Source organism: Mastigocladopsis repens PCC 10914, assembly GCF_000315565.1.
Taxonomy (GTDB): domain Bacteria; phylum Cyanobacteriota; class Cyanobacteriia; order Cyanobacteriales; family Nostocaceae; genus Mastigocladopsis; species Mastigocladopsis repens.
Genome location: NZ_JH992901.1, coordinates 3,923,594 through 3,981,264, shown reverse-complemented (window position 1 = coordinate 3,981,264; position 57,671 = coordinate 3,923,594). Strand labels below are relative to the sequence as shown.

General features: G+C 44.4%; 24 protein-coding genes (2 of these 24 running past the window's edge). 8 read left to right on the top strand and 16 right to left on the bottom strand.

Annotated features, from left to right (window positions below; genetic code table 11):
• From thiD to MAS10914_RS0119790, 3 genes are all read right to left on the bottom strand, one after another.
• A protein-coding gene (thiD, locus tag MAS10914_RS0119800) for a bifunctional hydroxymethylpyrimidine kinase/phosphomethylpyrimidine kinase (protein WP_017317686.1) crosses the window boundary here: on the bottom strand, positions 1 to 738 show its 5' portion. 93 nt of this gene lie to the left of the window's left edge; only the first 738 of its 831 coding nucleotides appear in the window; the start codon lies at positions 736 to 738; the stop codon falls past the left edge of the window.
• Positions 739 to 750: 12 nt separating this feature from the next.
• Positions 751 to 2,376: a hypothetical protein gene (locus tag MAS10914_RS0119795; RefSeq protein WP_017317685.1), complete on the bottom strand. Its 1,626-nt coding sequence runs from the start codon at positions 2,374 to 2,376 to the stop codon at positions 751 to 753.
• Positions 2,377 to 2,453: 77 nt separating this feature from the next.
• The gene (locus MAS10914_RS0119790) at positions 2,454 to 2,885 is read right to left on the bottom strand and encodes a hypothetical protein (RefSeq protein WP_026082680.1); all 432 of its coding nucleotides are present in this window, start codon (positions 2,883 to 2,885) and stop codon (positions 2,454 to 2,456) included.
• Between the two features lie 120 nt (positions 2,886 to 3,005).
• Here MAS10914_RS0119790 and MAS10914_RS0119785 point away from each other — a divergent pair, with 120 nt between their 5' ends.
• Both MAS10914_RS0119785 and MAS10914_RS0119780 read left to right on the top strand, forming a co-directional pair.
• Entirely contained in the window at positions 3,006 to 4,862 is a 1,857-nt protein-coding gene (locus MAS10914_RS0119785) for a DUF5942 domain-containing protein (RefSeq protein ID WP_017317683.1), read from the top strand.
• Positions 4,863 to 4,941: 79 nt separating this feature from the next.
• Positions 4,942 to 5,175, top strand: a complete 234-nt coding sequence (locus MAS10914_RS0119780; RefSeq protein WP_017317682.1) for a hypothetical protein — start codon at positions 4,942 to 4,944, stop codon at positions 5,173 to 5,175.
• Here MAS10914_RS0119780 and MAS10914_RS0119775 read toward each other — a convergent pair.
• On the bottom strand, positions 5,168 to 5,488 hold the full coding sequence (locus tag MAS10914_RS0119775; RefSeq protein WP_017317681.1) for a hypothetical protein: 321 nt from the start codon (positions 5,486 to 5,488) through the stop codon (positions 5,168 to 5,170). The genes MAS10914_RS0119780 and MAS10914_RS0119775 overlap by 8 nt on opposite strands.
• 1,538 nt (positions 5,489 to 7,026) lie before the next feature.
• Between MAS10914_RS0119775 and hetF the strand changes: the two genes are divergently transcribed.
• From hetF to MAS10914_RS0119750, 4 genes are all read left to right on the top strand, one after another.
• Positions 7,027 to 9,600 (top strand): cell division protein HetF, encoded by a 2,574-nt coding sequence (gene hetF / locus MAS10914_RS0119765; protein WP_017317679.1) that lies wholly within the window; start codon positions 7,027 to 7,029, stop codon positions 9,598 to 9,600.
• A 156-nt stretch (positions 9,601 to 9,756) separates the two neighbouring features.
• Positions 9,757 to 10,917, top strand: a complete 1,161-nt coding sequence (locus MAS10914_RS0119760; RefSeq protein ID WP_017317678.1) for a serine/threonine-protein kinase — start codon at positions 9,757 to 9,759, stop codon at positions 10,915 to 10,917.
• Between the two features lie 13 nt (positions 10,918 to 10,930).
• The gene (locus tag MAS10914_RS0119755; RefSeq protein ID WP_017317677.1) at positions 10,931 to 11,152 is read left to right on the top strand and encodes a hypothetical protein; all 222 of its coding nucleotides are present in this window, start codon (positions 10,931 to 10,933) and stop codon (positions 11,150 to 11,152) included.
• A 139-nt stretch (positions 11,153 to 11,291) separates the two neighbouring features.
• Complete coding sequence (locus tag MAS10914_RS0119750; protein WP_017317676.1) at positions 11,292 to 12,050, top strand: SDR family oxidoreductase; 759 nt, start codon at positions 11,292 to 11,294, stop codon at positions 12,048 to 12,050.
• A gap of 451 nt (positions 12,051 to 12,501) precedes the next feature.
• Here the strand turns inward: MAS10914_RS0119750 and MAS10914_RS34425 are convergent, their stop codons facing one another.
• The 12 genes from MAS10914_RS34425 to MAS10914_RS0119695 all read right to left on the bottom strand — a co-directional run bounded on the left by MAS10914_RS34425 (position 12,502) and on the right by MAS10914_RS0119695 (position 53,390).
• Entirely contained in the window at positions 12,502 to 12,675 is a 174-nt protein-coding gene (locus MAS10914_RS34425) for a hypothetical protein (protein ID WP_017317674.1), read from the bottom strand.
• 114 nt (positions 12,676 to 12,789) lie between these two features.
• On the bottom strand, positions 12,790 to 13,020 hold the full coding sequence (locus MAS10914_RS0119740) for an MbtH family protein (protein WP_017317673.1): 231 nt from the start codon (positions 13,018 to 13,020) through the stop codon (positions 12,790 to 12,792).
• A 93-nt stretch (positions 13,021 to 13,113) separates the two neighbouring features.
• A complete protein-coding gene (locus tag MAS10914_RS0119735) occupies positions 13,114 to 14,556 on the bottom strand; it encodes an aspartate aminotransferase family protein (protein ID WP_017317672.1) in 1,443 nt (480 codons plus the stop codon).
• A 48-nt stretch (positions 14,557 to 14,604) separates the two neighbouring features.
• Positions 14,605 to 14,754, bottom strand: a complete 150-nt coding sequence (locus tag MAS10914_RS35745; RefSeq protein WP_232224198.1) for a hypothetical protein — start codon at positions 14,752 to 14,754, stop codon at positions 14,605 to 14,607.
• A 121-nt stretch (positions 14,755 to 14,875) separates the two neighbouring features.
• Positions 14,876 to 19,417, bottom strand: a complete 4,542-nt coding sequence (locus MAS10914_RS30590; RefSeq protein WP_017317671.1) for a non-ribosomal peptide synthetase family protein — start codon at positions 19,415 to 19,417, stop codon at positions 14,876 to 14,878.
• The gene (locus MAS10914_RS0119725; protein WP_017317670.1) at positions 19,417 to 22,581 is read right to left on the bottom strand and encodes a non-ribosomal peptide synthetase; all 3,165 of its coding nucleotides are present in this window, start codon (positions 22,579 to 22,581) and stop codon (positions 19,417 to 19,419) included. Before MAS10914_RS0119725 ends, MAS10914_RS30590 begins: the two co-directional genes overlap by 1 nt.
• A gap of 229 nt (positions 22,582 to 22,810) precedes the next feature.
• Positions 22,811 to 28,507, bottom strand: a complete 5,697-nt coding sequence (locus MAS10914_RS0119720; protein ID WP_017317669.1) for a non-ribosomal peptide synthetase — start codon at positions 28,505 to 28,507, stop codon at positions 22,811 to 22,813.
• 139 nt (positions 28,508 to 28,646) lie between these two features.
• The gene (locus MAS10914_RS0119715; protein WP_017317668.1) at positions 28,647 to 33,257 is read right to left on the bottom strand and encodes a type I polyketide synthase; all 4,611 of its coding nucleotides are present in this window, start codon (positions 33,255 to 33,257) and stop codon (positions 28,647 to 28,649) included.
• A gap of 14 nt (positions 33,258 to 33,271) precedes the next feature.
• A complete protein-coding gene (locus MAS10914_RS30585; protein ID WP_020479986.1) occupies positions 33,272 to 39,733 on the bottom strand; it encodes a non-ribosomal peptide synthetase in 6,462 nt (2,153 codons plus the stop codon).
• Complete coding sequence (locus tag MAS10914_RS30580; RefSeq protein WP_020479985.1) at positions 39,723 to 48,584, bottom strand: non-ribosomal peptide synthetase; 8,862 nt, start codon at positions 48,582 to 48,584, stop codon at positions 39,723 to 39,725. The genes MAS10914_RS30585 and MAS10914_RS30580 overlap by 11 nt, the downstream gene beginning before the upstream one ends.
• Before the next feature lie 124 nt (positions 48,585 to 48,708).
• Positions 48,709 to 49,794, bottom strand: a complete 1,086-nt coding sequence (locus MAS10914_RS0119700) for a TauD/TfdA family dioxygenase (RefSeq protein WP_017317667.1) — start codon at positions 49,792 to 49,794, stop codon at positions 48,709 to 48,711.
• Positions 49,795 to 49,862: 68 nt separating this feature from the next.
• Positions 49,863 to 53,390 (bottom strand): condensation domain-containing protein, encoded by a 3,528-nt coding sequence (locus MAS10914_RS0119695; protein ID WP_017317666.1) that lies wholly within the window; start codon positions 53,388 to 53,390, stop codon positions 49,863 to 49,865.
• A gap of 736 nt (positions 53,391 to 54,126) precedes the next feature.
• Between MAS10914_RS0119695 and MAS10914_RS0119685 the strand changes: the two genes are divergently transcribed.
• Positions 54,127 to 56,823, top strand: coding sequence for a TonB-dependent receptor (locus MAS10914_RS0119685; RefSeq protein ID WP_017317664.1), 2,697 nt, complete (start codon positions 54,127 to 54,129; stop codon positions 56,821 to 56,823).
• 21 nt (positions 56,824 to 56,844) lie between these two features.
• A protein-coding gene (locus MAS10914_RS0119680; RefSeq protein WP_232224197.1) for a sucrase ferredoxin crosses the window boundary here: on the top strand, positions 56,845 to 57,671 show its 5' portion. 220 nt of this gene lie beyond the right edge of the window; 827 of the gene's 1,047 nt are visible here — the first part of the coding sequence; the start codon lies at positions 56,845 to 56,847; its stop codon lies beyond the right edge, outside the window.

The following is a 57,671-nucleotide window of genomic DNA, read 5'->3' as shown; positions in this document are numbered from 1 at the left end:
ATAATCTTTTGCCTTTCGCACTGCTGTAAGCAAGTCGTTTCCAAGTGCAAGATGAGCAGCGATCGCCGCTGAGAGGGTACAACCAGTACCATGAGAATTTTTTGTATCTATATGTTTTGTTGTCAAAGTTTCCATCTTATGACCATCGAACCAGATATCAACACCACGCAAACTCCCCTGCAGACCTCCCCCCTTCACTAAAACAACCTTTGCCCGTGTATTTTGATGAATGATTTGAGCAGCTGCTCTCATATCATCTAAGGAGTGAATTGGTAAACCGCTCAAAATTTGGGCTTCGTGGCGATTTGGTGTAATGATAGCAGCCTTGGGGATTAAGACATGGCGAAGAGTTTTCACGGCGTCATCATCAATCAATTGCGCCCCCGTGCGGGATACCATAACTGGATCAACCACTAGGTTGTGAATTTGTAAAGCTTCTACCTGTTGAGCAACAGCGGCTATGATTTCCTTATTGAGCAACATTCCTGTTTTTGCCGCTTGCACGCCGATATCTTCATAGATAGCACGAATTTGCGCCACCACAGCCTCTGGTGGCATAGCATCAACCCGCATAACGCCCAAAGTATTTTGTGCTGTGACGCAGGTTATAGCGCTTGTACCGTGGACGCAATGAAAGGCAAAGGTGCGTAAATCGGCTTGAATACCTGCACCGCCACCGCTATCAGATCCAGCGATAGTCAAAGCAACGGGTACTTTGGGTGTTGTTTCAGCGTTCATAGGTAAAGACTGTTAAGGAGATTGTAGTTGTTTGGCGAGTGCCTTTAAAGGATCCGGTTGCGGATTTGGAGAGGGTTTTTGGGGCAGAACCGTTAAGTAAGGATTGAGTTGAGTTTCATCAACCCAACCAGAGGCATATTTTACCTTGGTAGATTTTGGGGAAATATTCAGTAACTCAAGGTCGCCACGTATCGCATTCATATTTGGTGGAGAGTTCCCTTCAACGCGGTTGGAACCAATCCCTCGCGGACTAATTCCAAAGGCATCTATCACAACTTCATCAAATCCTCGCACAAAGCGTTCTCCATTCCAATGCCACTCAAAACCAGACCATTCAACAGGCAGTTTTCCTGGAGGCAAAGAAGTTGGAAACTTATAAAGACTTGCTCCTTCATCCAAAGTCACCACGAAGCCTTGAGGATATCTCACCTCGTAGCGTCCCTTGCGAGTTTGGTAATCCAGAGGACTCCACCACAAAACTTCCACAGTTTCGCCACTTTTAGTAGGAGATAGCTTGGCAGCAGAAGTTGTATTGGTCAATTCACTGTAGAGAGGTAATCCCTCTGATGGTAGTTTAGCCATTGCCGCAAACCGCCAGCAAGACCAATTTTTAGGATTATCAGCAGCTTGCCAATTGACTTGACAAACGCCGTTGGCGGTACCTACCCACAGCTTATCGTTTTCCAACCTAAGTTTGTCAGGAATTGCTCCAACAATCGGACTATTGTAGACAGTGTAGGCTCTTAAAGAGCCTGAATTAGGATTTTGTGGAGCAAGACGGTAAGCAACCAATCCTTTAGCACCGATATAGGGAGTGCCTTCTGCACTTCTATTCGTACCCATCCAAAATGTAGGACTGTTCGCATCTCCAGTGATGGCTAAATCAGTAATTTGTTGTGACCAAAGCGCCTGTGGTTGAACTACGGTAAATTTATTGTTTTGCGGTTCATAACCGACAATCGTGCCGATACCATTGTTGCCTTCGCCTTGCTCAAAAGCAACTGACCACCAGATGCGATTTTTATGAATGACAGCAGCTGTAATGCGGGGAAAACCCAGTTGACTTCCAATCGCAGAATACCCCTGCTTTACCGCTATTTGCTGCAAATCCTTAAGAGTGTATAACGTTTGTCGCTGGGGTTCTTTACTATTAGGAGTAGGAGGAAGGAGTTCAAATACAACTTTGTCTTTTACTGGATCTGAGACATTTGGTCTTGTTAAATTACCGTTTGCTCCTCTAGAAAACTTCGGTTCTATAACAACGCGATATTTATAAGTTTTTCCTTGAAAATCGATAGTTTTATATTTAGGATTATCTTGTTGTTGTGGCGTCTGAAAATTCTTGGATAGAGTTCCTGGTTGCACCATCCAAGTGTTGTTGCCTCGGCAAAAGACAAAATCATGCTTTAACGTTTGAAACTTTAATGTATCGGTATCTGCTACAATGTTGTGAATGTGAAAATTAAATCTGTCATAAAAGCTTTCCTTTTCATTTAATACAGGTAAGGAGACGACGGTATCTTGTGGACAGTTTTCTACTTTAGACTTGACACCATTAGCTGCTTGTAAAGAACCATCGACGGTTGAAGTGCAGGCATTGAGCAGCAAAACAGTACTGATGGGAATAATTCGTTTCATAAATCAAAGTCTTATAGTCAATAGTCATTAGTGCATTACCTGTAGACTAATAACTATTAATTCCTGACGATGAACGACTAATTTTGTTCCGAATGCAAGCGTTGTAATTCCCTTTGCAAATACTTGCCCCATTCTGCTGCTAAAGGAATTTCTGTAAAAGGAACTCGCACTGTTTTATTAGGTTCAGGAAACAGAAATTCCAACTCAATAGTACGACCTGTCTGGGGAGGCTTTTCTATCTCTACTTGTTTGTCATCTACTAAAAGGTGAATTTGTTGGACATCAAGCAAAGAAAATGTTTCTAACTTGATTGGACCTTTTGGCGTTGGTTTGCCCCAGGTGATAGTGTTGCCTTTTTGACCCAAGACTGCATAGATATCGTACTTAGCGCGTTCAAATTGCTCTGCCCAAGTGCGATATGCCTCAATTTTTTGATACTCCTTGGAGCCTTGCCAAGCCAACCAAAAAAATGCAAATAACAGGGGTAACCATAAAAGACCGCGTTCCATTGTTGAAAAAGTGTCCTGAATTTTGTGTAAAAGTTGTAAGTTTACTGCTAAACGCACCAACAAGGGGCGTGCATGAGTTATCGTAGTGAGCAAACTGGCAAAAAGCGGTAATGGTTTGAGATGAGAAAGGTAATATTATTTTGCTTATTTGTCATCGGGCTGGGTGTTGCTCTGTTTAATTTTATTAATTTTCAGGGACTAACAGCTAAAGGGGAATTTGAGACAATAGTGCTAAATTTTCGGGAAGATATTCCTAAAGAGGTATTGCAGCAGGATCTGCAAGCTATTGCCCAACAGTACAACGTCACTCCCCAATTAGATAACAAATTTTCTTCCAAGGAGAATGTTTATATCATCAAGGGCGATAAACAGCGACTCAAAGAACTGAAAAAGTCGCCATTCGCCCAAGCAATGGATTTTATTGAGCCAAATTATATCTACAAGATTCCAAAACCAGGTCAAGTTGCTTGGCTTGGAGAATTATTGCAGCCTTCACAAGAGGCAGACGAAGCGAAACCTGCATTAAAAGGTCCCAACGACCCAATGTACAGCAAGCAGTGGAATCTGCACAATATCAATATTGAAGGCGCGTGGACTCAAACGAAAGGCAAAGACATTACAGTTGCGGTCATTGATACTGGTATTACCCGCGTCCGTGACTTAGTAGAGACAGAATTTGTCCCTGGCTATGACTTTGTCAACGACACAGTAGAAGCTGACGACGACAACGGACACGGTACCCACGTTGCTGGTACTATTGCCCAATCCACCAACAACGGCTATGGCGTAGCGGGTATTGCCTACGAAGCCAAGCTGATGCCTCTCAAGGTACTGAGTGACTATGGCGGCGGGACTGTTGCCGATATTGCCGAAGCGATTAAGTTTGCTGCTGATAATGGCGCAGATGTCATTAATATGAGCTTGGGCGGTGGCGGTGAAAGCCAGCTAATGAAAGACGCGATTGAATATGCCCATAACAAAGGTGTCGTCGTCATTGCTGCTGCTGGTAATGAAAATCAAAATTCTGCTGCTTATCCAGCGCGTTATCCCCACGTTATCGGCGTTGCGGCATTGGGTCCAGATGGGGAAAAAGCGCCCTATTCTAACTTTGGTGCCGGAGTGGATATCTCCGCCCCTGGTGGCAGTGATGCAGGCAAGATTCTGCAAGAAACCATAGATCCCGAAAACAAGGGTGTAGGCGTGTTTATGGGCTTCCAAGGTACAAGCATGGCAGCGCCTCACGTTGCTGGTGTTGCCGCATTGGTCAAAGCCTCTGGCGTGAATAACCCAGATGAAATCCTCGAAGTCCTCAAGCAATCGGCACGAACTGTTCAGGATGACGGTTTGAACTATTACGGCGCTGGACTACTGAATGCAGACGCAGCAGTGCAACGTGCTACCCAAGGTCAAATCAGTTTCCAAGATTTCTTCCGCTGGTTACGGGATAACGGCTATCTCAACCCCCGCTTTTGGATTGATGGCGGTGCAGTGGCGCTGTTGCCCAAAATTTTGATGGTTCTTGGTTCCTATCTCCTCGCTTGGTTTTTACGGGTTTACTTCCCGTTCCAATGGGGTTGGACTTTATCCTGGGGTTTAATTGCTGGTAGTTCAGGATTATTCCCCCTCAAGGGAATCTATATCTTTGACCTTCCCCAATGGCCCTTCCGCTTGTTGGGCAGTTCTATTCCTGAATTAGGTAACACCCTTCAAGGAACAAATGCTTTTAATCCGCTGTTTGCCAGTGTGCTGATTCCCTTAGTCTTAATGGCGTTGTTGTTGGGACATTCTCGATGGAAGTGGTTTGCCATTGGTTCATCCCTAGGTGTAGCAGCCTGTTTAGCAGTGAGTGCGGTATCAGACCCAGCAGTTTGGGGATTGGGTAGTGGTATCCCATCTCGCCTCTTCCTCATCGTTAATGCCCTGCTGTGTATCGGTTTAGCTCGTTTAGCAGTCAAAAACGAAGAACAACCAGCCTAAAGTTAGTTGTTAGGAGTTAGTAGTTAGTTGTAAAAAAATACCACTAACTACTAACCACTACCCTACCTCAGAAATAATTATGAGCATCACAGTTACAGGTACTGTTGAACGTCGTGACATTGGTACTGGCGCTTGGGCGCTAGTTACTGATGATGGTGTGACCTATGAAATCTCTAAAGGGTCTGACAAAAGCTTACTCAAACAAGGACAAAAAGCAAAAGTCACTGGACAGGTGCGTGAAGATGTTATGACTCTTGCTATGATTGGTCCAGTGCTAGAAGTAAAATCATTTGAAGTGATTGGCTCTAGTTAGACGCTGCTGAATTCAGAACTTCTTGCAGACGACTTCTAAAGTCCCCTTTAGGATGACCACCTTTGACCTCACCTAAAATCTGAAATTCTCCTTCTGGAGAATCACAAACAATGTAGGTGGGCCATCCCATTTGTGATTTATCAGGATACTGAGTCAGCAGGATCGTGCGATACTTACGGTATGTTGCCGTATCCTGCATTTTCACGTCAATAAATTGCAAACCCAGTTCCTCTGCTACCTTTTTGTCGTAAAAAGACATTTTGTGGCAGATGCCACAGTCTTCTGAAGAAAACTTAATGACAGCTAAATTCATTGATTTACAGATCTCTAGCTACTAGCACCAGCTTTTACCATAGATAAAAAGATACCAATATAACCATAGAGAAGTTATGGAAAAAATATTAAGAATTGCAGACCTTAGAGATTATTGTGAAAATTAAAGATTAAATTTTAGTAGGGTGCGTGATAGCCTTTTTATATGCTATTAATTACTCATTACTTAACTTGGAACCCTGTCCCACAAGATCTTATACAATGCGTTATACTGCTTTAACGCACCTATTTTCGAGATTTTTCTTCGACCTCTTTAGAATTTCCAGAAGAAAAATCTCTTACGATCTGGTAGCCAACCAGGGGAGTGAGTTATCAGGGTGCATCTACCAATTCTCTGTTCTAGAGTTAACTAGGGTGTTCCGGACAAATTCGCCAAAACTAGGCTGATGTTTGTGAAAAAAAATCCCCAAGCAGCTGGTAGCCGACCAGGGGAGTGAGTTATCAGGGTGCATCTACCAATTCTTTGTTCTAGAGTTAACTAGGGTGTTCCGGACAAATTCGCCAAAACTAGGCTATGTTTGTATAAAAAATTAAAAAAAATCCCCAAGCAGCTGGTAAGCCGACCAGGGGAGTGAGTTATCAGGGTGCATCTACCAATTCTTTGTTCTAGAGTTAACTAGGGTGTTCCGGACAAATTCGCCAAAACTAGGCTGATGTTTGTATAAAAAATTAAAAAAAATCCCCAAGCAGCTGGTAAGCCGACCAGGGGAGTGAGTTATCAGGGTGCATCTACCAATTCTTTGTTCTAGAGTTAACTAGGGTGTTCCGGACAAATTCGCGAAAATCGGGGTTGGGGTTATAGTTGTGTCAGCAGTCAAAAAAATCCCCCAAGCAGCTGGTAGACGACCAGGGGAGTGAGTTATCAGAGCGTATCTACCAATTCTCTGGTTTAGAGATAACTACCCTATTGCGGATAGTTTTGCCTGTATCAGAAATAGTTGCGATTTGTAAACTACAGGAAAAAACTTAGAGGGTGTTAACACAGGGGGAGTAGATTATCAAGAGAGCATTAATTTGGGTGTAGGGGTGTAGGAGAATTATTTTCCTTGACACCTTTACCCTTGTACCGCGAAGGTAAGCTTTAAACCAGTAAGACAAAAAAACTCCCAGAAGGTGTTAGCCTACATGGGAGTTGAAGATCAAGGTGCATCTACCACTAAGAATGTTCTGGGCGAAACGAACAAGATCCGGATAAAGTTATGAAAGGCGATTGAATTGCCGAATTCAAAATTCCATGAAGATCTCAACCTATGGGATGTAGTTTTATGAAGAATTTTTTCTGTGACGATACCCCAGATGATCAGGCTTTTAACCCAGACTCATAATCCAGTTGTACACAATACAGCATGAATTCTGAGTCGCGGGTTATGAGTTCTTACAGGTAAAAGGTGATGAGCAAAACAACGTGAAGTGCGAAACATTCAGTAGCAGGATGCATCTAAGGTATCAGAAGAAGCAAAACATCGACTTGAAACTTTTGCGTTTCAAACCAGATTTAGGAGGCAAACAGGAGCAGTTGTGACCCAGGAATTTCACATTTCCGTAACCCCAGTAGGGCAAAATGACTACTTGGTGCGGACGGAACAAGTCGCGCCTGGGGTGCCATTGGCAGAAGAACTGGTGACTTGGCCTGTAGCTGATTGGTTGACAGCTGCGGGGCATTTGATGAATGACCCGTTGAAGTCGGTACTACAGGGAGATGCAATTGCAAGAAACTCCGTCAACTTAGTGGCGTTGGGTCAGCAACTTTATAACGCACTGTTTCAAGGCACTCTCAGAGATAGTTGGATTACAGCGCAAGGGATAGCCCAAAACCACCAACAGGTGTTGCGTTTGCGCTTGGGGCTGAAAGACACAAGGCTAGCGCGTCTACCTTGGGAAGTGATGCATGCAGGCGATCGCCCCATTGCTACAGGACCGCATATCGCTTTTTCTCGCTACCAAAGTGGTATTGGCGGAGCGTCTCGTTTGCCTTCGACAAGTATGCCAATACCATCGGAGGAAGGTCGGATAAAAGTATTGATGGCGATCGCTTCTCCCACGGATCTCGTACGCCTGGATCTCCTCAAACAAGAAGCCATCAAACTCCAAGCTGAACTTCACCGTGGTGCAGAAGGTGGCAATTATCTCCCACAGATAGAACTGACCCTACTAGAGCAACCAGGGCGGGAAGAATTAACACAAGCCTTAGAACAAGGAAGATACCACGTTCTGCACTACTCCGGGCACAGTAATATAGGTTCAAACGGCGGGGAAATTTATCTTGTCAGTAACAGAACTGGCTTAAGGGAAACCCTAGGTGGTGACGACCTGGCAGGCTTGCTGGTCAACAATAACATCCAGATGGCAGTATTTAACTCCTGCTTGGGAACATATGCAGCTACCTCCTTTGACCCCATAGGAGACACAGGCGAACGCAATTTGACAGAAAGCTTGGTGAAGCGGGGCATAAGAAGTGTTTTGGCAATGTCAGAACGCATTCCCGATGAAGTAGCGCTACTGCTTACACAATTGTTTTACCGCAACCTTTCACAAGGATATCCTGTGGATTTGTGCGTGAGTCGGATGCGCCAAGGATTGATCGCTGCTTATAGTTCTCACCAGTTGTATTGGGCATTACCGATTTTATATCTCCAGCCAGAATTTGACGGCTATCTCAGCCCAGGAATTTTCTTACCCCAAGATGAAGAATTATTTAACGAGTATAATTCCTCCTTAAAGACAACAGCAACAATTTACTCAGATGCAGCAAATGACGCCGAAATGTCATTAGGCATTGAGGATATGTTACCCTCAACTTTGGCAAGGGACTCATTTGATTTAGACTTGCTGGGTGAAGAAACCTGGGGAGACCTCGTTGATGAAATTGAGTACGATGACCCATCCTATGCAGAGGATTCAGCAATTGTTTCGGATCTATTCCGCCAGCTAGATAGACAAAAAGCAACATCCGAGCAATCTTCCATGAAGGCTGAACTTGTGCAAGAGTTTGGGGAAGATGGCCTTGAAGAAACAGAAGTTTCAGGTGAGATAGCTTCGCTGGAAAACGATGTGGGGATGTGGGAAGAAGTTCGCGCAGCAGCTTCCTATGGTAGGCAGCTTGGCGGGTCGCGTCGCGAACTACCCTCCAGCGAAGTAATTCGTCAGGAGAGTGATAACTTACAACGAGGTTGGGAAAACACCAATTTCTCGTCTTTAGCTCACGCTACCACCACTCCATCGCAAACAGCCGAGGCAAAACGACGCAAAAGACGCAAATTATTAGGTATTGTTGGCGCTGTGGGAGTGAGTGCGATCACAGCCTTTGTAGGCTTTAATTGGGGGTCGCAGAATCAACAGATGTCAAAGGTGGCTGAGAGACCGCAAATTCCTACTCAGTCTCAACAACCAAGCGCAAGCAGCCCACAACTCAATCTTAAAATGGCTGACACCGGAGTTGTCACGGCGATCGCCACCGAAAAATTAAGCCAGGGTGACTTGCAAGCAGGGCTTGAGGCTGTGGAAGAACTACTCAACCGTAATGTACTTCCTAACGCTGAAGCTGCCTTAAACGTTGTTCCCCAAAACTTGGCAGACAATCCATCTGTCTACTTTTTCAAAGGGCGATTGGCGTGGCAATCTATCCAGACGGGAGACAACAAATACAGCGTTGATGATGCCCGCCGTTACTGGGAAAGTGCAGTCAAAGCCAAACCAGACTCGCTTTTATATACAAACGCTTTAGGGTTTGCCTACTACGCACAAGGTAATCTCAACCGGGCAAATGACTCTTGGTTCAAAGCCTTAAGTCTAGCAGTCAGAGAGCAAAATACATCTGCTGCTTCTCCTACATCATTTTCTCCCTCAAAACCAGTGCCTCGGGATGCTTTAACAGCTTACGCGGGGTTAGCCCTTAGCTTATATAAAGCCGCACATACTCAACCAGAAGTAAAACGAGAGCGATATTTGAATGAAGCAATCAAGCTGCGTCAAATGGTCATAAAAGACGATCCAGTCAATTTTGAGATGAGGGAATTGGGGAAAAATTGGCTGTGGACGGAAAAGACTTTACACGATTGGAAAGCACTCCTGCGTCTAAAAAGTCAGCGTTAATTATGGGCAGACAAGATGTCCACCCGGCACGAACTGTATTGAATGCAAGTGCAAACTACCATAATCATTCGCCTTCATCTTGAAGCGTGGCAAAATAAAAATATACAAAAGCGTAGACGAGTGTATTAAGAACTACGCTAATGCTGTGTTTGTCACATGAGCTATTGCTTAAACCCCAATTGTCCCAAGCCTCTCAACACCAATGATGGAAACTTTTGCCTGACGTGTGGCTCCAAATTACTCCTGAAAGAACGCTACCGTGCTATCAAACCAATAGGGCAGGGTGGTTTTGGCAGAACCTTCTTGGCTGTAGATGAGGATAAACCATCCAAACCGCGCTGTGTTATTAAGCAATTCTACCCCCAAGCTCAAGGCACTAGTACAGTGCAGAAAGCTGTGGAGTTGTTTACCCAAGAGGCAATGCGCTTGGACGAGTTGGGCAAGCATCCCCAAATTCCCGAACTCTTGGCTTATTTTACGCAAGATGATAGGCAGTATCTTGTACAAGAATTTATCGATGGACTGAACTTAGCCCAGGAATTGGAACAAAAAGGTGCTTTCAACGAAAGCCAAATTCGGGAACTGCTAAATGATTTATTGCCAGTGTTGCAATTTTGCCATGCAAGACAAGTTATTCACCGAGATATCAAGCCAGAAAATATTATTCGTCGTACAAACAGCCAATCAACCAACGGGGATCTAGTTCTAGTAGATTTTGGCGCTGCTAAAGAAGCCACTTACACAGCTTTAAATAGAACAGGAACTAGTATTGGCAGTCCAGAATATGTTGCTCCTGAACAAATGAGAGGAAGGGCTATTTTTGCTAGCGATGTATACAGTTTAGGTGTCACCTGCGTTCATCTATTAACCCAACTTTCTCCCTTTGACTTGTACGACATTAACAACGACGCTTGGATTTGGCGACAATATCTCACAAGTCAGGTGAGCAATGAGTTAAGCGGTATCTTGGACAAAATGCTAGAAAGCATCCCCGTTCGGCGCTACCAAACTGTAGATGAAGTTTTCCAAAACTTAAACCAAGGGCAGCAATTAGCTACAACACCTATAATCGCATCAGTAAAACCTATTACTATACCACCTACTTCCACACCTGTTTCTATTCAGAAAACTCCTAGTCAAATAGATAAAGAATTAGAAGAAATGAAAACTCTATTTCTTCAAGGTGGTAATCTCAAAAGCAATAACAATACTGCATTTCAACCACAACCGCCAACACCTCAACCATCTTCTAGTAAAAGCGAAATAGATGCAGAATTGGAAGAATTAAAAGCTAAATATAAAAATGGGGAGTTATAGATTGAGCAGCTATATGAGAGCGCAAGAGTTTGACGAAAAGTTTGACAACAGCGTGGTTGAGACGGAACTCGGCTCTGATATCACAGATGATGCATCCAAAGGTTTTTTGCAAGAACTCCGCAAAACGGCGTTAACTCCAGATGCAATTGCCAGAGCCGTCTTGTATGCTGTGTCCCAGCCGGATGATATCGATGTTAACGAAGTGATCGTCCGCCCGCTCCGCCAAATGATGTAAGCATTAGATGATATCATGAAACCCTCTAGTCGTTCTGATTGAACTGTAGGAAGAATCACAAAAACAGATGTAAGCGATCGCCACTAGAAACTGGAACGATCAATATCTCACTCGCACCAACTTTGAAGCAGAGGTAAAAATGATAACACTTGAGAACAAAGTCGCGTTAGTCACTGGAGCCACGTCAGGAATCGGTAAAGCGACTGCTCTAGCGCTGGGAAACGCAGGTGCAAAGGTGGTTTTTTCAGGCAGACGCGATCCAGAAGGAGAGGCAACTGCTGCGCTGATTCGTAATGCTGGCGCTGAGTGTTTATTTGTACGTTCAGATGTATCCAGTGAGGAAGATGTCAAAGCATTAGTGCAGAAGACAATCGAGACTTACGGACGACTCGATTGTGCCTTCAACAATGCAGGGATTGATCCACCTCTAAAACCCCTTCACGAACAATTGATCGAGGACTTTGACAAACTCATGGCGATCAACGTGCGGGGACTGTTTTTGTGCATGAAATATGAAATTCAGCAAATGCTGTCTCAAGGATCTGGGGTGATTGTCAACAATTCCTCGATGGGAGGGTTGATTGCGTTTCCAGGGATATCTCCCTATATCGCGAGTAAACATGCAGTCATGGGACTGACGCGAGCGGCAGCGCTCGACTATGCTAAACAGGGCATTCGGATCAATGCGATTAATCCTGGCTTGATTGCGACTGATATGATGGATCGCCTCGTTGACGACGTGGGCGGTACGGCAGATGATTTAGCGTCTACGGTGCCAATGGGACGCATGGGTCAGCCAGAAGAAATCGCTCAAGCTGTGGTTTTTCTATGCTCTGATACTGCCAGCTACATCACTGGACAACCTTTAGTCGTAGATGGCGGATTCACGGCGAACTGATCAAGACCATCAAGTTACCAGCTTTTTAGGGGACTTCCAAGAAATAAATTATCCCAAAAAATCAAGAGGCCACATTTCTTTAATAATGATAATCATTGTGAGAGAGTGAGAAATGGGTTGCCGACGGCAACCCATTTCTCACTCTAAGGTTTAACACTCGTTTTGCTACCCACGCTTGCTCTGATCCGATGGAACAGATGATGGCTTTATTAGCGTTGATTGAAGGAGGGATCTTAGAACGCCATCCTAAACTGAAAGTGGCTTTTCTGGAGTCCGATTGTGGCGACTAGATATCGTTTGTTTCATTCACAACATTCGACCCCCCTGTTAATCAGGTATTTCCTTTTGGTGATGCGAATTGTCTGGTGGAGAAACACCAATCTTGCCTAACCCTAACTTTTTTGGTGGCAAGTATATTCTACTACACCAAGGTATTGCGAAGCCATGTTTTTTATTGGTCGCAATTCATCTCGCCGTTAAGGCGAAGCCTGTAACGGGAGTCCTCTTGCGACATCCAAGATAGACTAACAAAACCTAATATCCAGACATTGCGGGGAATCTTTTGGAAATATGCAAGAACTTTACTTTTCAAGGGAGGCTCATTGGGATTAGGTGTCTCTATCATGGAAAATCTGCTCTCATGTTGACGTACGCCACGCACCATACTGCTTGCGGTATGGTGCGTGGTTCTTGGAAGTTCTCTTTCGAGATTATAAAACTTGCAGTCTGATAACGTGATCTACATCATCTTTTCAGGTGCTGCTTCCTCCATCTTCTTTCGCAAACTGAGCGGTCTCATATCAGTCCACACTTCCTTAATGTATTCAAGACATTCAGGTTTCAAACCAGTTTTACCTACATCCCTCCAGCCAACAGGGTTGTCTCTATCAGCAACCCAAATGGAATACTGTTCTTGATGATTTACAACAACTTTGTAAATCGTGGTGTCTTCAAAGTCATCTCTACTCATTTTTTTCCTCAAATAATCACTGTTTAGTGTTAACTGATAAATTGTTAGGTCACGGCATCGTAAACAGGAATCTCGAACAAAAGACTATGAGCGCTAGGGCAAGAAACCTCCTTCGCGTAGTTCCTTAACGCTATCCTTCACAGCTTGAACTATGCAATCTAGGTCTTCATCTGTATGAGCCGTAGAGAGTAAACCACCGCCCGATTTGATAAAAATTCCTCTATCAATTAGGTGATAATATATCAGATCCATATTCTTTGCAGAAGCCGAATTATCTGAAGAAGCAGACTTCCCTAAAGGAACAGAGTTGAAAATTGAACCAAAATTTGCCAGTCTAATCGGTACTTTATCTTCTTCAAAGTAAGTATTTAATGTTTTGATGAATTGGGAAGTACGTTCATTCAAATTTTGCTGAAGTGTAGGTCCTTGAATCTTTAAATACTTAAGGACAGCTCTTGCAGCAGCCATAGCCAGTGGATGCTTGCAGTAAGTGCCTGCAAACAACGTTGTTTTCACTTGAGGCAAAGATTCGTCCCCGTAGTTCCACATTCCGCCGTCAATTCTATCCATGTAGGTAGCCTTACCAGCTATTATGCCAATCGGCATACCACCACCCACAATTTTTCCATAAGTTGCGATATCTGCTTCAATGCCAAACCATGCTTGCGCTCCACCCGGATGGATGCGGAAACCTGTCAACATTTCATCAAAGATTAAGACTATCCCTGATTCTTGTGTTAATTGTCTCAACTGTTGGAGAAATTCTTTCGGCTGTAAGTCAGGTCTACTATTTTGCACAGGTTCAACGATAACAGCCGCTAATTCTTGTTCGTGTGCTTTTATAATTTCCAACGATTGAGGATTGCCATATTCTAAAACCAAAATATCTGCAATAATATTTTGCGGTACTCCTAGAGCCTTGGGCACTGTTTGTAGAGTTTCGTCTACTTTCTGGACTTTTGCTAAGGTGCCATCAAAATGTCCATGATAAGAGCCTGAAAAGAGCGCAATCTTATCACGACCTGTTGCTGCTCGAGCCAGACGCAGCGCTGTCATCACTGCTTCAGTACCTGTATTACTAATTGTGACCCGCTCCATCCCCGTGAGTTCGCAGATTAACTCAGCTACCTCACCTGCAATATCTGATTGCGGTCCAATATGTATACCTTGTTCGAGTCGCTCTGCTATGGCTTCCTGAATAAAGGGTGGATTGTGACCAAAAAGATTCACCCCAAATCCCATAATTAAGTCTATATATTCGTTGCCATCGACATCCCACATTCTAGATCCAAAAGCACGTTTGCCAACAATGGGATAGACCATTTCTTTGATAGCAGAACGGAATCCCGCTGAACCTCTGACATCAGCTAGAACCGGACGATAAGTTTGTGTAAGTTGTTTTGATGTTTGTGTCCGCTTGGTATAGCGTGCAATTAATGTCTCTAGATGCTTTTCCTGGCGGGTATTGAGACTGGAAGTGGAGGATTGCGTTGAATGTGGTAAATCTTTTTGTAAACCAGATTCTTGTACCTGCATAAAATTGATATCTCCTATTTTAGTTTTGATTTGATTTATACCAATCTTCTATAAATTTGCACTTAATAAATATTCCTCTGTTCCTTGGCGCTCTTGGCGACGCCAGTCGCCTGCGGAGGGAAACCCTCCTGCAGCGCTGGCTCTTCTTGGCGGTTCGTTTCTAATATTTATAGCGGTTTGCCATTGGGTAAGGTACACAAAGAAATAATGAACTACAGATGGACACAGATAAATCTGTACTTCATTCAGATGAAAAGCTCTATAAGTGCATATTCATGGGAAAATAGTATTAGTTAACAATGGTTGGATAAAGATGTTTTTAACTACTAGGTTTTACTTCAATTGCTGACTGTGGAGGGGTCAAAAAACCACTTTTCATCAGGTAGGAAACATAAGTACTAAGCAATTGTTCATCTATTGCTGGACAGACAATAGACGTGCCTGCCAGCCCATTTAGTGTATTGTGACAGTCGAACTGTAGTACTGCTGAGTTGGATGTTTTCTCTTGAGATTTCCTTGCTGAAAAAAATGGTACAAGCGGATACAAAGGATGTTCTGGGGAGCAACTAGCGATATTCATCAGTTCTGCTTGCCACTGGTCGTAAGAAATTTGTTGAAGTGGATAACCAAACGAGTGGATGACGTTGAGCAGTATCTTTGAGTGGAGAAGGTGGGGATTAACTAGGTGAAAAGCTTTTCCCAAAGAAGCTTGTTGTCTTGAGAGATAGGCGATCGCTCTGCTTGTATAATCGACGGGCATAATATCTTCCATAATGTCCCTGTCGGGTGCGCTTCCGAGTTCGATACAGCCAATGATGAGTCTGTACAAAAAGTCATTAGTATTAAAAACACCAGTTTCGCTATGTCCCGATACACGTCCTAGCCTGTAAATACTGATAGGAAGACCTCTATTTTTGGCAGCTTCTACTAATTTTTCGCCTACCCATTTTGTCTGAACATAGCCATTCCCAGGCAGTTGAAAATCATCAAGACTATCTTCTTCTTTAACTTCTTTAACTCCTGAAAGACCGGATGCAGAAAAAACACTAGTTGTAGAAATAAAATGTACGGGCTTGGTTTTTATTTTACACGCCAATCTAAGAACTTCTTGTGTTCCTAAAACATTTGCTGCTTTGAGTACGGAATAGGGATAAATATGATGAACCCAAGCACCATTGTGATAAATGACATCAATTTTGTGTGCCATTTCTTGAAACTGTTCTTCAGAAAGACCCAAAAGTGGCTCAGATAAATCTCCTATCACAGGGATAATTCTAGAATTGAAAGATTCATGCCAAAGTAAATAGGATTCAAGACTTGTTTGCAGCTTTTTCTTACCTTCCTCAACATTGGGGGAACGTACCAAGCAATAAATATCTGCTTGAGTTTGCTGCAAAAGTTCATAGAGTAAAAAAGCACCGAGAAAGCCAGTTGCTCCTGTTAAGAAAATACAAGCTGGTTCAGTTATAGGCTCAACAAAACTAGTTTCAGGGAAAATTGTAGAATCTAGAACAGCTTCAGCGTTCAGCTTTGCAATCGTTTCTTGAGTTAGGGTGGTTAGGAGTTTTCCTTGAAGAATTCTCTCCAGACTTTCGGCTAAACTCGCTACAGTCGGCGACTCAAACAAAATGCGTAAGGGTAAATCCACTTGGAAAGCTTCTCGAATTTTGACAATGAGCCGAGTTGTCAACAATGAGTGTCCTCCTAGATCAAAGAAGTTGTCATGAATGCCAACTTTTTCAACATTGAGGATATTCGTCCAGATACTAACTAGCGTTTTCTGGATAGCAGTATAAGGAGCTACAAAACTGCTTTCAAGTTCGGGTCTATTGTTTTCCGGTGCTGGCAAGGCGCGGCGATTTATCTTGCCATTGGGTGTCAGTGGAAACGACTCCAGTATGACGAACGCAGACGGTATCATATAGTTTGGCAGTCGTTCTTGCAGGAAGCGTTGCAGGTCACTTGTTAGGGTAGCGCCATATTGCGATGCTCGCGTTTCTATTGGGACAACATAAGCCACCAAGCGCTCCTCTCGCACCATGACCACCGTCTCCTGTACCCCTGGGTGTTGCCCCAGCACTGCCTCAATCTCGCCCAGTTCGATGCGGAAGCCACGAATTTTTACTTGGTAGTCACTGCGACCAAGTAGCTCAATATTACCGTCTGGTAGGTAGCGCCCCAAGTCTCCAGTTTTGTAAAGACGCGCCCCCGGTTGGTCACTGAAAAAGTTAGGTATAAATTTTTCAGCAGTTAAATCTGGTCGATGTAGATATCCTCTCGCAAGACCAGCACCACCAATATACAGTTCGCCTTTAACTCCCACAGGTACAGGCTGCAAGTGGCTGTCTAAAATGTATATCTGTGTGTTGGCAAAGGGGCGTCCAATCGGGACTAACTGCTCCACAGGTAAATCCACCGTTGCCGTTTCAAAATATGAACTATCAATAGTTGCTTCGGTTAAACCAAAGGAGTTAATCAGCTGCGTCTTGACTCCGCACAAGTTTTGAAATTTCTCGTACTCTTGCACATACCAGCTATCCGAACCACAGATGAGCAATTGCATAAAGTCAAGACGCTGTTGGCTCTCCTCCAAATATTGGATGAGGTTTCTCAAAACAGTTGGCACGAACTCAGCACAGTCAACTTTTTCTTTGAGCATAAGCTCATAAAGTTTTGGCGGATCTAGCAGCAAATCACGAGGACACAAAACAAGTTTGCCACCAGAACACAAAGCGCGAACTAAGTCTCCTGAAAAGACATCGAAAGAAAAACTCGCCATCTGTAGGTGACTAGTTGCGGTAGTTCGCAGTTGGTAAGCTTCTTCCCATGCAAAATAGGCGTTGACGAGGCTGCGATGCTGAATCATCACGCCTTTAGATTGACCTGTGGAACCAGAGGTATAAATGACATAAGCAAGATTGTCTTTTGTCACCTCGGTGATGGAGTTTTCTTCCTCCGGGTAAGCATTTAAGTCCCAGTTTGCATTGTCCAAACAAATAACTTGTGCTTTGTGGGTTGGTAACTCCGCCACCAGTCGCTCTTGTGTCAGCAGTACTGATACTTGGGCATCTGCTAACATAAATGCCAGTCGCTCTTGAGGATATGCTGGATCGAGTGGCAGATAGGCTCCTCCCGCTTTGAGAATTCCTAGCAGTCCCACCACCATTTCTAAAGAGCGCTCCATGCACAATCCCACCAGCACTTCTGGAGCCACTCCCTGGTTTTGCAAGTAGTGCGCTAGCTGGTTTGCTCGCTGGTTCAGTTCGCGATAGGTTAACTGCTCCTGTTCAAAGACCACAGCTACAGCATCTGGCGTTTGCTCCACTTGGGCTTCAAATAACTGATGAATGCATAAATGTTGCTCATAGGTTGCTTGGATATTATTCCAATCCACCAGCAATTGCTGTCGCTCGGCTTTTCTTAAGATTGGCAAGTCCGATAAGCACTGGTCAGGATGGGCGACTATTCCCTCTAGTAAAACTTGGAAATGCCCTAACATCCGCTCAATGGTGGTGCTATCAAATAAATCGGTGCTGTACTCCAAAGACCCCACCAGTCCTTGCTCGGTTTCCATCATGGAGAGAGTCAAATCAAAATTTGCCGTTTTGCTTTCTCGAGACAGGGTGCTTAGGGTTAGATTTGGTAATTTCAGAACCTCCATCGGAGCATTCTGTAAAATAAACATGACATCAAACAGTGGGTTACGGTTCAGATGCCGCTCTGGCTGTAGTTCCTCTACCAGCTGCTCGAAGGGTAAGTCCTGATGAGCATAAGCCCCTAATGCCACCTCCCTTAGCCGCCTCAACAATTCCCGAAAACTGGGGTTGCCCGAAAGGTGGGTCCGTAACACCAGGGTATTGACAAAAAATCCGATTAATGGTTCAGTTTCAAAGCGGTTGCGGTTAGCAATAGGCGACCCTACAAAGATATCCTGCTGCCCAGTGTAGCGATAGAGCAACGTTTTGAACGCCGCCAGCAGTGTCATGAAGAGTGTTGCCCCCTCCTGTTGTGAGAGAGCCTTAAGTGCATCTGTCAGTGGCTTGGACAGTACTAAAGATTTGGTTGCACCCTTGTAGCTTTGAACTGGCGGTCGCGGACGGTCGCTGGGTAACTCCAGTAAAGACGAAGCGCCACCCAGCTGCTGCTTCCAATAAGATAATTGAGCCTCTAGCACCTCCCCCTGCAACCACTGCCGCTGCCAAACAGCAAAATCTGCATACTGAATCGGCAATTCTGGTAGTGGTGAGGGTTTACCGTTGGCAAACGCTTCGTATAATGTTGCCACCTCACGCACTAGGACACCTATGGACCAACCGTCAGAGACGATGTGGTGCATTGTGAATAGTAAAACATGGTCTTCCTGGGTCAAGCGCAGCAAACTGACCCGTAACAAAGGACCTTGGCTGAGGTCGAAAGGTCGCAAAGCTTCCTGAGTTGCCAACCGCCGAACCTCAGCCTCTTGCTGTGTTTCAGGGAACTGTTGCAGATCCACGATCGGCATTGTCAAAGTCAGGTTTGGGGCGATCGCTTGGAGCGCTTGCCCCTCGACGGTGATAAAGGTCGTTCGCAAGGCTTCGTGACGCCGGACAATTTCTTGAAAGCTTTGTTCCAATACGGTAACATTGAGTTGACCTGTCAACCGTAGGGCAGAGGGTCGGTTGTAAAAAGGATTACCCGGCTCTAACTGGTTGAGGAACCACAGCCTTTGTTGAGCAAAGGAAAGTGGACAAGGGCTGGTTTGCATCCTCTGAGGAATGGTTTGCACTCGTCGAGTGTTTATTCCCTTTTTCTTGAGTAACAGCTCAACAAGCTCTTGTTTTTTGGACTTGAGATGACTTGCTTGTGTGGGAAAATCACTCATCAATCGTTCCTCAATATCTGGGCAATTTCTTCAACCACTTCTCGTTCACCATAGATTTGTGCGATCGCATTGACCAAACCTGCTACAGTAGGGCACTTGAACAAGTTAACCAAGGGCAACTCGACTTGAAAATCTTCCCGTACGCGGGAAATGACTTGAGTGGCTAGCAGTGAGTGTCCCCCCAACTCAAAGAAATTGTCGTGAACACCCACGCGTTCAACACCAAGAACTTGTTTCCAAATTTGCGCTACAACTTCTTCGGCTGGGGTAGAGGGAGCGACAAAAGTTTCTTCTAACTCAGGTCGTGTCAACTCAGGGGCTGGAAGTTCCTGACGGTTCACCTTGCCGTTTGGGTTCAACGGCAGCACTTTCAGCATGACAAAGGCGGAGGGTATCATATACTCCGGCAACTTCTCTTTTAAGAAGTTGCGTAGTTCAGTATTTGTGGGTTTTTGTTTTTGATCGGGAACCAAATAAGCCACTAAGCGTTTATCACCCGGTACCTCCTCCCGATCCAACACCACAGCCTGTCGCACCGTTGGATGCTCACTCAGTGCTGCCGAAATCTCTCCCAGTTCAATTCGGAACCCCCGTATTTTCACTTGGTTATCAACTCTTCCCAGGAATTCTAGATTACCATCTAGGAGATAGCGTGCCTTATCTCCGGTTTTGTACAGCCTACTTTCAGATTTGAAGGGGTTGGTAATAAAAGATTGTGCTGTTAGCTCTGGTCGATTGAGGTAGCCGCGAGCCAGACCGTTACCACCGATGTACACCTCACCGGGTACGCCAATCGGTACTGGTCGCAGGTGCTGATCCAACACATACACCTGTGTATTAGCAAGTGGACGACCAAGGGGAACTGTTTGAGTCTGATTTTGCTCCTTGACCGTATAAGTCAGCACGCCTACGGTTGCTTCTGTAGGACCGTAGTGATTGATAATACGGCATTGGGCGATCTGCTGGATCTGCGAAATCAAATGCCAAGTAGCAGCTTCACCACCAAGAACCAGGCATTGGCGGGGGAGAATAGACTCAGATGCAGAATTTCTCAAAAGGGCGGTGAGATGAGAAGGTACAATTTTAAGACAGTCGATGGGATGGCGGCGAAAATATCCTGCAAGTGCATCAGGGTCTGATGCCCGCTCTTGAGTGATGATATGGAGACATCCCCCCGTACACAAAGCAGGAAAAATGACCGTATTACCCAAGTCAGCAGCAAAGGTGGAAACGGTCGCGAAGCTCGCACAGGCTGACAGGTCGAGTCTATCTAAAATTGCCTGTAGGTAATTGAGGAGTTGCCGATGCTCAACGGCGACTCCCTTTGGTTCACCTGTAGACCCTGAGGTGAACAGTGTATAAACTAAATTCTTACTGTGTACTTTGCTAGTTGGATTTGCGGTGCTTTCCTGGTCAATGACCTCCCAATTGGTATCCAAACAGACTACCCGTGTTGCCGATTCAGGAAGCGTCTCGACTAAGGGCTGCTGTGTCAAGAGGACTGGTGCTTGGGTATCTTGCAACCGGAAGGTCAAACCCTGTGCTGGTAATGTGGGATCGAAAGGAATATAAGCTCCTCCAGCTTTGAGAATGCCCAAAAGAGCAATGATTATCAAGGGCGATCGCTCTGCATAAATGCCCACCAGCACTTCTGGTCCTACTCCCAGCCGTTGCAGGTAGTGAGCTAATTGATTAGCGCGTGCATTGAGTTCGCTGTAGGTGAGCTGTTGGTCTTCAAAGATAACAGCAATGTTGTGCGGTGTCTTCTCGACTTGTGCTTCAAAGAGCTGGTGAATGCACTTATCTTGTAAGTCATGAGTTGGCGTGTTGTTAAACTCAACTAACAGTTGCTGCCGTTGGCGATCGCTAAGAATTTCTAACTCGCTAACTGTAGACTCAGGATGGTTAACAGCACTTTCTACCACAGTCTGAAATTGTTCCGCTAGATACTGAATACTTTCTCTGGCGAAGAGTTCAGGATTGTAGTGAAACTCTGCTGTCAGTGAATCTTGTGTCTGTACACAAGAAAGCTTGACTGTGAATCGGTCAAAACAGACATACTGTTTTATAACTGAAAAGGAAATCCCACCAGCATTATATTTGTCTGACCAATTTTCAAACTCAAAACTAACAGGATTCACCGTAGAATCCATCGTATCTGCATTTTCTTCCCAAATAAAGTATTCTTGCCATTTATCTATCTCGCGCAAATTCTCATCAGTTTGTCTGATGATTTCTGAGAATTTAAAATTTTCTTGAAAACAACAACGCACAGGCAACCATTTTGCTAGCAGTCCCAGCGACTTATGCAGTTCTTCATATTTTCTGCCACTAAAGACAGTACTCACGACAATTTCTGATTCTCCTGTCAGCCGCCAAAGCAGAGTTTGCCAACAGGAGAGTAAGAAATCCGCAATTTTGATATTATATAAGATTACTTTTTCTTTAACATTTGCAAGGATATTTTGAGAAAAATTACAAGTATAAATTTCAGGAGAAAATCTTGTTTGTTGACTAGGCTTAACCTGAAAAGGAATTAGCAACGGCAGGGACGAGAGTTTTTGCTGCTGCCAATAAGCAATTCCTGTTTCTGCATCTTCTTCCTCTAAAAGTTCATTTTGCCACTCTGAAAATTGGATGTATTGTATGACTTCATCTGATAATTCTTCGCTCTTTAAACACAAAGCATAGGCATCAGCAATTTCTTGCACTAAATTTTTCAAAGACCAGCTATCTGCACATAGCGATGGCAGACTAACAAGTAAAATATGCTGATTTTCTGACAGAATCAGTAGAGTTAAACGCAAAAGAGGTTCTTGAAGGTTAAAAATAAAATATTTTTCTTCATGAAAAAGTTCCTCAATCTTGCCTAATTGTTCCCTAAAAGACAAATGACTCAAATGAATGGTCTGCCAAAATGGTGCGCTATTATCCGCTATCACTTGAATTGGGATTTTTATACCTGGTTTTCTATGAAAAGTCGTGCGAAGAATTTCATGTCGATTAACAACATTGTTTACCGCAGCTTTTAAAACGTCATAGTTGAGATGACCCTCAAGCCGAATTGCACAGTAGGCAAAATAAGCCGAGGAATCTTCTTGCAAAGACCAAAGGCGTTTTTGCTGGGGAGAGAGACGAAAGCCTTCAAGAATTTGGTTTTGCATTGATGACTCTCAATGAAATATAGCGGTTTGCAATTGGGCGAGGTACACAAAGAAATAATGAACCACAGATGGACGAGGCAGTGCGTTGCGGTGAATCCAGCGCTGCAGGCGGGTTTCCCGCCGTAGGCGACTGGTGAACCCGGAGGGGGGTTCCCCCCGTTGTAGCAACTGCCGTACAGATGGACACAGATGTAGGCGTAAGCCGTGCCGTAGGCTATTTGTACTTTATTCAAATGAAAACCGCTGCATTTTCGCTTTGAATCATTTCCCCCATAGCTACCACAATTTTTCGTGGTCCCACATAAGGGTAGCGACCATGCGCGGTCAACATATTGTCTAGCATCAGCACATCTTTTTGCTGCCAAGGGAAACTGATTGCCGCTTGCTTATACACTTCATTAATTTCTGCCATGACTGCATCTTCAATAGGAGAACCATCCCCGTAATAGACATTGCGCGGCAGATTTTCTTCTCCAAAGATTGACAACAAAGATTCACGGACTGATGGGTTTAAGCAAGATACATGATGCAACTGAAGCTGATTAAAAAATACTTTTTCCCCTGTACGTATATGCTTAACGACAGCTGGTCGTAATTTACGAGTTCTCAAGCCATTGTTTGGTAACCATTCAAATTCAATGCCTGCTTTACAACAGTATTCTTGAACGACTGCTTTATCGGTGGTGTGAAAGAACTCTTGCCAGCTGACATCCAAACCCTCAATGTAGTTGCGGACATACATTAATTGCTTTTTCTCAAATATTTCTTGCAGTTTAGGATTAAGGAGTTGATAAACTTTTCGACAGTCTACAATTGGTGTTTCTCCCCCTTGTTGCGCTGGCTGGACGCAAAAAAACCAAATTTTTAGGGGATAGCAGTGCATATGAGAACTTTCGTTATGAAAGAGAATAGCTTGATCAGACGGGTAAGGGGTGGAACCGTAAACTTTGCCGCCGACTCCCTCGCGGGGTAAATCGCCATACTCAGCAAACAATTCTGGACAAATTGCTTGAGCTAAATTCTCAAACGCCAATACCGAATCAATATTGAAGCCTCGTAAGAGGATAGCACCATGATGCTGCAATTTGGTTTCTATAAATTGCCGATTGCTTTTAGCCCAATCGATGAGGTCAATATCGTCGATATTGGGTTGAATCACCAAAGGTAGGGTTTGGGTTGGCTGTAGATAATCTGTCTTGATTAATTCTCCTTGTGGTAACTTCACAGCCTTGGGCTTAACGCCCATGAACTTCTTAAGTTTGCTCTGCTCTTGTTTGACTTCTGTCATAATTTGTTGTTGCTTTTCATCAGCAGTAAGCATTTCTAAAGTGTTGATTCGGGCATCAGGTTGGGCAACTATGCTGTTAAGTAGCGTCTCATAATGCCCTGCTATTTGTGCAATCGCCCTCTTATCGAAAATATCAGCGTTGTAATGCCATCTGCCAACAATTCCCTCTTCTGTTTCCGACACAAATAGCGCTAAATCAAACTTCGCCCTTTTGTTATCAGCTTCTAAAGGAATTAGTGTGAGTCCCTCAAGTTCAAGTTTTTGTGTTGGAACATTCTGCACAAACAACACCTGAAACAAAGGCGTAGGCTGCTGATGGCGTTCTGGTTGCAGTTCTTCCACAAGCTTCTCAAAAGGAAGGTCTTGGTGGGCATAAGCAGACATTGCCACTTCTCGCACTCGCTGCAACAGTTCCCGGAAACTGGGGTAGCCACCAAGGTCAGTACGTAATACAAACAGATTGACAAAAAAACCAATCAATGGTTCAACTTCTGCCCGGTTGCGGTTGGCAACATCAGTGCCAACAACGATGTCATCTTGCCCAGTATAGCGGTGTAGCAGTGTTTGCAACGCAGCCAGCATTGTCATGAACAGAGTGGCATTTGCCTCATGACTGAGCGCCAAAAGAGCTTCAGACAGTTTTGCAGACAGCTTGAACGTATGGATACCGCCTGTATTGCTTGGTGTTGCTGGTCGCGGTTGGGAGTAAGGTAGCTGTAGCACTGGCAAAGAACCACCCAGATGCTGCTTCCAATAAGCAAGTTGAGTTTGTAGCACTTCTCCCTGTAACCATTGTCGTTGCCAAACAGCAAAGTCTGCATACTGAATCGGCAGTTCAGGTAGGGGGGAAGGTTTGCCATACAAGAAGGCTTGGTAAAGAGTTGCTACCTCTCGGATCAATACTCCCATTGACCAGCCATCAGAGATAATGTGATGCATCGTGAACAGCACAACGTGTTCTCTTGCGCTAAGTTTCAGGAGAGTGATTCGTAGTAGTGGACCACAAGCCAAGTTGAAAGGCTGCTGAGCTTCTTGAGCAATCAGCCGCAGCACCTCAGTTTCTTGTTCCGCTTGTGCAAGTGCTTGCAAGTCTATCACTGGTAACGTCAATTTCAAGGTTGGGGTGATGACCTGCATAGGTCGTCCATCCACAGCTTTAAAAGTGGTGCGTAAAGCTTCATGACGCCTAACGATTTCGTTCAGGCTTTGCTCCAATGCCGTTACGTTGAGCGAACCATGCAAACGTACAGCGGCGGGTATATTATAGCCAGGGTTCCCAGGAGCTAATTGGTCGATAAACCACAGCCGCTGTTGAGCAAAGGAGAGGGGCAGGTTTTCACGCTGGGTGGCGGGTTGTATAGGTGCATCCAGTTTCTGCCCAGCTCTGATTTTTGCTTCAATCTTCTGAGCAAGTTCGGCGATTGTCGGCGACTCAAAAAGGCTACGAAGGGGAAGCTCTACCTCAAGAACTTCCCGTAGTTGGCTCAGGAAGCGAATAGCCAGAAGTGAATGCCCACCTAACTCAAAAAAGTTGTCGTGGATGCCAACTTGCTCCACTCCTAAAAGCTTGACCCAGATTCCTGCCAGCATCTCTTCAACAGGGGTGTGGGGAACAACGAAGATGTTTTCAAGTTCCGGGCGTAGTTGGTCGGGTGCAGGGAGTGCTCGACGATCCACCTTACCATTGGCTGTTAACGGTATGGCTGGGAGTACAACGAAAGCAGAAGGTATCATGTATTCTGGCAGCTTTTCTTGAAGAAAACTACGCAGTTCCGTAACTGTAACTGTTTGCTGCAGGCTAACATAAGCCACTAGGCGCTTGTCGCCAACGTCTTCACTCGCCACAACCACAGCTTGACGCACATGAGCGTGTTGGTTCAATATTGCCTCAATTTCTCCAAGTTCAATACGGAAGCCCCGTATCTTAACTTGATGGTCGATGCGTCCTATGAATTCAATTTCTCCACTGGGCAGATAGCGTGCCAGATCACCAGTTCTGTACAGGCGAGTCCCCAGTTTGTTGCCAAAGGGATTGGGGATGAATTTTTGGGCAGTTAGTTCTGGGCGGTTGAGGTAGCCGCGTGCGAGTCCTTTGCCTCCTATATAAAGTTCTCCTGGCACACCAATAGGAACGGGTTGCCCCCAACAGTCCAGTAGATAAATTTGTGTATTTGTAATTGGGCGACCGATAAGAACAATTGGTAAATCGCTTTGGCGCTGGCAAGTCCAAAAGGTGACATCAATAGCAGCTTCAGTGGGACCATAGAGGTTGTGCAATTCGGCATCTAAACAAGCAAAGAAGCGTTGTTGCAGTTCAAAGGACAACGCCTCACCACTGCAAATGACACGTTTGATGCAGTGACATTGCTCAAGTCCCGCAGCTTCCAAGAAAACTTGAAGCATAGAAGGAACGAAATGGAGCGTGGTAATTTGCTCTTGAGCAATCAACTTGACCAAATAGGCGCTATCCTGATGACCGCCTGGTTGAGCAAAAACTAAACGAGCGCCACTCAATAATGGCAAAAAGAATTCCCAAACTGAGACATCAAAGCTAAAGGGAGTTTTTTGCAGAACGCTGTCGGCTTGGGTGAGCTGATAAGTATTTTGCATCCAAAGCAAGCGATTGCAAATACCCATGTGGGTGTTTATCGCCCCTTTAGGTTTGCCTGTAGAACCAGAGGTGTAAATAACATATGCGCTATTGTTAAGTGTGACTCCGCTAGTTGGGTTTTCCTGAGGCTGTTGGGCAATGATTGCCTCCCAGTCAGTATCCAGACAGATGACATAAGCTTGATGAGAAGGTAAAGTTTCAACCAAATGGTGCTGAGTCAGCAACACTGGCACTTGAGCATCTTCCAACATGAAGGCTAGGCGCTCTTGTGGATAGGTAGGATCTAAGGGTACATAAGCTCCACCTGCTTTGAGGATTCCCAAAATTCCCACCACCATTTCTAGGGAACGTTCCATGTAGATACCCACCAGCACCTCTGGTCCTGTGCCCAATTTTTGCAAGTAGTGTGCTAGTTGATTGGCACGGGCGTTTAACTGTTGGTAGGTAAGTTGCTGGTCTTCAAAAACTACAGCCACGGCGTCTGGTGTTTGTTCCACCTGTGCTTCAAATAGCTGATGGATGCAGACACAGGGGTAGTCAGTTTGGGTATCATTCCACTCGATCAACAGTTGATGTTGTTCAGCATCCGTTAAGAGCGGCAAATGTGAAATGAGGCGATCAGGGTTGGCAACAATGCCTTGCACTAACGTCTGGAAATGCCTGATCATACGGCTAACGGTAGCTACATTGAAAAGCTGTGTGTTGTATTTTAGATTTCCAATGATCCCTTGCTCCGTTTCTACCATTGCGAGCGTCAAATCAAATTTTGCCGTTTCGTTGTCGAACTCCAAAGGCATCAAAGTTAAACCCGGTAGCTCTAAACTGCTGGTGGGAGTATTATGGAGTTGGAACATGACTTGGAACAACGGCGTATGGCTCAAGTTACGCTCCGGATGTAGTTTCTCCACGAGTTGCTCAAAGGGCAAGTCCTGATGAGCATAAGCCCCTAATGTTACCTCGCGTACCCTCCCTAAAAGCTCTCGGAAACTCGGGTTATCTGCAAGGCAGGTACGCAACACCAAGGTATTGACAAAAAATCCAATTAGCCCTTCAAGTTCTGCACGGTTGCGACCAGCAATAGGAGTGCCTACCAGAATGTCTTCTTGCTGGGTGTAGTGATAGAGTAAAGTCTTAAACGCCGCCAGTAGAGTCATGAATAGTGTTGTCCCCTCTTGCTGCGAGAGAGCCTTAAGTGCCTCACTCAGTTGCTTGGGGAGGACGAAAGACTGTTTCGCGCCTTGATAAGTCATGACTGCTGGTCGTGGGCGGTCTGTGAATAGCTCAAGTAATGTTGGAGCGTTATCAAGTTGCTGGAGCCAGTAAGATGTTTGCTTTTCTAAAACTTCTCCCACAAGCCACTGTCGCTGCCATATGGCATAATCTGCATATTGAATCGAGAGTTCTGAAAGTGGCGATCGCTGACCGTTGGTGAAGGCTTCATAAAGCGCTGCTACCTCCCGGATGAGAACCCCAAAAGACCAGCGATCGCAAATGATGTGGTGCATGGTCAACAGCAATATGTGCTCGGCTTCACTCAATTGCAGCAGAGTCACTCGTACAAGTGGTCCTTCTACCAAATTGAATGGTTGCTTGGCTTCTTCAGTGGCTATGCGTTTAACCTCAACCTCTTGCTCCTTTGGAGAAAGCGACTGTAAGTTCACTGTCGGTACAGCCAAGGTCAAAGTTGGGGCGATGACCTGAATGGGTTGTCCTTCGACTGTGGCAAATGTAGTTCGCAAAACTTCGTGTCGCCGCACGATTTCGTTGAGACTCTGCTGAAGTGCGATCGCGTTGAGCGTTCCCAGAAGGCGCAACGCGATAGGCTCATTATATAAGGGTTGGTGGGGATTGAACTGTTCAAAAAACCACAGTCGCTCTTGGGCAAAGGACAGAGGCTCTGAACCCAACTGTTGACGCTTTTGAATAGCATTAGCTCTAATTTTACCTTGCATCAACTTTTCAAAAAGCGCTTTTTTTGTCGGTGATAAATGAGATTGTCGCCTTAAAAATGCATCGGATTCAGACATATTGCCGCTCTCAGATAAGGGGAAGGGGGAGGCAATGCCCACCAAATAACATGACTTACGTAGTCGTGACCAAAAATCTGCTTTTCATGAACCGCACCAGGCAACAGAGAGAGCAGAGGAACAGGAGGATGCTTAATAATTAGACTCCTAAAAGACGTTGAGCATCTTCTTCTGATAGTTGTTCTATTTTCTCCATAACCAGTTGTTCAATTTGCTCACCTAACTGGGCGATCGTAGAGGATTCAGAAAAGAGACTGCGTAAAGGCAACTCCACAAGGAAAGTTTTTCGTAGTTGAGAAGTCACTTGGGTAGCTAACAGCGAATGCCCCCCTAACTCAAAAAAGTTGTCATGGATGCCTATCTGTTCGATCCCAAGGAGATTCTGCCAAATATCAGCAATGATTTGCTCAACAGAACTACGGGGAGCAACGTAATCATTCCCTAATTGAGGTCGCGAATGTAAAGGTTTAGAGAGGCTTGTTTGCTCTAATTTTTCTTTCAATAATTCAAGCTTTAACCATTGCTCAATCCTAGCTTGTAAACTTCCTGTAGAAACAACAACTTGATTAACTGTACTCGTGGATAGAATACGTTGAAAAGCCTCCACACCTTCACTAGGTCTTATAGCTAATTCAGCCAAAGTTGTTCTATAAGCTGTATTTTGTTCTTCTTTTTCTCTCAACTGCCAACCATCCCAGTTTACGCTGATCCAAGGGACGGGGTTTGTTTGATTTTGCTTATGGGCAAAAGCATCCATAAAAAGATTTGCAGCCGAATAAGCAACAAAGCCCAATCCCCCTAGAACCGATGCTAAAGAAGATAGCAAAAGACAAAAATCAAGCTTTCTTCCCTGCAAAACTTTTTCTAGTACGAATAGTCCATAAACCTTTGATTGAAATTGCGAATGGCATTCGTTCAAAGAAGTCTCTTGAATAGCAGTATGAGCCTTTTCGCCAACGATCCCGGCAGCATGGATCACACCATGAAGGTCGCCAAAGCGCTCAAAGACCTCGCTCATCAATGCTTGCATCTGTTCCAAGTCGGCGACATCGGCACTTTTGACCAACACTTCTGTACCTAACTCCTCTAACGCCTGCACTTTCCTAATTTTGTTGCTGACGGAGTCTTGGTCATCATGAGTCGTCAACCATTTTTCCCACTCACCTCTCTCAGGAAGACCAGATCGCGAGATCAAGACGAGTTTTGCCTGCACTGTTTGAGCTAGATACTGCGCTAGTGTCAGCCCAATACCTCCCAAGCCACCTGTGATCAAGTAAACTCCCCCTTGGCGCAGCCGTGCTTTTCCTGGGTTCGCGTCTTCTAAACGAACAGCTTCAAAAGTTTGAACCCAACGATGATAACCACGGTAGGCAACAACTGAGTCACTCGGCTGTGCTGTCAATTCTGCGAGCAGTTGCTCTATGAGTTTCTCCTGTTGCCAAATTGTTGGGGGAATCACAATATCAATGCTGCGGCAGGAGATATTCGGATATTCTTGCCCAATCACTTTACATAGTCCTAGCACAGTTGTCTTTTCTGGAGACAACTTCTCCGCACCAGTAACATTGTACATATTATTAGTCACAACTAGGATTTGTAAAGCATCAGTCATACTTTGTTGTCCAAGTGCTTGAGCTAGGAAAAGCAGACTGTAAAAGCCCTGCGCCTGACTTGTTTCAAACAACTCGATTCCTGAGGCGGTCTGATTGTTGACTGTGATACTCCAGAAATGGGCAATCATTTGTGGAGTTTTATTGAGTACACCCAAATTTTGGAGTAAGGTGTCATAGTCATTTTTTTGTTGGGGATTTATGCAATATGCGTGCTCACTCAGTTTAGTAAATTGGTCTCCCGCTATGACGGTGATGACATCTTGCCCAAGTTGTTCTAGCTGTTGCGCGAGCATTGCTCCCAAGCCACAGTTATCGACAAAGACCAACCAACATAATTTTTGTGTTAGCTTTTCATTATTCCAAGGTTTAAGTGGTATTGATTGTTTCCAAATTGGCACGTAAAACCAGTCGGCAATATCCGGTTTTTTGTGTAACGGTTCTTGATGTGTAGTAACAGGAGCAGCTTTAGATTGTGGTTCAATCCAATATCTTTGTCGTTCAAATGGATATGTCGGTAAGGGGATGCGTTCACGGCGCTCAGTTGCATAAAAGCTAGACCAATTTATCTTTACCCCGTTAAGCCAGAGCCGCGAGACTGCATTGAGCAAAAAGGCAACATCTGATTGTTGTTCTTTTGGATGGCGTAAGGAAGAAAGTATAATATGTTGCTCTTGTTGCGGGTGCTGCCTCACTAAAGTACTCAATGTCCGCCCTGCACCAACTTCCAAGAAAATTTGTTGTGGTTGTTGCAGCAACTCGGCAATACCTTCAGCAAAGCGTACCGTGTGCCGTAGATGTTTTGCCCAGTAGCTTGGATCGGTTGCTTGGGCTGCACTCATCCAAGTACCAGTGACGTTAGATACAAAGGGAATTTGCAGTTCCTTCAGGTTGATTTTTCTTAAATGCTCTGTAAATAAATCGATGATGGGGTTCATCATCTGGGAATGAAAAGCGTGTGAAGTGTGTAAAGGGCGACAATCCACCCCTTGTTCGCCCAGTTGTTGTTGCAACTTCTCAATTGCCGCTTTTGCTCCGGAAACCACGCACAGAGAAGGTGCGTTGCTAGCTGCAAGAGAACATTCCTCGCCTAGCAGGGGCTGAAGTTTCGACTCCGATAGTGATACAGCAAGCATTGTCCCTGAAGGAAGTTGCTGCATCAGCCGTCCACGAACAGCCACTAGCGCCAAAGCATCTTTGAGAGAAAACACCCCAGCTAGGCAAGCAGCGACATATTCCCCTATGCTATGACCAATCATTGCTGTAGGAAGCACTCCCCATGCCATCCATAACTTAGCAAGGGCGTATTCGATGACAAATAGGGCTGGCTGGGTAATAGCAGTTTGTGTCACCTGTTGTGCTGCTTGTTGGGTTTGGGCTGCATTAGGATAAAGTACATCGCGCAAATCCAATCCTAAATGTGGTTTGAGCAGTTCACAGCACTCATCAACCTGTTGGCGAAAAATTGCCTCTGTTTGATAAAGCTCCCGACCCATGTCTATATACTGAGAACCCTGACCGGGAAACATAAACACGACAGAGCGATGACAGGGCTTTTGGTAATGTGTGAAAACTTCAGGAGTCTCTGGAGACGTTAGCGCCGTGACGGCATCATCAAGGTTTTGACAGATTAATGTCCGGCGGTAGTCGAAAGCTCTACGACCTACTCCAAGAGTGTAAGCGACATCTGCAAGGTGTAAATTTGGATGTTGCTGAAGATAATTAGCTAAGTTTGCTGTGGCTGTTTCCAGGGCTGATCTCGTTTTTGCTGAAAGCAACAATAACTGCCAAGGACGAGAATCTGCTAAAGATCGAGCCTCTATAGTTGGGGCTTCTTCTAAAATCACATGAGCATTTGTTCCCCCAATACCAAAGGAACTGACTCCTGCACGTCGCGGAATGCCGTTGGTTTGCCAATCAGAAAGTGTGGTATTGACGTAGAAGGGACTGCTGGCAAAGTCAATTTGAGGATTGGGTTGTTCAAAGTGCAAGCTAGGCGGTATTTTTTTATGCTTGAGAGCCAAGACGGTTTTCATCAAGCCCGTTACGCCCGCAGCAGCATCTAAATGCCCGATATTTGTTTTTACAGAACCGATTGCACAGAAGCCTTTTTTCTCTGTACCGACGCGAAAAGCTTGTGTGAGTGCGGCAATTTCAATTGGGTCTCCTAGGGATGTTCCCGTGCCATGAGCTTCAATATAGGTGATAGTTTCCGGTTCAACCTCGGCTACACCTTGAGCCATTCTAATCACCTGTGCTTGAGTATCTATACGAGGTGCGGTGTAGCTAACTTTTGATGACCCATCATTATTAATAGCGGAACCTTTGATAACGGCATGGATGCAATCTCCGTCTGCGATCGCATCTTCTAATCGCTTTAAAACCACAATGCCCACGCCTTCACCACTCACCGTTCCCTGTGCCTGAGCATCAAAGGCGCGGCAGTGTCCATCAGGAGAAGCTATTCCTCCCTCTTTGTAAAAATAGCCATGTTTTCGGGTCGAATTTATGCGAACACCACCAGCCAAAGCCATATCGCATTCGCCATTTAGCAAGCTTTGGCATCCCAAATGGACAGCAACTAATGAAGTTGAGCAGGCTGTTTGAACGGTGTAGCTTGGTCCTTCTAGATTAAGTTTGTAAGAAACGCGTGTGCTTAAGTAATCTTTGTCACCGCCAATCGCTATTTGGTGAGGATCTACAGAGCTTAAGATATTTTGATTTGAATAAACGTTGAATAAGTAGCCACTCAGGCTAGCACCAGCATAAACACCAATCGCACCGGAGTAAGTTTCATTGTAGCCAGCATTTTCCAACGCTTCCCAAGCACACTCCAAGAAAAGACGGTGCTGAGGATCGGTAATTTCTGCTTCTCTAGGATTAAAGCTAAAAAATGATGCATCAAATAATTCTACATCTTCTAATACACCCTTTGCTTTGACGTAGTTAGGCTGATTAACAACAGATGGATCTATTCCTGAATCCAAAAGTTCTTTATCAGTAAAAAAAGTAATTGACTCTACACCATTTTGTAAATTCTGCCAAAATTCATCTATATTTTTGGCTCCTGGGAAACGACCTGATAAGCCAATAATTGCTATTTCTGAACCATTTATAGATGTTGTTGTCGGAGTATCCATTCTTTTATAACTCCTTAAATATTTCTGATTGTCTTGATTTTTTGCAGACGTTTTTTTTGTTGAGCTTTACCAGCTGTCCTAATCTCAGTGGAATGATCCGTTTCATTACCATATAACTTTTGATGTCCCTGACTTATAAACTCAGCTAGAGAACTGATGGTCGAATATCGGAACAGATTGAGTAGTGATAAATCGGTTTTAAATATTTCACGCAATTCTCTATGAACTCTAACCATTAGCAATGAATGACCACCGAGTTCAAAGAAGTTATCGTGAATGCCTATATTCTCGAGATTAAGAGCTTTTTGCCAAACAGTAGCAATGGCTCGTTCAACCTCAGTTTGCGGCATCACATAAGCAACTTCCAACTCGGGGCGGAGATTTTCTGGTGCAGGCAGAACTCGCCGATTAACTTTGCCGTTAGGCGTGAGTGGCAGTGCTTGTAGCATCACAAAGGCTGAGGGTACCATGTACCCTGGTAACTTCAACTCCAAGAAGTGGCGCAGTTCACTACTTGTCAGTGTCTGTTCTGAGTATAAGACTACATAGGCTACCAGACACTTTTGAGCTAGTTCATCCTCCCGCACCACAACCACACACTCGCGTACAGTTGGGTGTTGGGTGATGGCTGCTTCAATTTCTCCGAGTTCAATGCGGAAACCGCGAATTTTCACTTGGTCATCAATTCGCCCTAAAAATTCGATGTTTCCATCTGCCAAGTAGCGTGCCTTATCCCCAGTCTTATACAAACGCGCTCCCGGTTCGTCACTAAAGTGGTTAGGGATAAATTTCTCTGCTGTCAGTTCCGGGCTGTTTAAATACCCCCGACCTACAGCCACGCCACCAATGTACAGTTCGCCTATGACTCCGAGAGGAACGGAGTACAGATGCTGATCCAATAGATAAATCTGGGTATTAGCAATCGGGCGACCAATAGGAACTTTTTGCCAATGGGTATTTTCCGGCACACATTCCCAAAAGGTTACGTCTATGGCAGCTTCCGTGGGACCATAAAGGTTATGCAATTGGGCATCTAGACGAGTAAAAAAACGTTTTTGCAGTTCAACTGGTAATGCTTCACCACTCGCTATCACTCGTTTGAGGCACTTACAAGTCTCAAGTCCTTCTGTTTCCAAAAACACTTGCAACATGGAAGGCACAAAATGCACAGTGGTGATTTGCTGCTGTAAAATCAATTTGACGAGATAGTTCGGATCTCGATGTCCCTCTGGTTGAGCCACCACTAAACGCGCACCTGTCAACAAGGTCCAGAAAAATTCCCAAACTGACACATCAAAGCTGAAGGGTGTCTTCTGCAAAACCCTATCTGCTGCCGTTAATTGGTAAGCGCTTTGCATCCACAATAAGCGATTACAAATACCCCGATGGGTATTCATTGCTCCTTTTGGTCTACCAGTAGACCCAGAGGTGTAAATGACGTAGGCTAGGTTATCGGGGGTGAGATTGCAGATAGGATTTTCTGAACTGGCACGAGCGATAACTTCCCAGTTGCTATCTAGGCAAACGACTTTAGCTGTATGAGCCGGAAGGTTCTCAAGCAAGTGCTGCTGGGTTAACAACACAGGAGTTTGTGAGTTTTCAAACATGAAAGCCAAGCGATCGCGCGGATAGCTTGGATCTAGAGGTACATATGCTCCACCCGCTTTGAGAATGCCTAGCAGTCCAATCACCATTTCGAGCGATCGCTCAACACAAATCCCCACCAACACTTCTGGTTTCACTCCCAGCTTTTGCAAATGATGCGCTAGTTGATTGGCTCGCTGGTTCAGTTCCCGATATGTCAGTTGCTCATCTTCAAAAACGACTGCTACTGCATCAGGAGTTTGCTCTACCTGTGCCTCAAACAATTGATGCAGACATCGTTCATTGTCATAATTAGTGTAAGTATTATTCCATTCCACTAACTGTTGCTGCTCGGTTGCTGTGAGCAAAGGCAATTCCCAGAGGCGCTGCTGAGGATTAGCGACAATGCCTGTCAGTAAAATTTGAAAATGCTCAATCAAGCGAGAAATCGTAAACTCCTCAAATAGGTCGGTGTTGTACTCCACCTTGCAAAGCAGTCCCTGCTCTGTCTCTACAAGAGACAGAGCTAAATCAAATTTCGCCGTCTTACTCTTGAGTGGCATTGGCTGAATGCTTAAACCCGGTAAATCCAATGTTTCCGTTGGAGCATTCTGGAAGACAAACATTACCTGGAACAAAGGCGGACGGCTCATATCTCGCTGTGGTTGCAATTCCTCTACCAGTTTCTCAAAAGGTAGATCCTGGTGGGCGTATGCTCCCAAAGTGACTTCCCGCACTCGTTTTAGCAACTCTCGGAAACTGAGATTGCCAGATAAATCAGTCCGCAACACCAAGGTATTGACAAAAAAACCAATTAAATGTTCTATTTCAGCCCTGTTGCGGTTGGCGATAGGAGAGCCGATGAGGATATCTTCTTGTCCTGTATATCGGTAGAGCAAGGTTTTGAACGCCGCCAACAAGGTCATAAACAGGGTAACACCTTCCTGCTGACTCAATACCTTAAGGGCTTGAGAGAGTTCATGAGGCAACACCAGGTCATACTCTTGCCCTGCAAAGGTTTGTACAGCAGGTCTGGGACGATCTGTGGGCAGTGCTAAGACTGGCAGATCGCCTGCAAGCTGCTGTTTCCAGTAATCTAGCTGGGCTGTTAATCGTTCTCCCACAAACCACTCTTGTTGCCAAAGGGCAAAGTCAGCATACTGGATAGGCAGTTCCTGGAGGGGAGAAGGCTTACTTTGAGAAAATGCTTCATAAAGTGCTGTTAATTCTCGCGCCAGTACCCCTGTTGACCAGGCATCGCTGACAATATGGTGCATTGTAAATAGCAACACATACTCCTGCTTACCTAGTTGTACAAGAGTGGTTCGCAATAAAGGTCCGTTGGCTAAATCAAAGCCCTGCTGACCCTCCTGCTGAATTAACCGTTGGATTTCTGCCTCTTGCTGAGTTGTTGACAACTTTTGCAGGTCTAACACTGGCAAGTTGATGCTTTGGGCAGGGGTAATAATTTGCACGACGTTTCCCCGCTCATTAATTGCAAACCTGGTTCGCAAAACTTCATGACGTTGCAAAATCTCGCTAAAGCTTTGCCTAAATGCTGCAATATTGAGTGAACCTGTGAGGCGAATAGCTCTTTGGAGGTTGTATGTAGGGTTGGCTGGCTCCAACTGGTCTAAAAACCACAGTCGCTTTTGAGCAAAAGAAAGTGGTAACTCTCTGTCCTTAGAAACACGACCAATAGATGTTATTTCTTGTACAGAAGCAACCCTCATCGCCCTTTCAATATGTTCAGCCAGTTCTGCCACTGTTGGGGATTCAAATAGTTGACGCAGCGGTAGTTCTACTCCGAAGGTAGTGCGTAGTCGGGAAATCACCTGAGTTGCAACTAGGGAGTGCCCGCCTAAGTCAAAGAAATTGTCTTCAATACTCACCTTTTGCAGGAACAAAAGCTGCGCCCAGATCCCGGCTAAGACTTCCTCAACTGGGGTACGAGGAATCACAAAATTTCTTTGTGTTGCTACCGCCTCATCTGGCGCGGGAAGTGCGTTACGGTCTACTTTACCATTTGGCGTCAGGGGTAATGCCTTTAGTATGACGAATGCTGACGGTATCATGTACTCTAGCAACTTTTCTTTTAAGAAATTGCGGAGGTCATGAATGAGTACTGAGTGCTGAATACTGGATGCTGAGGTTGGGACTGTATAGGCTACAAGGCGTTTTTCTCCCGCTACTTCTTCTGTAATGACAACAACCTCGTGTACTGCTGGGTGTTGGCTCAGTGCTGCGGAAATTTCGCCAAGTTCGATGCGAAAACCCCTGATTTTTACTTGCTCATCAAGGCGACCAAGAAATTCTAAATTCTCATCTGGCAAATAGCGTACCAAATCCCCTGTTCTATACAGTCGTTGTGAATAATTTTTACTAAAGGGGTTGGTAATGAACCTTTCAACAGTCAGTTCGGGTCGGTTTAGATAACCCCGTGCTAAGGATTCTCCACTAATGTAGAGTTCTCCAGGAACTCCTATAGGAACAGGTTTTAGATATGAATCCAACACATAAACCTGCGTATTAGCAATTGGTCGCCCTATAGGAACTGTTGTTTCAGAAGTTTTCCTTGTTACGGTATAAGTCAGCACACCAACAGTGGTTTCTGTTGGACCATAGTGATTAATAATCCGGCAGTGAGGAGCATATTGCTGAATCGTCTCAATCAAATGCCAATCAGTTACCTCACCTCCTAGAATCAGTAGCTGGCGAGGTAGTATAAACTCGATGTGGTCGGAACTCAGCAATGCTGCCAAATGCGAGGGAACTATCTTCAGGCAGTCAATGGGATAACGACGAAAGTAGGCAGCTAAAGCTGTCGGATCAGATGCTCGTTCCCAAGACACCACATGCAGACATCCACCACTACATAGACAAGGGAAAATTACCGTGTTGCCCAAGTCTGCTGCAAAGGTAGAGACGATTGCAAAACTAGCGTCGGTTGGAAGATCCAGTTTTGGCAAAATGCCATATAGGTAATTAAGGAGTTGCCGATGCTCAACAGCAACGCCTTTAGGTTTGCCTGTAGAACCTGAAGTGTAGAGTACATAAACTAAATTCTCAGGCGTAACTTCGCTGCTGATATTGTCTGTATTTTCTTGAGCAATGATTTCCCAATCAGTGTCTATAAAGACCAATGCGGTATTTTCAATTGTATGTTGACATTCACTTTGTGAAAGAGACTTTGCCTGTTGGATTGAATGACTGGTTTGTTGCGTTAAGAGTATTGGAACTTGGGCATCTTGTAGCCTAAAGGTTAGACTTTCTTGAGGCAATGCTGGATCGAGTGGCAAATAGGCTCCACCAGCTTTGAGAATGCCCAGCATTGCCACTAACATTAGGTGTGTTCTTTCTAAACAAATGCCTACCAGAATCTCTGGTTTTACTCCCAATCTACGCAGATAATGTGCCAGTTGATTTGCGCGGCTATTGAGTTCAGCATAAGTTAATTGCTGCTCTTCAAAAACAACTGCAACATTATCTGGTGTACAAGCTGCCTGCGCCTCAAATATTTGATGAATACATTTATTTTGTGAGTAATCAACTTGAGTTTGGTTACACTTGATGAGTAGTTGCTCAACCTGACTTTGCGGCAGAATTTCCAATTGACTAATTGCTACATCTGGATTTTCCGTTACACTAGCTAATAAAGTTTGGAATTGTTCGGCTAAACGACGAATAGTATCTGCTGAAAGCAAGTTAGCATCATAATAAATTCCTATGTCTAAAGAATTCCCCTTATCCAGACAAAATAATTTTATTTTAAAACGTTCAGTGCAGATATATTTATTGTAGAACGAAAAAGAAATATCTCCGGTAAATAGTTTTTCTGGCAATTCTTCATACTCAAAAACAATTGGAAAACCTGCTAAATTGCCAGAAAAACTGTCGATTTGTTCCACAAAAAAATATTCCTGCCACTCGTAAGCATCTTGCGTGGCTTTGCTCACCTGTTTTATAACTTCGCTAAAGCGCAAGTCTGATATCAAATGACAAGGAATGGGGAGCGATTTAGCAAACAATCCCAGAACATCATTGAGTTCTTCATACTCTCTGCCATGATAGACTGTACCAATAATCATCTCTGACTGTCCTGTTAGCCGCCATAGTAAAATCTGCCAGCAAGAAAGCAAGAAATCAGCAACTGAAGTCCCAGATTGCTGTACCTGAGATTTTATATTGGCGGTGAGACGGGGAGCAATTTCAAAATTTAAATATTCTAGCTGAAATTGTGCTTTTTTATCAGCCTTATCTTCAAAAGGTAGTTTTAAAGTCTTTAAAGCAGAAAAGTCTTGCTGACACCAATAATCTTTGCCTGTTTCTACTTCTGGTTCAGCAAGCAATTGATTCTGCCACTCAGAAAATTGAATATATTGCACAGCTTCTTCGCATATTTCCTCTCCATTCACAAAAGCATAGTATGCCTCACTGATTTCCTGAAACAAATTTTTTAGTGTCCATGCATCCGCGCAGAGCGAAGGTAGAGTGATAAGCAAAATATGCTTTGTAGCGGACATTCTCAGCAAAGATGCACGCAACAGTACTGCTCTTTCAAAGTCAAAAGCTTGCTTTCTTTCTTCCTGGCAAATCGACTCAATTGAAGCTTTGGTTAATCGCTCATCTAACTTTATCTCGCACCAAGAAAAGTCATAGCTATTTTGGATAACCATGATCGGCATTTTTAAGCTGGATAGGCTTTGAAAAGCTGTCCGCAAGATATTATGTCGATTTATGATTTTTTCTAAAGCAGTTTTCAAAACTGCTTTCTGGAGGGTTCCTTCTATGAGAATGGCACACTGAGCTACATAAGTAGAACTCTCTTGCTGTAACAACCAAAGGCGTTTCTGTTGAGGAGAAAGCCGAAAGCCGCTCAAATCACTTAGCATTTTCTTCCTCCTGATTTGGTTTTACAATGTTTTCGCCGTTTATCATCTCTCCCATTGCTACCACAATCTTGCGTTGTCCTACATAGGGATACCGTCCGTGTGCCGTCAACATATTATCTAGCATTAAAATGTCTCCTTTCATCCAAGGAAAACTCATTGTAGATTGGCGATAAACTTCATTAATTTCTGCAATAACTGAATCTTCAATAGGAGTAACGTCACCATAATAAACATTACGCGGTAGCTTTTGTTCTCCAAACAAAGACAACAAAGATTCTCGGACTGCTACATCTAAATAAGCTACATGATGCAATTGAATTTGATTGAAAAAGACTGGCTCGCCAGTTTTTGGATGTCCAGCTAGTGCTGGACGAATTTGGCGAGTGATTAACTCATTATTTTCGTACCATTCAAAATCAATTTTAGCTTGAATACAGTAATTTTCTACAACAGATTTTTCGGTAGTTTGAAAGAAATCTTGCCAACTGACATCCAAGCCTTCTGTGTAGTTACGAACGTACATTAATTGTTTTTCAGCTAATTGTTCTCGTAGCTTTGGATTGAGAATTTGGTAAGCTTTACGACAATCTACAATCGGTGTTTCTCCTCCTTGCTGTGCTGGTTGCACGCAGAAAAACCAAATCTTGAGAGGAAACCGATGTAAGTGAGAGCTTTCATTATGGAAGAGAATGGCTTTATCTGCTGGGTAAGGAGTAGAACCATAAACTTTGCCTCCTTCTCCAGCACGAGGTAAGTCGCCATACTCACCGAATAAATTTGGACAAATTGCAGAGGCAAAATTTTCAAAGTCTGAGACAGAATTTACATGGAAACCTCTAAAGAGAATAGCTCCATGTTTTAATAATTGTCTCTCGATAAATTCTTGGTTATTTTTAGCCCAACTTTTTAAATCAATTTCATCAGTCTGAGGTTGAATGACGAGAGGAAATGTTTGCCCCGGCTGGAGATAATCGGTTTTAATTAATTGTTCTTGTGATAAATTTACAGCTTTGGGAGCAACGTTAATAAACTTTTCCCGCTTGAAGGCTTTACGCTCACTTTTTTGCATAACTTGTTGTTTTCTTTCGGTTTCAGTCAGCATTTCTAAAGCGCTGAGGCGGGCATCGGGTTGCGTCACAATGCTATTAAGCAGCGTTTGGAAATGACGTGTCATACGAGTGATTGTTGTGTCGTCAAAAAGGTCAGCATTATACTGCCACTTACCCATAATTCCTTGCTCGGTTTCTGTAAGAAATAGAGCTAAATCAAACCTGGCTATTTTGTTATCTACTGGTAACAGATTGAGGGTAAGCTCTGGTAATTCCAAGGCTGGCATGGGTGCATTTTGCAAGACAAACAACACCTGAAACAGTGGCGGCGTTTGGCTTAAATTCCGCTCGGGTTGTAAAGCTTTAACTAATTCCTCAAAGGGCAAATCTTGATGAGCATAAGCTTTTAATGTTACCTGGCGCACTCGTTTGAGCAACTCCCGGAAACTGGGGTTTTCACTCAAGTCGGTGCGTAAGACAAGCAGGTTGACAAAAAAGCCAATCAATGGTTCAAGTTCTGCCTGGTTACGATTGGCAACATCAGTACCAACAACAATGTCATCCTGATTTGTATAGCGTTGTAGCAAGACCTGAAAACCAGCTAGTAGGGTCATGAATAAGGTGACGCCCTCTTGCTGCGAGAGTGTTTGCAGTGCTGCGGACTCTTGCGGGGGAATGACGAAAGTTTGAGTTGCACCCCGGTTTGTTTTCACTTCTGCGCGTGGACGAGTTGTTGGTAATTGCAGTACTGGGAGATTGTTGCCCAATTGCTGCTTCCAGCTTTGCAATTGGGTTTGCAATACCTCTTTTTGCAACAATTGTCGTTGCCAAACGGCAAAGTCTGCATACTGGATGGGCAGTTCTGGGAGTGGGGAGGGTTTTTTGAGAGAAAAGGCTTCGTAGAGTGTTGCTAACTCTCGAACGAACACACCCATTGACCAACCATCGGAGACGATATGGTGGATGCTGAACAAGATTATATGCTCCTGCTCACCGACGCGCAGGAGACTGCATCGAAGTAATGGACCTTGGGCTAGGTCAAAGGGGCGTTGGAATTCTTCGGCGCTTAGGTTTTGCACTTGGGCTTCTCGTTCTTGTTCTGGCAACTCGCGCAAGTCAAGGATTGACAGGTTGAGATTGAGAGATGGGGCGATTGCGCGGAGCGATCGCTGTAAAGCGATCGCCTGAACCGGATGCTCATCGACCATAGCAAAGGTCGTACGCAATACTTCGTGACGGCGTACAATTTCATTCAAACTCTGTTCCAGCACCGCCACATTTAGAGAACCAACCAGACGTACAGCAACTGGTATGTTGTACATAGAACTGCCTGGGTACAGTTGCTCTAGCAACCACAGTCGTTGTTGAGCAAAAGAGAGTGGTAAATTGCCGTCTCGGGAAACGCGCATAATGGGAGGAGTTGCGCTTAAGGGTTCTACCTTCATCACCTCTTGGATGGTTTTGGCGAGTTCTGCAACTGTCGGGGACTCAAACAAGCGGTGTAACGGTAAATCTACCTCGAAGGTTTTGCGAATGCGAGAAATCACCTGAGTGGCTAATAATGAATGCCCTCCCAAGGTAAAGAAATTGTCATGTATACCAAAGAGTTCCACACCCAGGACTTGAACCCAAATTTTGGCGATCGCTTCCTCAATGGGATTACGGGGTGCGACAAAACCACTTTCCGGATGTGAGTGAGTTATATCAGGTGTAGGTAGGGCGCGGCGATTCACCTTGCCATTAGGTGTGAGCGGCATAGCTTCCAGCATCACAAAGGCTGAAGGTACCATGTACTCTGGTAACTTCTGCTGCAAAAACTGGCGCAGTTGGGCAATGAGTCGGGTGTCGAATTCTCCATTCGGAACTATGTAGGCAACTAAGCGCTGGTCACCTGGTCTATCTTCGCGTACTATAACCACAGTCTCTCGCACTGCTGCGTGTTGGTTGAGCAGCGTCTCGATTTCTCCCAGTTCAATCCGGAAGCCCCGCAGTTTGACTTGGTGGTCAATGCGTCCTTTGTATTCAATACTACGGTCACTCAGGTAACAAGCTAAATCTCCGGTTTTGTAAAGGAGTTCCGATTTTTCACTAAACGGGTTGGGGATAAATTTCTCTGCAGTGAGTTCTTCTCGGTGGAGATAACCACGCGCTAGTCCTGCACCACCAATATAGAGTTCTCCGGGAACTCCTATCGGTACAGGTTGCAAATGTCGATCTAGGATGTAGATTTGTGTATTGGCGATCGCCCGACCAATCGGAACTGGTCCTTCTCGGTGATCCACTTGATAAATTGTAGACCAGATAGTCGTCTCAGTGGGACCATACAAATTCCAGATACTTGCACACAGTTGCTGCAATTGAACAGCTAATTGGCGTTGTAAAGCTTCGCCACCGCAAAGAATTTTGAGTTGTGGAGAACCCTGCCACCCCGCTTCCAAAAGCATTCGCCAAGTCGCAGGGGTTGCTTGCATCACCGTTGCGCCACAATCGGAAAGCTGTTGTGATAACTGTATGCCATCTGTAGCCACCAAGCGGCTTGCTACAACTACCCTCGCACCTACCAACAGTGGTAGGAATATTTCTAGTCCCGCAATGTCAAACGATAAAGTTGTCACCGCAAGTAGCGTATCTTCCTCTGTTAACCCTGGCTGCTGTTGCATAGTCGTGAGGAAATTCACGACACTACGATGGGTAATTTGCACGCCTTTGGGTTGACCTGTGGAACCAGAAGTGTAAATAATGTATGCTAAATTCTCAGGTTGTACACCACTAATGGGATTGTTTTGGTTGTGTGCGGCGATATTTTCCCAGTCGCGATCGATGCAGACAACTTGAGCTTGATGCTGCTCTAAGCTGGTTGCTAAGTTCTGTTGTGTGAGTAATACCCTGACTTGCGCGTCCGCCAGCATAAATGCTTTGCGCTCTTTAGGTAGTAGGGGATCTAATGGTAAGTAAGCTCCACCAGCCTTTAAGATGGCTAATAGTCCAATGACCATTTCCAGCGATCGCTCAACACAAATCCCCACCAACACTTCTGGTCTTACTCCCAGCTTTTGCAAATGATGCGCTAGCTGATTTGCACGGGCGTTTAACTGTTGGTAAGTAAGTTGCAGGTCTTCAAAAACTACAGCCACGGCGTCTGGTGTGCGTTCTACCTGCGCTTCAAATAGCTGATGGATGCAGACAAAGGGGTAATCAGCCTGTGTGTTGTTCCATTCCACCAACAGTTGCTGCTGCTCTGCTTGGGTTAAATTTGTCAGATCTGATAAAGACTGGTCGGGATGAGCAACAATGCTTTCCAATAAGTTTTGGAAATATCCCAGCATCCGTGTCACTCGCGCTGAGTCAAACAGGTCGGTGTTGTATTCTAATTCCCCAATTAATCCTTGTGCTGTGTCAGTGAGAGACAAACTCAAATCAAAACGGGCTGTCTCGCTGTCTGCTTCTAGAAAATTTAGGCTCAGTCCTGGAAGCTTAAGCGCTTCGGATGGAGCATTCTGTAAGGCAAACATCACCTGAAATAGGGGTGTGTGGCTCAAGTTGCGCTCTGGGTGCAATTCTTCCACCAGTTGCTCAAAGGGCAAATCTTGGTGTGCATATGCCCCCAAGGTGACTTCGCGCACCCGTTTTAGCAACTCTCGAAAACTGGGATTGCCCTCAAGGTTAGTACGCAGCACCAAGGTATTGACAAAAAAGCCAATTAGCCCTTCTATTTCGCTGCGGTTGCGATTGGCAATAGGTGAACCAACAAGGATATCTTCTTGCTGTGTGTAGCGATAAAGCAATGTGTTAAAAGCTGCCAGTAGGGTCATGAACAGCGTAACTCCTTCCCGTTGACTCAAGGTTTTTAGTGCTTCGCTTAGAGTTGGAGAGAGTTGAAAAGACTGCTTTTTACCTGCGAAAGTTTGGATAGCTGGTCGCGGTCTATCGGTGGGAAGTTCCAACACTGGCAAACTACCACTCAATTGTTGCTTCCAGTATTCCATTTGGGACGCCAACACCTCTTTTTGCAACCACTGGCGTTGCCAAACGGCAAAGTCTGCGTACTGTATGGGCAATTCTGGCAGGAGTGTAGAACTCTCGGATGCAACGTCTCTACAGTATGCTGTGTAGAGTTCTGCAACCTCACGCACAATCACGCCTGCTGACCATCCATCAGCAACAATATGATGCATTGTAAATAACAGCACATACTCTTCCTCTGCAAGTTGCAAGAGGGTTGCATTTAATAATGGTCCTGTAGTTAAGTCAAAAGAGCGTTGCGCCTCAAGTTTAGCCAGTCGTTGAGTTTCTGCTTCGCGTGCGTCTTGTGGTAATTCTCTCAAATCCACTACCGGCATTTTTATACTAAGTGTGGGAGCAATCACTTGAACTGGTTGCCCATCCACAGCAGTAAAAGTGGTTCGCAAAACTTCATGACGGCGAACAATTTCATTGAAACTCTGTTCTAGTGCTGCAACGTTGAGCGTTCCTTGCAGTCGCACAGCTCGAGAAAGATTATAAGAAGCGCTACCTGGTTGCAATTGGTCGAGAAACCACAGTCGCTGCTGGGCAAAGGACAGTGGTAATTCTCCATCTCGTGCTACACGTTCAATGGGGGGAACTTCCAATTTCTGCCCGGATCTGAGTGCTGTTTCAATGCGATCGCCTAGTCCAGCCACCGTTGGTGACTCAAACAAACTCCGTAGGGGTAACTCTACTTGAAAGGCTTCGCGCACTTGGGAAATCACTTGAGTGGCGAGCAGTGAGTGTCCGCCCAACTCAAAAAAGTTGTCGTTAATACCCACCTGTTGAATATTAAGTATTTTCACCCAAATGCCAACTAGAACCTCTTCTACTGGTGTGCGGGGAGTTGCTATTGTTTCAAGTCGTACTTGCTCAGGTGCAGGAAGCGCCGAACGGTTGACCTTACCGTTAGGTGTGAGTGGTAAAGCCTCTAACATTACGAAGCTAGAAGGCAGCATATAATCGGGTAACTTTTCTTGTAAAAAACGAGCCAAGTCACTTGATTTTGAATTTTGTAGAGAATCTACATTATTAGGAACCACATAAGCCACTAAACGCTTGTTACCTGCATCTTCCCTTGCTAAAACGACTGCTTCCCTGATATCTGGATGCTGACCTAGTACCGCTTCAATTTCTGCTAGTTCGATGCGAAAGCCGCGAATTTTGACTTGGTAGTCGCTGCGACCGATAAACTCAATAGTGCCATCTGGTAGATAACGCCCTAAGTCCCCGGTTTTGTAGAGTCTCGCTCCCGGTTGGTTACTGTAAGGATTGGGAATGAATTTTTCAGCAGTTAAATCTGGACGATGGAGATAACCTTGCCCCAAACCCAAGCCACCAATGTACACTTCGCCAGCAACCCCTATTGGCACTGGTTGCAGATGTTGATCCAACAGATAAATTTGCGTGTTGGCAATTGGGCGACCGAGGGGTACGACTTTCATCGGCTCATCCTCTTGGACAGGAATCGGATAGGTTGCGACAATCCCACAGGTTTCCGTCTGACCAAACATATTGATGAACTGTGCGCTGTGCTGGAAGTCAAACCTCCAAGTGCTGGGAATATCAGACAGCAGTGGTTCGCTTGCAGACACAATCAAGCGCAGTTTATTGTCTAAAAGAGTTTTTCTCAACTCTGGTTCTAAACTTGCCAGGGTGTGATTGCAATTGCGCCAGTAAGAGGGGACGATATCAATGACTGTAACATTGTGTTGCTTAATTCCTACAAACAGCGCTCTTGGGTCTTTTCTCTGTTCAGAAGTCGCAATTTTAACTGTAGCGCCTTTAGTCAACGGCACCATAAACTGTCTGACTGAAGATGAAAAAGCTATAGATGCTGTGTGCAAATAAATATCTTCTGCTGTGATACCCAGCGCTATTTGCATCGCCTGCACGTAGTGACACAAATTAGCATGAGTAACTCTAACACCTTTGGGTGTTCCGGTTGAGCCAGAGGTATAAATCACATAAGCTAAGTTGGCAGGATCTGCCGTCTGTTCTAAATTGTCTTCTGGCTGCTGTGCAATGAAATGCCAATTGGTATCAAGGCAAACAACTTGCGCTGTATGTTCGGGTAGTTCTGCTAATAAAGATTGAGTCAACAACACTCTTGGTTGGGAGTCCTGCAACATGAACGCCAAGCGCTCTTTGGGATAAGCTGGATCTAGAGGCACATAAGCCCCACCAGCTTTGAGAATGGCGAGAATACCCAGAATCATCATAGGCGTGCGCTCAACGCACAACCCCACCAAGACCTCTGCGCCAACACCCAACTGCTGCAAGTAGCGAGCTATTTTGTTAGCACGACTGTTTAGTTCTTTGTAGGTAAGTTGTTCCTGTGCAATAACTATGGCAACTTTGTTTGGTGTACTCGCTACCCGTTCTTCAAAGAGTTGATGAATGCACTTATTTATTGAATAGTCAAGTTTAGTATTGTTAAATTCAAAGAGCAGTTGCTGTTGTTCAATTTCGCTCAGGATTTGTAACTGACTGATAGCTTCATCTGGATGAGCGATCGCCTTCGGCGCGGCGAAGCCGATCGCACTTTCTACTAATGTCTGAAACTGCCCAGCTAAACGTTTAATATCTTCTACCAAAAATAAGTTGGCATCGTAGGTAAAGTTTACATTTATAGAATTTTCTTGACAAACGCAAGCGAGTTTAATTTTGAAGCGATCGCTACAAGCGTACTGCTCATAAATCGAAAATGAGACATCGCCTGCTTGATACTTCTGGGGCTGTACAAATTCAAAAGCAAGCGGTAAAAATGGGGGCGTGTTCTGTGGTAAATCTGCTATTTCTAAATGAAAATAATCTTCATAATTATAAGCAGTTGTCAGTGTTTCCTGAACTTTCTGCAAAATATCATTAAACGTAAATTCTTCTTTTAATTCAGTATAAATTGGTAAATATTTAGATAATAAACCTAAAGCTGCTTTTAATTCTTGATATTTTCGACCATCTGAAGCCACACCAATAATTAGGTTTTGTTGTCCTGTTATACGCCACAGTAATACATTCCAGCAAGCCAGAAAAAAATCAGAGAGTGAAGCATTTGACTGGTGAGTTAAATTGTCAATTTTTGCAGCCAGAGCAGGGTCTATTTTGAAAGTGTAAGTTTGAGGAGAAAATTCTAATTGTTCAGTAAACTGTTTTTCAAATATCAGTTGCAACGCTGTTAAGGCAGAAAAATCTAGCTTGCGCCAATAGTCTCTTCCTCCTTCTGTATTCCCGGCTTGCAGCAATTCATTCTGCCATGCTGCTAAATCTGCATACTGCAACGGTTCATCGGATAATTCCTCATGCTCAATGCTAGCAGTGTAATACTTGCTAATTTCTTGTACTAAGTTTTCCAGGGTTGCTGTATCGGCACAAAGTGCTGGTAAGGCGATAAATAAAATATGTTGGGAGCTTGATAAAGTGACCAGAGATAATTTTAAAACTGGTCCTTGGGTTAAGTTAAAAGGGTGTTGACTAAACTGATGAAATAATACTTCTAGTTTTGCTTGCTGTTCTTGGGGGTGGTGATTGCTTAAGTCGTGATGTTGCCAGTCAAAGCTATTATCTACAATGACTTGTAATGGGATGGTCATCCCAGGCAAGTATCTATAAGTGGTACGAAGAATTTCGTGCTGCTGGACAATTTGTGTTAAGGCGGCTTTTAATGTGTTGGTGTTAAGATTGCCGTTAATTGCAACAGCACATTGAGCGCGATAAGAGGGGTTATCGGTTTGTTGTAATTGCCACAGATGTTGTTGCTGAGGTGAGAGTTGATATCCCTCGATTCCCATGAGCATTTTTTATCTCCATGAAGGATTTAAAGGTTGTTGATGAGGTGAGTTCGATAATAAGAGTTAATGAACCACGAAGACGCTAAGAACGCAAAGAAAAGAGAAAAAGGAAGAAAAAATAGCAAGAATTTCAATGAAATAATTTTGTGGTTTTCAGGTTTTGGCAAGTGTTGGGTTGTGTCATGCCTACAATGACTTTTCGAGTGCCTGAGAATGGTTTTCTTCCGTGTGCTGTGAGCATATTGTCGAGCATTAAAATGTCTCCAGCTTGCCAGGGAAAAAGGACTGTTTCTTGTTGGTAAACGGTGCGAAGTTCTTCTAATACTTCTGGTTCAATTGGTGAACCGTCACCGTAATAAGTGTTGTGAGGAAGTTCTTCTTCTGAAAATTCTGCTAATAATGCTTGACGGATTGTTGGTTCTAATGTGGATACATGAAAAAATACAGCGTGATTGAACCAAACCATTTCGTTGGTATGAGGGTGAGGTAGAATGGCTGGGCGAATTTGGCGAGTTCTCAATTTATTTCCTGGTTTCCATTCAAAGTCAATGCCATTGTTTCGGCAAAAAGCTTCTACGTCTTTTGGGTTGGTGGTTTGAAAGACTGTTTGCCAAGGTAAGCCAAAGCCATCGCCAAAGTTGCGAACGTACATGACTTGTTTTTGGGCGAAGCGATCGCGAATTTTTGGATCGATTCGTTGGTAAAGTTTACGAGTGTCAGCAATGGGTGTTTCTCCACCCTGTTGTGCTGGGGTGACGCAGTAAAAGAAGATTTTTAAGGGCCAAGTCGCTGCATAAGAATTCTCGCTATGGAGAAAAATACTTTGATCGGCTGGATGGTCAGTGGAAGTATAAATTTTGCCTTGGATGGAACTACGGGGTGAAGAGCGATCGCGATATTCCAATAAGTCTCCAGCAACAGTTTGGATAAACTGCTCAAATTCAGCGACATCCACAACTTGGAAGTTACGAAACAGAATGCCACCATGTTGCAATAACAACTTAGTTATCAACTCAATATTGTTCCCCGCCCAAGCAACTAGATTAACTCCTCCAACAGTAGGTTTTATCAGCAGTGGCAAAGAACTGTCAGAAATCAGTAGAGCTTTTTGGATCACTTCACTAACAGCTTGACGTTTGACCTTTCCCAAGGTTTTAAAGCTAGCCTTTGCAGAATTGGGAATTGTCATATAGCTATCCTTCTCTTCTTCTTTCATACCTTAGTGTTCTTAGCGCCTATGTCCAGAGGACACGCTGCGCGAACGCGGTTCGTTTTAGAATTTTCCTATCCTCCACGAACAGCACTCCGTTTCGTCAGCTTTAACTTTTGCAGACTAATATTTTCCAATTCCTTCGCTTGCATAAGCTGTTGCTCTTTCTCCGCTTCAGCAACAATAGCGGCTAACTCTTTAAGCTTAATATCCGGCTGTTGTACAACATGGCGCAACAATATTTCTAAATCGCTTGCCATCCGGGCGATAGTCATTGCATCAAATAAATCTGTTTTGTACTCCAAAGAGCCATTGAAACCTTGAACACTTTCCCATAAACTGAGTTTCAAATCAAATTTTGATGTGCCGCTGTCTACCTCTTGGGGTTCCCAAGTCAAGCCTGAAAGCTCAACTGATGGTATAGGTGCATTTTGGAGGATAAACATAACCTGGAACAATGGGTTATAGCTTAAGTTGCGTTCTGGCTGTAACTCCTCCACCAGCTTTTCAAAAGGCAAGTCTTGATGAGCGTAAGCGCCTAAACAGACTTGGCGTACTCGTTGAAGCAACTCCCGAAAACTGAGGTTCCCAGACAAGTTTGTGCGGAATACCAGAGTGTTGATAAAAAAGCCGATCAAGTTTTCAGTTTCAGACCAGTTGCGACCAACAACAGGTGAACCGACTAAAATGTCTTCCTGATTTGTGTAACAGTACAGCAATGTTTTGAAGACTGCTAGGAGTGTCATAAACAGGGTGACACCCTCTTTTTGGTTCAAGTTTTTGACGGCTGCGGCTAGATCCTTAGGTAAAGTAAGAGGGTGCTTTTTGCCTGTGAAAGTTTGGATCGGTGGTCGCTGTTGTGGGAGTTGCAGCACGGGTAGCTTACCGCTGAGTTGCTGCTTCCAGTAATTGATCTGGGTTTGTAAAATCTCTCCTTGCAGCCATTGTCGCTGCCAATAGGCAAAGTCTGCGTACTGGATGGTAAGGTGGGGTAAGGGTGAGGGTTTGTTGGTAGAGAAAGCCTCGTACAGTGTTGCTATTTCCCTCAGGAAAACGCCAATTGACCAACCATCTGAGATGATGTGGTGCATGGTGAGTAGCAGCAGATGCTCTTGGGTTTGCACGCGCAGCAGTTTTACCCGTAGCAGTGGTGGTTGGGATAAGTCGAAAGGTTGTTGGGTTTCTTTAAGGATAAAATCTTGGCCGGTGCAATCTACAATTGGTAAGCTAATATCCACCCTTGGATGAATAACTTGAACGGGTTGCCCATCCACAACTGCAAAGCTTGTCCGCAAGCTTTCGTGACGCTTAACGATTTCGTTGAGACTTTGCTGTAGTGTTTCTACGTTGAGTGTACCAGTTAATTGAATGGCGATCGCAACATTATAAAAAGGATTTCCCGGCTCTAATTGGTCAAGGAACCACAAACGCTCTTGCGCCAGACACAAGGGCAATTTACCATTTCGTTCAACAGGCTGTAGTTTTTGCATTGGTCCAGCCTCTTTGAGTTGCACCAGAACTTGTTGTGCTAACTTTTCAATACTTGCTTCAAACAAGTCCACAGCAGAGATAGAGACTTCAAGGTCTTGTTGAATCCGATTTTTAATGTCGAAAGTTGTTAAGGAATCAATGCCCAAGGTGCTAATAGGTTGTTGGGGATTGATGGACACGTTTCCTAATTTTAGTACCTGAGCAACCTGTTGTTGCAGGTAAGATATCAGCCTTGAGTGACGTTGTTCTGGAGAAATTGCTAGCAGTGCTTCTCGGCTCAACCTTGTTTGTGTGTCTTCAAAATCTAAATCTAAAATACTGCTAGTAAGTACATCCAAGCTGCCTGCTAAAAACTCTGCTTTGGTAGCACGACGTTGAATTTTACCACTAGAAGTCTTGGGAATGCTACCCGGTTTAATTAAAACCACTGCATAGACTTGCACTTCATATTCTTGAGAAACTGCTTTACGGATGGCGGCGGTGACTTCCTCCAAATTCGGTTTGGCACGAAATTCCAACTCTTGCACCACAACCAGCCGTTCTTGATTTTCAATTTCTACGGAAAAGGCGGCATTACTACTTGAACGCAACGAAGGATGACTGCGTTCTGCGGTCAGTTCTATATCTTGCGGGTAGAGATTGCGTCCCCTGATGATGATTAAATCTTTGACTCTCCCTGTAATGAAGAGTTCGCCATTATACAAAAAGCCTAAATCCCCAGTCCGTAAAAAAGGACCAGAACTTCGTCCCGTCATCGGAACTACTTCGCCATCGCTTCCATCTCTTAAGTAGCCTTGAAAGGTTTGTTCTGTTTCTTCTTTGCGATTCCAATAACCCTGAGCAACACTTTGTCCTGATACCCAAATCTCCCCCACTCGGTTAGAAGGACATAAAGTCAGCGATTCTGGGTCAGCAATCACAATTTTTGTATCAAGCCATGAACGTCCACACCCTACTAGATGTCTAACATTCTTGGTATTTTCAGATGCCTCTACAACCCGGTTCTGTTCTAAGGCATCTGCTTGAACTGTACAGTAAATCGGCTCATCTTTCACACGACCGCCCGAAATCATCAGGGTCGCTTCAGCCATACCATAACAGGGATAGAAAAAGCGGGACTGAAAACCACAAGGTTTGAAGAATGCTGCAAACTGCTCCAAAGTTTCTCGGCGAATCGGCTCTGCCCCACTGTAAGCGCTACACCAGCTGCTTAAGTCGAGGGTTTCCCGTTGTTCCGGAGTAATCTTGTTCACGCAAAGCTCGTAGGCAAAGTTAGGACCACCGCAATGAGTTGCCTTGTAACGCGATATTGCCTGAAGCCATCGAAGGGGTCGCCCAATAAAGGCTGCTGGCGGCATCAAGACACCTAGAAATCCTGTATACAAGGGTTGGAGGATGCCGTCGATGAGTCCCATATCATGGAAACTAGGTAACCATGTTACAGACACACTTTCCGATGTGAGTTCAAAAGCTTGTTTTATGTACTCGGAATTGTGTAGCAAATTGCCATGACTCACCATCACACCTTTTGGCGTTCCTGTAGAACCGGAAGTGTATTGCAAAAAGGCGAGAGAATCTTGATCAATAGCTGGTTGTTGCCAAGAATTTTCTATTCCCTCAACTAAGTTGTCAGTAGCTAACCACTGCAAATCCCCCTGATTTGTGTTGGCAAGTAAGGATTGCAATTTGGGTAACAAAGTGGTTGTGGTTAACGCAACGCGAGTTTGTGCATCTTTGATAATCGCCTGCACTCTAGGGGTATTGCGCTGATTGTGCGGCGGGTAAGCTGGAACCGCGATGACTCCTGCATACAAGCAACCAAAAAATGCTGTTAAATAATCCAGCCCAGGTGGATAAAGCAGTAAGGCACATTCTCCGCTTAAACCTAAAGCTTGGAGTTGAGAAGCGAACTGACAAGTCAGCGCTTGCGCGATCGCACTCGCAAGCCGATCCAATTCCTGATAAGTCAGCGTTGTCTGTTGTGTTTCTCCATCTTGCAGGAAGGTAAAAGCCTTTATGTCCGGTTGGTGTAGAGATCGGTAACGCAGTAGTTCAACAAACGTAGAACAGTTATGGGAAATTTCTTGTAAGTCATTGACAGGTTGCGCCATTTTACTTTCAAAACTCTGATGCACGCCAAAAATTGTTGAATGCGGCTAGTAAACGTTTCTACCAAACTTAGGTACAGAACAATAATCTGCATTGAGCGATCGCCCAGAGGGCGGCTCCCTTTGGGAGCATCGCCGCAGGCGGGCACTTCGTGCCATCGCGCTTCGCGCATGTGAAGCGCAATTCCGTCCTATCCGCTCGAAGTCTTTATTCGATGAATTGTTAAAATTTTCCTACAAATCCGTTAAACCTATTGATAGTAATTTTCAACTAATGTCCTCAACTCTAATGCAATTCTTTGGAGTTTGCAACCGCCCATTATATAAATTTAAGCTATGTACTTAAAACTAAAGCCATATTTTTCTTATCACAAGATTTTTAAGACTTGAGATAGATGTTAAAAATTTATGCCCAGAATTCATGACTTAAACATCGCAACTGCTTGCGTTGTACAAAATACTGCCAAACAATACAAAATTGTTGCTGTCAGCGAGTTTTCAACAAAAAAGTGCCCTGAGTTTGGTTTTAGGGAAATGTCTGATTACGTGAAAGAATTCTGGCAAGTACTTGCCTAAGCTTTGACATATATGATAAAGAGTTTCAATAGTAAAACTTTTAGAGGTAAAAGAGTTTTGCAGTAAGACGCTAGAACTTTATAAAAATAATGCTTAGTAATTTCAATAAAATATTGCGTCATCAATCAGGACGCTAAGGTGGCTATTGGGTGTGAGGAAAAGAATGAAACTAGAGCAATTAGTTCAAAGCCTGTTGCTTGCAGGCTTTTTTGTAATCGTGGTAACAACTCCTGCAAAAAGCGAGGATGTACGAGTTTTGAATGTGGAGCGTTCTGGCACACCAACTGGCACAAGAGCTAGTTCCACACAACCACTTAAACCAACCAGAGAGATTCTGCAACTGAGTCAAATCAAGCATCCGTTTAAGAATGCACAAATGCTCGTACAAGCGCCAACAACCCAGCCAACGGTTTCCCAAGAAGTTGTGGAAGTGACCGGAGTCAAGGTAAATTCAACCACAAAAGGTTTTGAGATCATCTTAGAAACTCCCAAAGGGGAACAATTGCAAGTGTTGCCGAAGAGTGACGGTAACACATACATTGTTGATATTCCGTCAGCGCAACTGCGTTTACCTAGTGGTAATACATTCCGCCAAGAAAAACCTGTTGAGGGAATCACTGAAGTTACAGTAACTAACTTGGATACCAACAGTATCCGGGTCAGTGTGACGGGTACGGCTGGTGTTCCAACCATAGAATTGTTTGACAGCGACCAAGGTCTGATTTTCGGCTTTACACCAGTCGCATCTACCGCGCAACAACCGCAAACACAACCCCAACAGCAGCCAACACCTTCTACAGGTGAGCCTGAAAGCGAAACCAACCCAAGCACACCATCCGCTGGACAGGATGAGCCAATTGAAGTGGTAGTCACAGGTTCAGCAGACGATTATAACGTGCCCGAAGCCAGCGCTGTCACCAGATTTGATACTCCCATACGCGACACTCCGCGCTCAATTCGAGTCATTCCTAGAGCAGTGATTGAGGATCAAAAAGTCATCCGGCTGGATGACGCTCTCCGCAATGTCAGTGGTGTTGCCAGAGATAATACCTTTGGTGGTACTGTCGATGCAGTCACGATTCGCGGTTTTAGCTCGCGTTTTTTCCAAAACGGTTTCTCTGATGTTCCTGGAACATCTACCTTTGGTACTTTTAGAGAACCTGCCAACATTGAACGTGTTGAAGTGCTCAAAGGTCCAGCTTCAGTGCTATATGGCAATGTTGAACCAGGGGGAATCATTAACCTAGTCACCAAGAAACCCCTCGAAGTTCCTTTGTACTCTGGTGAGTTTACTGTTGGGAGCTACAGTTTTTACCGACCTAGTATTGATTTGTCTGGTCCACTGACCACAGATAAGTCCTTTCTCTACCGACTTAATGCGGTCTATGAAAACTCATCTAGTTTTCGTGATTTTACGGATATCGAACGTTATTCCATTGCTCCAGCATTCACTTGGAAAATTGGTCAGCAAACCGATTTGACCTTTGAATTCAACTATCTCAACGATGAACGTCCTTTTGATCGCGGTTTGGTAGCTTTTGGTAACGGGATAGCCGATATTCCCATCAGTCGAAGGCTCGGTGAACCAGGTGACGTGAGACGGACTGAAAATACGAGTATTGGCTACAATCTGGAGCATCGATTCAGCGACAACTGGACGTTACGTAATGCTTTCCGAGTGCTTTCAACTGATGAATATACTAGACGATTTGAGCCTCGTTCCCTTGATGAAGAGACTGGTGAGTTATCGCGAGAGTTCAGAATTGTTGAAGCGGATAGAGAAAGCTACGCTCTACAAACGGATCTGATTGGCAAATTTAAGACAGGCTCGATTCAGCATCAAACTTTGTTTGGGATAGACTTATCTCGAGTAACTACTGACCAAGTGGTCTTCCGCCAAAGGAGAAATGTTGCATCGATTAATATCTTCAATCCTGTTTATGGTGCAGCGATTCCAAATGCACCATTGTCTAATGACGATGAGTCTAAGACAGATGCACTCGGCATTTATCTGCAAGATCAGATCACTTTTGCTAAAAATTTCATTTTGCAACTAGGTGGACGGTTTGATGTTTTTGACCAAGAAAATACATATAACATAGAAGACGCAAATCCTACGCGGTCTGATACTGGTTTTAGTCCAAACATCGGTATAGTTTACAAACCTATTGAGCCAGTTTCTCTCTACGCCAGTTATAGCCAATCTTTTCAACCAAATTCTGGATTCACTACTGACTTGTCCATCCTTAAACCGGAACGCAGTACCCAGTATGAAGTCGGTGCTAAAGCCGATTTCCTTGATGGCAGATTGTCTGCAACCTTAGCAGCTTTTGAAATTATCAAGAAAAATGTCGCTACGCTCGACCCGAACGATCCTGATTCTCAGATTGCAGTTGGTAAGCAAAGAAGCCGAGGCGTTGAGTTAGATATTGTTGGTCAAATTACACCCGGCTGGAGGATTATTGCTACCTACGCTTACACCGATGCCAAAATAACAGAGGACAATCCCGATCTAGAGGGAATCAGCCTAGAGGGAAACAGCCTAACCAATGTTCCTGAGCATAGTGCAAGTTTGTGGACAACCTATGAAATTCAACAAGGAGCTTTGCAAGGGTTAGGCTTTGGAGCGGGCGTGTTTTTTGTGGGAGAACGACCAGGTGATAATGAAAATACTTTTGTCCTGCCAAATTATATCCGAACCGATGCGGCAGTTTATTACCGAAGAAACAATTGGAGGGTTGCGCTTAATGTCAAAAACCTTTTCGATATCAGGTATTTTGAATCTGCAGCTTTGAGCAGAGAAAGGGTATATCCTGGGGCACCTTTGACTGTGCTGGGTACTGTTTCAATAGAATTTTGAGATTGATAGGGTGGGCAATATATGTCAACAAAAACGTATCCTAGAAGGAATGATTGGCAACGCCCACTTGAGATATTTTTAAACCGTTACAAAACCAGTATGGATACTTTCTTTTGTGCTGAAGAGTCACGTCAAGCGGGAGAAGACCCCATTGGAACTGGAGAAAATTACCAAGTCTACGTGTTGGTGGAATGTCCAACTCCTTGGACTCGAAACGCATTTGATTCCAAACCGATTCCCCAAAATTTAAGAGCTTTACGGGAAGAAGTTTCTCAAACAGGACTTTCTGTCAGGTTGTTGTTAATTTACAATGAACATCTCAAGCAGACAAATTCCACCAGATGCATCATTTTTCGCCAACAAGAAGCTTTCTCAAAAGGTTATAACAAACAAGAATTTCAAGTTCCCAATATCAGCAATGTCACTCCTATTTTAAAAGAGTGTTTATTGAATGAAATTCTTCATGAAAGCACAGAAACTCAAACCAGAGATATTCTTATCTGCACTCATGGCAGTAACGATAAATGCTGTGCTAAGTACGGTATTCCCTTTTATAAACACGCTTTAAGCACCGTTGCTAAATTATCCCTCAATCATGTTCGTATTTGGCAAGTTAGCCACTTTGGTGGTCATCGCTTTGCACCAACTGTGATCGACTTTCCTGAAGGCAGATACTACGCTAGACTTGACCAGGTGTCACTTACCTCTATTTTGACGCGAACAGGTGATGTTCAATGTTTCAATAATATCTATCGCGGTTGGGGAACTTTACCACACCCAGCACAAGTTCTGGAAAGAGAACTGATTCTCATGCATGGCTGGGATTGGTTTAATTACAAAGTTGCTTG

Coding starts and splice junctions, on each gene's coding strand:
- MAS10914_RS0119720 (WP_017317669.1), bottom strand. CDS start 28,507: ATGTCTGAATCCGATGCATTTTTAAGGCGACAATCTCATTTATCACCG.
- MAS10914_RS30580 (WP_020479985.1), bottom strand. CDS start 48,584: ATGCTCATGGGAATCGAGGGATATCAACTCTCACCTCAGCAACAACAT.
- MAS10914_RS0119760 (WP_017317678.1), top strand. CDS start 9,757: ATGAGCTATTGCTTAAACCCCAATTGTCCCAAGCCTCTCAACACCAAT.
- MAS10914_RS0119785 (WP_017317683.1), top strand. CDS start 3,006: ATGAGAAAGGTAATATTATTTTGCTTATTTGTCATCGGGCTGGGTGTT.
- MAS10914_RS0119750 (WP_017317676.1), top strand. CDS start 11,292: ATGATAACACTTGAGAACAAAGTCGCGTTAGTCACTGGAGCCACGTCA.
- MAS10914_RS0119725 (WP_017317670.1), bottom strand. CDS start 22,581: ATGCAAAACCAAATTCTTGAAGGCTTTCGTCTCTCTCCCCAGCAAAAA.
- MAS10914_RS34425 (WP_017317674.1), bottom strand. CDS start 12,675: ATGATAGAGACACCTAATCCCAATGAGCCTCCCTTGAAAAGTAAAGTT.
- MAS10914_RS0119735 (WP_017317672.1), bottom strand. CDS start 14,556: ATGCAGGTACAAGAATCTGGTTTACAAAAAGATTTACCACATTCAACG.
- MAS10914_RS0119685 (WP_017317664.1), top strand. CDS start 54,127: ATGAAACTAGAGCAATTAGTTCAAAGCCTGTTGCTTGCAGGCTTTTTT.
- MAS10914_RS0119740 (WP_017317673.1), bottom strand. CDS start 13,020: ATGAGTAGAGATGACTTTGAAGACACCACGATTTACAAAGTTGTTGTA.
- MAS10914_RS0119755 (WP_017317677.1), top strand. CDS start 10,931: ATGAGAGCGCAAGAGTTTGACGAAAAGTTTGACAACAGCGTGGTTGAG.
- MAS10914_RS0119715 (WP_017317668.1), bottom strand. CDS start 33,257: ATGGATACTCCGACAACAACATCTATAAATGGTTCAGAAATAGCAATT.
- MAS10914_RS0119700 (WP_017317667.1), bottom strand. CDS start 49,794: ATGAAAGAAGAAGAGAAGGATAGCTATATGACAATTCCCAATTCTGCA.
- MAS10914_RS30590 (WP_017317671.1), bottom strand. CDS start 19,417: ATGAGTGATTTTCCCACACAAGCAAGTCATCTCAAGTCCAAAAAACAA.
- MAS10914_RS0119695 (WP_017317666.1), bottom strand. CDS start 53,390: ATGGCGCAACCTGTCAATGACTTACAAGAAATTTCCCATAACTGTTCT.
- MAS10914_RS0119775 (WP_017317681.1), bottom strand. CDS start 5,488: ATGAATTTAGCTGTCATTAAGTTTTCTTCAGAAGACTGTGGCATCTGC.
- MAS10914_RS0119795 (WP_017317685.1), bottom strand. CDS start 2,376: ATGAAACGAATTATTCCCATCAGTACTGTTTTGCTGCTCAATGCCTGC.
- MAS10914_RS0119780 (WP_017317682.1), top strand. CDS start 4,942: ATGAGCATCACAGTTACAGGTACTGTTGAACGTCGTGACATTGGTACT.
- MAS10914_RS0119790 (WP_026082680.1), bottom strand. CDS start 2,885: ATGGAACGCGGTCTTTTATGGTTACCCCTGTTATTTGCATTTTTTTGG.
- MAS10914_RS30585 (WP_020479986.1), bottom strand. CDS start 39,733: ATGCTAAGTGATTTGAGCGGCTTTCGGCTTTCTCCTCAACAGAAACGC.